Source organism: Pseudomonas sp. GM_Psu_1, assembly GCF_026544185.1.
GTDB classification, from domain to species: Bacteria; Pseudomonadota; Gammaproteobacteria; order Pseudomonadales; family Pseudomonadaceae; genus Chryseomonas; species Chryseomonas oryzihabitans.
This window is the reverse complement of the sequence record NZ_JALNUX010000005.1, coordinates 281,951-336,491: the sequence shown is the minus strand read 5'-3', so window position 1 is coordinate 336,491 and position 54,541 is coordinate 281,951. Positions and strand designations below refer to the sequence as shown.

61 protein-coding genes and 1 pseudogene (2 of these 62 cut by a window edge) are annotated in these 54,541 nt (G+C 63.7%); 56 read left to right on the top strand and 6 right to left on the bottom strand.

The window, feature by feature from the left end; translation table 11 throughout:
• From OXS31_RS11180 to OXS31_RS10955, 47 genes and pseudogenes are all read left to right on the top strand, one after another.
• Positions 1-111 carry the 3' portion of a hypothetical protein gene (locus OXS31_RS11180; protein WP_267399017.1) on the top strand. 78 nt of this gene lie to the left of the window's left edge, so the window shows 111 of its 189 coding nt (coding positions 79-189); its start codon lies beyond the left edge, outside the window; it ends in the stop codon at positions 109-111.
• A gap of 295 nt (positions 112-406) precedes the next feature.
• Positions 407-1,396 carry a replication protein gene (locus OXS31_RS11175; protein WP_267399016.1) on the top strand — a complete coding sequence of 330 codons (990 nt, stop codon included), beginning with the start codon at positions 407-409 and terminating at the stop codon, positions 1,394-1,396.
• The gene (gene dnaB / locus OXS31_RS11170) at positions 1,393-2,733 is read left to right on the top strand and encodes a replicative DNA helicase (protein ID WP_267399015.1); all 1,341 of its coding nucleotides are present in this window, start codon (positions 1,393-1,395) and stop codon (positions 2,731-2,733) included. The genes OXS31_RS11175 and dnaB overlap by 4 nt, the downstream gene beginning before the upstream one ends.
• Positions 2,733-2,903: a hypothetical protein gene (locus OXS31_RS11165; RefSeq protein WP_267399014.1), complete on the top strand. Its 171-nt coding sequence runs from the start codon at positions 2,733-2,735 to the stop codon at positions 2,901-2,903. Before dnaB ends, OXS31_RS11165 begins: the two co-directional genes overlap by 1 nt.
• Entirely contained in the window at positions 2,900-3,085 is a 186-nt protein-coding gene (locus OXS31_RS11160) for a hypothetical protein (RefSeq protein ID WP_267399013.1), read from the top strand. The genes OXS31_RS11165 and OXS31_RS11160 overlap by 4 nt, the downstream gene beginning before the upstream one ends.
• The gene (locus tag OXS31_RS11155) at positions 3,085-3,366 is read left to right on the top strand and encodes a hypothetical protein (RefSeq protein WP_267399012.1); all 282 of its coding nucleotides are present in this window, start codon (positions 3,085-3,087) and stop codon (positions 3,364-3,366) included. The genes OXS31_RS11160 and OXS31_RS11155 overlap by 1 nt, the downstream gene beginning before the upstream one ends.
• Positions 3,363-3,767 (top strand): recombination protein NinB, encoded by a 405-nt coding sequence (locus tag OXS31_RS11150; RefSeq protein ID WP_267399011.1) that lies wholly within the window; start codon positions 3,363-3,365, stop codon positions 3,765-3,767. Before OXS31_RS11155 ends, OXS31_RS11150 begins: the two co-directional genes overlap by 4 nt.
• A 196-nt stretch (positions 3,768-3,963) precedes the next feature.
• Entirely contained in the window at positions 3,964-4,554 is a 591-nt protein-coding gene (locus OXS31_RS11145) for a recombination protein NinG (protein WP_267399009.1), read from the top strand.
• Positions 4,551-4,739, top strand: a complete 189-nt coding sequence (locus OXS31_RS11140; protein ID WP_267399007.1) for a hypothetical protein — start codon at positions 4,551-4,553, stop codon at positions 4,737-4,739. Before OXS31_RS11145 ends, OXS31_RS11140 begins: the two co-directional genes overlap by 4 nt.
• Positions 4,730-5,338 carry a hypothetical protein gene (locus tag OXS31_RS11135; RefSeq protein ID WP_267399006.1) on the top strand — a complete coding sequence of 203 codons (609 nt, stop codon included), beginning with the start codon at positions 4,730-4,732 and terminating at the stop codon, positions 5,336-5,338. Before OXS31_RS11140 ends, OXS31_RS11135 begins: the two co-directional genes overlap by 10 nt.
• Positions 5,338-5,958 (top strand): hypothetical protein, encoded by a 621-nt coding sequence (locus tag OXS31_RS11130; RefSeq protein ID WP_267399005.1) that lies wholly within the window; start codon positions 5,338-5,340, stop codon positions 5,956-5,958. Before OXS31_RS11135 ends, OXS31_RS11130 begins: the two co-directional genes overlap by 1 nt.
• Positions 5,959-6,452: 494 nt before the next feature.
• On the top strand, positions 6,453-6,758 hold the full coding sequence (locus tag OXS31_RS11125; RefSeq protein ID WP_267399004.1) for a hypothetical protein: 306 nt from the start codon (positions 6,453-6,455) through the stop codon (positions 6,756-6,758).
• Entirely contained in the window at positions 6,758-7,090 is a 333-nt protein-coding gene (locus tag OXS31_RS11120) for a hypothetical protein (protein WP_267399003.1), read from the top strand. The genes OXS31_RS11125 and OXS31_RS11120 overlap by 1 nt, the downstream gene beginning before the upstream one ends.
• Positions 7,087-7,338, top strand: coding sequence for a hypothetical protein (locus OXS31_RS11115; RefSeq protein WP_267399002.1), 252 nt, complete (start codon positions 7,087-7,089; stop codon positions 7,336-7,338). The genes OXS31_RS11120 and OXS31_RS11115 overlap by 4 nt, the downstream gene beginning before the upstream one ends.
• Positions 7,339-7,381: 43 nt before the next feature.
• Complete coding sequence (locus OXS31_RS11110) at positions 7,382-7,801, top strand: hypothetical protein (RefSeq protein ID WP_267399001.1); 420 nt, start codon at positions 7,382-7,384, stop codon at positions 7,799-7,801.
• 41 nt (positions 7,802-7,842) lie between these two features.
• Entirely contained in the window at positions 7,843-8,346 is a 504-nt protein-coding gene (locus OXS31_RS11105) for an HGGxSTG domain-containing protein (RefSeq protein WP_276591378.1), read from the top strand.
• A complete protein-coding gene (locus OXS31_RS11100) occupies positions 8,339-9,589 on the top strand; it encodes a phage terminase large subunit (protein ID WP_267398997.1) in 1,251 nt (416 codons plus the stop codon). The genes OXS31_RS11105 and OXS31_RS11100 overlap by 8 nt, the downstream gene beginning before the upstream one ends.
• Complete coding sequence (locus OXS31_RS11095; protein ID WP_267398995.1) at positions 9,589-11,007, top strand: DUF4055 domain-containing protein; 1,419 nt, start codon at positions 9,589-9,591, stop codon at positions 11,005-11,007. Before OXS31_RS11100 ends, OXS31_RS11095 begins: the two co-directional genes overlap by 1 nt.
• On the top strand, positions 11,007-12,086 hold the full coding sequence (locus OXS31_RS11090; protein WP_267398994.1) for a minor capsid protein: 1,080 nt from the start codon (positions 11,007-11,009) through the stop codon (positions 12,084-12,086). Before OXS31_RS11095 ends, OXS31_RS11090 begins: the two co-directional genes overlap by 1 nt.
• Positions 12,087-12,124: 38 nt before the next feature.
• Complete coding sequence (locus OXS31_RS11085; protein ID WP_267398993.1) at positions 12,125-12,721, top strand: hypothetical protein; 597 nt, start codon at positions 12,125-12,127, stop codon at positions 12,719-12,721.
• Positions 12,722-12,805: 84 nt separating this feature from the next.
• Entirely contained in the window at positions 12,806-13,525 is a 720-nt protein-coding gene (locus OXS31_RS11080; RefSeq protein ID WP_267398992.1) for a hypothetical protein, read from the top strand.
• 12 nt (positions 13,526-13,537) lie between these two features.
• Positions 13,538-14,560 carry a hypothetical protein gene (locus OXS31_RS11075; protein WP_267398991.1) on the top strand — a complete coding sequence of 341 codons (1,023 nt, stop codon included), beginning with the start codon at positions 13,538-13,540 and terminating at the stop codon, positions 14,558-14,560.
• Positions 14,561-14,607: 47 nt separating this feature from the next.
• Positions 14,608-14,991, top strand: a complete 384-nt coding sequence (locus tag OXS31_RS11070) for a HeH/LEM domain-containing protein (protein WP_267398990.1) — start codon at positions 14,608-14,610, stop codon at positions 14,989-14,991.
• Positions 14,992-14,994: 3 nt separating this feature from the next.
• Positions 14,995-15,498 (top strand): DnaT-like ssDNA-binding protein, encoded by a 504-nt coding sequence (locus OXS31_RS11065; protein WP_267398989.1) that lies wholly within the window; start codon positions 14,995-14,997, stop codon positions 15,496-15,498.
• An 86-nt stretch (positions 15,499-15,584) separates the two neighbouring features.
• A complete protein-coding gene (locus tag OXS31_RS11060) occupies positions 15,585-15,941 on the top strand; it encodes a helix-turn-helix transcriptional regulator (RefSeq protein WP_267398988.1) in 357 nt (118 codons plus the stop codon).
• A gap of 49 nt (positions 15,942-15,990) precedes the next feature.
• Positions 15,991-16,359 carry a hypothetical protein gene (locus OXS31_RS11055; RefSeq protein ID WP_267398987.1) on the top strand — a complete coding sequence of 123 codons (369 nt, stop codon included), beginning with the start codon at positions 15,991-15,993 and terminating at the stop codon, positions 16,357-16,359.
• Positions 16,356-16,763: an HK97 gp10 family phage protein gene (locus OXS31_RS11050; RefSeq protein WP_267398986.1), complete on the top strand. Its 408-nt coding sequence runs from the start codon at positions 16,356-16,358 to the stop codon at positions 16,761-16,763. The genes OXS31_RS11055 and OXS31_RS11050 overlap by 4 nt, the downstream gene beginning before the upstream one ends.
• On the top strand, positions 16,760-17,170 hold the full coding sequence (locus tag OXS31_RS11045; protein WP_267398985.1) for a DUF4128 domain-containing protein: 411 nt from the start codon (positions 16,760-16,762) through the stop codon (positions 17,168-17,170). The genes OXS31_RS11050 and OXS31_RS11045 overlap by 4 nt, the downstream gene beginning before the upstream one ends.
• A gap of 69 nt (positions 17,171-17,239) precedes the next feature.
• Positions 17,240-17,896 (top strand): phage tail protein, encoded by a 657-nt coding sequence (locus OXS31_RS11040; protein ID WP_267398984.1) that lies wholly within the window; start codon positions 17,240-17,242, stop codon positions 17,894-17,896.
• Between the two features lie 8 nt (positions 17,897-17,904).
• The gene (locus OXS31_RS11035) at positions 17,905-18,282 is read left to right on the top strand and encodes a phage tail assembly chaperone (RefSeq protein ID WP_267398982.1); all 378 of its coding nucleotides are present in this window, start codon (positions 17,905-17,907) and stop codon (positions 18,280-18,282) included.
• Positions 18,283-18,371: 89 nt separating this feature from the next.
• Positions 18,372-18,596: a DUF1799 domain-containing protein gene (locus OXS31_RS11030; RefSeq protein WP_346659865.1), complete on the top strand. Its 225-nt coding sequence runs from the start codon at positions 18,372-18,374 to the stop codon at positions 18,594-18,596.
• On the top strand, positions 18,593-21,493 hold the full coding sequence (locus tag OXS31_RS11025) for a phage tail tape measure protein (RefSeq protein WP_267398980.1): 2,901 nt from the start codon (positions 18,593-18,595) through the stop codon (positions 21,491-21,493). The genes OXS31_RS11030 and OXS31_RS11025 overlap by 4 nt, the downstream gene beginning before the upstream one ends.
• Positions 21,483-21,821, top strand: a complete 339-nt coding sequence (locus OXS31_RS11020; protein WP_267398979.1) for a phage tail protein — start codon at positions 21,483-21,485, stop codon at positions 21,819-21,821. The genes OXS31_RS11025 and OXS31_RS11020 overlap by 11 nt, the downstream gene beginning before the upstream one ends.
• A complete protein-coding gene (locus tag OXS31_RS11015; protein ID WP_267398978.1) occupies positions 21,818-22,567 on the top strand; it encodes a phage minor tail protein L in 750 nt (249 codons plus the stop codon). The genes OXS31_RS11020 and OXS31_RS11015 overlap by 4 nt, the downstream gene beginning before the upstream one ends.
• A gap of 2 nt (positions 22,568-22,569) precedes the next feature.
• The gene (locus OXS31_RS11010; protein WP_267398977.1) at positions 22,570-23,334 is read left to right on the top strand and encodes a C40 family peptidase; all 765 of its coding nucleotides are present in this window, start codon (positions 22,570-22,572) and stop codon (positions 23,332-23,334) included.
• 25 nt (positions 23,335-23,359) lie between these two features.
• Positions 23,360-23,776, top strand: a complete 417-nt coding sequence (locus OXS31_RS11005) for a hypothetical protein (RefSeq protein WP_267398976.1) — start codon at positions 23,360-23,362, stop codon at positions 23,774-23,776.
• Positions 23,777-24,203: 427 nt separating this feature from the next.
• Entirely contained in the window at positions 24,204-24,821 is a 618-nt protein-coding gene (locus OXS31_RS11000) for a tail assembly protein (RefSeq protein ID WP_267398975.1), read from the top strand.
• 28 nt (positions 24,822-24,849) lie between these two features.
• Positions 24,850-27,454, top strand: a pseudogene (locus OXS31_RS23440) (host specificity protein J); the annotation flags it as partial.
• A gap of 153 nt (positions 27,455-27,607) precedes the next feature.
• Entirely contained in the window at positions 27,608-29,461 is a 1,854-nt protein-coding gene (locus OXS31_RS23435) for a DUF1983 domain-containing protein (protein WP_346659866.1), read from the top strand.
• A 1-nt stretch (position 29,462) separates the two neighbouring features.
• Positions 29,463-29,750: a hypothetical protein gene (locus OXS31_RS10990; protein ID WP_267398973.1), complete on the top strand. Its 288-nt coding sequence runs from the start codon at positions 29,463-29,465 to the stop codon at positions 29,748-29,750.
• A gap of 1 nt (position 29,751) precedes the next feature.
• Positions 29,752-30,444: a hypothetical protein gene (locus OXS31_RS10985; protein WP_267398972.1), complete on the top strand. Its 693-nt coding sequence runs from the start codon at positions 29,752-29,754 to the stop codon at positions 30,442-30,444.
• A gap of 60 nt (positions 30,445-30,504) precedes the next feature.
• Positions 30,505-31,449 (top strand): pyocin knob domain-containing protein, encoded by a 945-nt coding sequence (locus OXS31_RS10980; protein WP_267398971.1) that lies wholly within the window; start codon positions 30,505-30,507, stop codon positions 31,447-31,449.
• A 2-nt stretch (positions 31,450-31,451) separates the two neighbouring features.
• Positions 31,452-31,937, top strand: a complete 486-nt coding sequence (locus OXS31_RS10975; RefSeq protein ID WP_267398970.1) for a hypothetical protein — start codon at positions 31,452-31,454, stop codon at positions 31,935-31,937.
• A gap of 10 nt (positions 31,938-31,947) precedes the next feature.
• Positions 31,948-32,148 (top strand): hypothetical protein, encoded by a 201-nt coding sequence (locus tag OXS31_RS10970; protein WP_108582161.1) that lies wholly within the window; start codon positions 31,948-31,950, stop codon positions 32,146-32,148.
• 114 nt (positions 32,149-32,262) lie between these two features.
• Positions 32,263-32,736, top strand: a complete 474-nt coding sequence (locus OXS31_RS10965) for a hypothetical protein (protein WP_267398968.1) — start codon at positions 32,263-32,265, stop codon at positions 32,734-32,736.
• Positions 32,736-33,146, top strand: coding sequence for a hypothetical protein (locus OXS31_RS10960; protein ID WP_267398967.1), 411 nt, complete (start codon positions 32,736-32,738; stop codon positions 33,144-33,146). Before OXS31_RS10965 ends, OXS31_RS10960 begins: the two co-directional genes overlap by 1 nt.
• Positions 33,143-33,409: a hypothetical protein gene (locus OXS31_RS10955; protein ID WP_267398966.1), complete on the top strand. Its 267-nt coding sequence runs from the start codon at positions 33,143-33,145 to the stop codon at positions 33,407-33,409. The genes OXS31_RS10960 and OXS31_RS10955 overlap by 4 nt, the downstream gene beginning before the upstream one ends.
• Before the next feature lie 746 nt (positions 33,410-34,155).
• Here the strand turns inward: OXS31_RS10955 and OXS31_RS10950 are convergent.
• A complete protein-coding gene (locus OXS31_RS10950) occupies positions 34,156-34,362 on the bottom strand; it encodes a hypothetical protein (protein WP_267398965.1) in 207 nt (68 codons plus the stop codon).
• A gap of 169 nt (positions 34,363-34,531) precedes the next feature.
• Between OXS31_RS10950 and OXS31_RS10945 the strand changes: the two genes are divergently transcribed.
• Positions 34,532-34,969 carry a hypothetical protein gene (locus OXS31_RS10945; RefSeq protein WP_267398964.1) on the top strand — a complete coding sequence of 146 codons (438 nt, stop codon included), beginning with the start codon at positions 34,532-34,534 and terminating at the stop codon, positions 34,967-34,969.
• 421 nt (positions 34,970-35,390) lie between these two features.
• On the opposite strand, the gene OXS31_RS10940 is transcribed toward OXS31_RS10945, so the two are convergent.
• On the bottom strand, positions 35,391-35,807 hold the full coding sequence (locus OXS31_RS10940; protein WP_267398963.1) for a response regulator: 417 nt from the start codon (positions 35,805-35,807) through the stop codon (positions 35,391-35,393).
• A 252-nt stretch (positions 35,808-36,059) separates the two neighbouring features.
• Here OXS31_RS10940 and OXS31_RS10935 point away from each other — a divergent pair, with 252 nt between their 5' ends.
• Positions 36,060-36,254 (top strand): hypothetical protein, encoded by a 195-nt coding sequence (locus OXS31_RS10935; protein WP_267398962.1) that lies wholly within the window; start codon positions 36,060-36,062, stop codon positions 36,252-36,254.
• A gap of 24 nt (positions 36,255-36,278) precedes the next feature.
• On the opposite strand, the gene OXS31_RS10930 is transcribed toward OXS31_RS10935, so the two are convergent.
• Together OXS31_RS10930 and OXS31_RS10925 are read right to left on the bottom strand one after the other, a co-directional pair.
• Positions 36,279-37,487: an MFS transporter gene (locus tag OXS31_RS10930; protein ID WP_267398961.1), complete on the bottom strand. Its 1,209-nt coding sequence runs from the start codon at positions 37,485-37,487 to the stop codon at positions 36,279-36,281.
• The gene (locus tag OXS31_RS10925; RefSeq protein ID WP_267398960.1) at positions 37,484-38,692 is read right to left on the bottom strand and encodes an MFS transporter; all 1,209 of its coding nucleotides are present in this window, start codon (positions 38,690-38,692) and stop codon (positions 37,484-37,486) included. Before OXS31_RS10925 ends, OXS31_RS10930 begins: the two co-directional genes overlap by 4 nt.
• A 136-nt stretch (positions 38,693-38,828) precedes the next feature.
• Here OXS31_RS10925 and OXS31_RS10920 point away from each other — a divergent pair, with 136 nt between their 5' ends.
• Entirely contained in the window at positions 38,829-39,239 is a 411-nt protein-coding gene (locus tag OXS31_RS10920; protein WP_267398958.1) for a DUF192 domain-containing protein, read from the top strand.
• 237 nt (positions 39,240-39,476) lie between these two features.
• Here OXS31_RS10920 and OXS31_RS10915 read toward each other — a convergent pair whose 3' ends face one another.
• The gene (locus tag OXS31_RS10915; protein WP_267398955.1) at positions 39,477-40,832 is read right to left on the bottom strand and encodes a substrate-binding domain-containing protein; all 1,356 of its coding nucleotides are present in this window, start codon (positions 40,830-40,832) and stop codon (positions 39,477-39,479) included.
• Between the two features lie 70 nt (positions 40,833-40,902).
• Positions 40,903-41,715, bottom strand: coding sequence for an exodeoxyribonuclease III (gene xthA, locus OXS31_RS10910; RefSeq protein ID WP_267398954.1), 813 nt, complete (start codon positions 41,713-41,715; stop codon positions 40,903-40,905).
• A 121-nt stretch (positions 41,716-41,836) separates the two neighbouring features.
• Here xthA and OXS31_RS10905 point away from each other — a divergent pair, with 121 nt between their 5' ends.
• From OXS31_RS10905 to OXS31_RS10880, 6 genes are all read left to right on the top strand, one after another.
• Positions 41,837-43,570, top strand: coding sequence for an autotransporter assembly complex family protein (locus tag OXS31_RS10905; protein WP_267398952.1), 1,734 nt, complete (start codon positions 41,837-41,839; stop codon positions 43,568-43,570).
• The gene (locus tag OXS31_RS10900) at positions 43,567-47,259 is read left to right on the top strand and encodes a translocation/assembly module TamB domain-containing protein (protein WP_267398950.1); all 3,693 of its coding nucleotides are present in this window, start codon (positions 43,567-43,569) and stop codon (positions 47,257-47,259) included. The genes OXS31_RS10905 and OXS31_RS10900 overlap by 4 nt, the downstream gene beginning before the upstream one ends.
• Before the next feature lie 79 nt (positions 47,260-47,338).
• The gene (tpx, locus tag OXS31_RS10895; RefSeq protein WP_027599454.1) at positions 47,339-47,839 is read left to right on the top strand and encodes a thiol peroxidase; all 501 of its coding nucleotides are present in this window, start codon (positions 47,339-47,341) and stop codon (positions 47,837-47,839) included.
• 159 nt (positions 47,840-47,998) lie between these two features.
• A complete protein-coding gene (locus OXS31_RS10890; RefSeq protein WP_037007030.1) occupies positions 47,999-49,234 on the top strand; it encodes an MdtA/MuxA family multidrug efflux RND transporter periplasmic adaptor subunit in 1,236 nt (411 codons plus the stop codon).
• A 9-nt stretch (positions 49,235-49,243) separates the two neighbouring features.
• Positions 49,244-52,375: a multidrug efflux RND transporter permease subunit gene (locus OXS31_RS10885; RefSeq protein WP_267398947.1), complete on the top strand. Its 3,132-nt coding sequence runs from the start codon at positions 49,244-49,246 to the stop codon at positions 52,373-52,375.
• Between the two features lies 1 nt (position 52,376).
• Positions 52,377-54,541, top strand: partial view of an efflux RND transporter permease subunit gene (locus OXS31_RS10880; protein ID WP_267398946.1) — the 5' portion only. 946 nt of this gene lie beyond the right edge of the window; the window shows 2,165 of its 3,111 coding nt (coding positions 1-2,165); it begins with the start codon at positions 52,377-52,379; the stop codon falls past the right edge of the window.

Here is a 54,541-nt window from a genome sequence, read left to right as displayed (position 1 = left end):
TGTCTGGCGCGTTTCCACCGTACGCAGAAAGCCGTATTCGCGCGCGACCTGCTTGAGAAGGCCCTGAGCGAGCTCCTTGATGAGCATAACGGCGATTCCAACGTGGCCTGAAGGCCCTAGGGAGGCCCTGTGCCCAGAGAACTCGAGATACCCGTTGAAGAGAGATTCGCTCAGTTCCTCAGGGAAGAGGCAGAGCGACAAGGGAAGGATCCAGCGGTACTAGCCGGTGAGCTGATGACGAGATTGCTCAGCAAGCGCACCAAGCCAACAAGCAACAGAGGGACGGTTACCCCGTTCCGGCGCAAGACCTGACGAGGGCCTCATTCGTAACTGATGGGGCAATCAGTAGGTACAAAAAAGCCGCCTGGCAGGGCGGCTTCGGTAAAGCAGTAAGACAGGACGAATCATGACAAACATCATTCAGCTAGACAAGTCCCGGGGGTTCACCCGAATGGACAACAGCCTGATGGAAGCAGTGGCAGCAGTTGACCTGCCTGGCCGCGAGCTCCGCATTCTGATGGCAATCGCCCGCAACACCATTGGCTACCAGCAAGAGTCCCGCCGGATCACTGCTGACGAGCTGGCCAAGCTGACCAACATCCGCCGTGACGTAGCCTCCAAGGCGATCAGCCATCTGCTGGCTCGCCGGGTCATCTTCCGTGTCGGTGGTAGCCGTGGCGAGATCGGTATCTCTCCGGTCGGTGAGTGGCAGTTCTTCGAGCCTGCAAATGACCGTCTCAGTGAGACCAAAACGTCTCACTCGGACAATGTGGTCTCACTCGTTCCTGCTGCGAGTGAGACCAAAAATGCACATTCCCTTCTTTATACAAAGAAAGAACCCCTAGTAACTGTTCCTTCGGAACAGATTACTGCCCCCCAGGGGGCAGAACACGCATCGGAAGAAGAGCCTACCAAGCAACTGGTCGCCTTCGACGGCGAAGACTTCCAGGTCGATCACTCCCTGATCACCAAATGGGCCAAGACCTACGCACCGATCGACGTCGAGGCTGAGATCGCTCGCGCAGCAGCCTGGGCCTCCGCCAACCGCCCGAAAAAAGACTACCGCCGCTTCCTGGTGAACTGGATCGCACGCAAGTTCAAGGAATGCCGCGGTGTCGATGAGTCGAATATCCCTGTCGACAAGATCATCGCCTTGTACCACCAGACCTGCCCGAACCTGGCTCCGGTCAGCGTTGCCGGCGACAAGGTGCTGCGCGGTCTGATCTGCGAGCGCTGGAACGAGGCTGATGCCCACAAGAACTCCAGCTTCTGGCGCTCTCTGTTCGACAAGGCCAACCGCCTGAATCAGGTTTGGTACCGCGGCGCCAATGTGAACCCGCACCTCGAGGTCATCTGCTCGCGTGCTGTCTTCCGTCAGCTGGAGGCTCAGCAATGATCGAGCTGCATAGCTTGGAAGCAGAGCACGGCGTCATCGGCGCCATGCTGATCCAGCCGCACCTGATCGACGTAATCAGCGAGGACCTGGCAGCTGACGCCTTCGCCTATCCCGAGAACGCCGATCTGTACCGCCTGATTCTCGCCCTGAGCGACGAGGGCAAGCCGGTCGACGTGATCACCCTGAACGACCGCAAGGCCATGCTGGCCAACGACGTGCAGACCCTCGTGTACGCGGCGGAGATCCAGCACAACACACCCAGCGCCGCAAACGCTAAGGCTTACGCCCAGATCATCCGCGAGCGCGCCATTGCTCGTCACATCGCATCGGTTGCCCGGGACATCGACGAGATCGCCCGCCAGTCCGGAAGCGTGGAAGACAAGATCGCGCAGACCCAGTCGCTGGTGATGGGGCTGGACGTCTCTGGTGCCGAGGGCGAGTGCCAGATGATCGGCGACATCCTGCGCGACCACATCGAAGTCCTGCAGGATCGCCACGACCGGGCCATTAAGGGTGAGGTAATCGATGGCCTGAAGTCCGGTATCGAGGATTTGGACAAGTACACCCAGGGCATGAAAGCCGGGCAGATGATCGTGATCGCCGGCCGGCCAGCCATGGGCAAGACCACCCTGGCCATGAACGTCGTGGCAGACGTTGCCATCAACCAGAAGCGTCCGGCCCTGGTGATCAGCCTGGAGATGACCAAGACCCAGCTGATCGACCGCCTGATTGCTGCTGTGGGCGGTATCCCTCTGCCCAACCTCAAGGACGGCTCCTGCTCGCACAAGGAAGCTACCGAGCTGGGCATGGCCACCTACAAGCTCCGCGACGCTCCTATCGCTTTGACTGACGTTCCGGTGATGACCATGCCCCGCATCCGCGCTATTGCCCGCCGGCAGAAGCACAAGATGGGCGACCTCGGTGTCATCGCGATCGACTACCTCGGCCTAGTCGAGGGTGACGGAAAGGGCAGGGTGGATGACGTCACCACCATGTCTCGCCAGGTGAAGCTGCTGGCTCGCGAGATGGGTTGCCCGGTGATCCTGCTGTGCCAGCTCAACCGCGGCTGTGAGTCCCGCCCCGACAAGCGCCCGGTGCTCAGCGATCTGCGCGAGTCCGGAGCCATCGAGCAAGACGCCGACATCGTCATGTTCGTGTACCGCGACGAGGTGTACTTCCCGAACACCCAGGCCAAGGGCATCGGCGAAATCATCATCCGCAAGAACCGCGACGGCGAGATCGGCACCGTCTTTACCGCCTTCCAGGGTGACAAATCGCGCTTCGTGCCCCTGGCGGCCGGCGCACTCGCACAAACCCACGCAGGAGAGGACTGGTGATGGCCAGCGTATCCGAGATCAAGGCTGCGGCCGAGAAAGAGATCCAGTCCCGCGGCAACGATGCCGATTGGGCAAAGGCAGTGGCTGCACTGCGCGGCATGGTGCCTGACTGGCCTCAAGAGCTGGTGCGTATGGCTGAAGAGATCCAGCGCCTGAGAGGTGAAGCATGACCATCGACACCGCAACCGCTAAAGCATCCGCCTGGCAGCAGGGCTGCCAAGACTACCTGGCCGGCGTCCATACCAATCTCTTCCACCATGAAGCGGATCCGATCCGTCACCGTGACTGGTGGTGCGGCTATAGCGCGGCAGAACAGGGTTATGCCGAGACCCAGCACCAGGAGGCAAGCTGATGAACAGGGCCGACTATGTGTTCCGCCAAGCGAGTCTGTTCGTGCTGGAAAGCTGGTACAGCACTTGGGATGCGTTCAAGCAGAGCCGGGATCCGGTTATGCGCTCCGGCGCCCTCATGTCGAAGGCCATGGGCATCGTCTGCTACGACCGACTGCTGACCCGCTGTGGTCGGGGCTCGGCTGTAGCGAGTGACCGGGTGCAGCGGCGGATCAAGACCAGGCTGCCGCGCTATCCCTACGACTGGCTGGGTGACGTGACCGGCCGGGAGGATGCGCAATGAACAAGCCATCCTTCGCCCTCCGCACCGAATCCGATCGCGCCAGGGCAATCGCCCTGCTGCAGCGTGTGGACCTCTCCGCCGGCTGGACCTGGACCATGCGCGAGGAGGTCCGCAGCGACGCCCAGAACCGCCGCATGTGGGCAATGCTCCGCGACATCTCCCGCCAGGTCGAGTGGTACGGCCAGAAGCTCAGCGATGAGGATTGGAAGCACATCTTCAGCGCCTCGGTGCAGAAGCAGCGCGCAGTACCCGGCCTGGATGGCGGCTTCGTGGTCCTGGGCATCTCCACCCGCAAGCAGAGCAAGGCCTGGTTCAACGACATGTTCGAAGTGATGGAGGCGTTCGCCGCTGAGCGCAATGTCCGGTTCACCACGGCTGACCACTGGGGGATCGCAGCATGATCTTCTGTAATTGCCAGCGCTGCACCCTCGCCAAAATGCAGGAAGAATTTACTGAAGAGCCCAGCTGGAAAGCTCTCTCTTTGGTGCGGATGATCCTTTGCCCTGTCTGCGGTAATAAGCGGTGCCCACATGCTGCAGATCACGATCTGCCTTGCACCGGAAGCAATGAGCCTGGCCAGCCGGGGAGCGCATACCCATGACCCTCACGGCCGCCAAGACCCCGCGCCCCAAGACCTGCTCAGTCTGCAAGACCGAGTTCACCCCAGTTCGCAGCCTGCAGAAGGTCTGCGGGCCGGTCTGCGCCCTGGCTCATGCCAAGGCTAAGGATTCCCGCCAGCGCAAGGCCATCGAGAAGGTGGAGCGCCGGGAGATCCGTGCAGCGAAGGAACGGATCAAGTCGCGGGCCGAGTACTTGAAGGAAGCCCAAGCAGTCATGAATCGGTACGTCCGGCTGCGTGATGCCCACCTGGGCTGCGTGAGCTGTGACAAGCCAGCGACCTGGCCTGGCCAATGGCACTGCTCGCACTTCCGCAGCGTCGGCGCGGCCCCGCACATCAGGTTCAACCTCTGGAACATGCACAAGGCTTGTTCCATCTGCAACAACCACCTGAGCGGGAACATCGCTGAATACCTGCCGCGGCTGATCGAGCGTATTGGCGCCGAGCGGGTAGAGGCCCTGCAATGCGATAGCCGGATCGTCCGGTACGAGATCCCTTACCTCAAGCGCCTGAAGGCCGTCTTCTCGAAGAAGTGCCGCCGGCTGGAAAAGCTCCGGGAGGCAGCATGAGAGCGCCATGGATTCGAGTCGAAGCAAACCATGTGACCCTGGAATGGAATGGCGGCAAGGAGGTGCTGCCCACGATCAAGGAAGCGTTCGAGCGATCGGACCAGATCAAAGCGGACCCCGAGGGGTTTGGATATGAGTGGCTGAAGACGACTGGACTGATCGAAGAGGACGAAGTATGCGCCTAGACACTGCACGGCAAGCCTTCCACGACTGCTACTACACCGCCCGCGTCAGCATGCTCGCCATGGCTGAAGAGTTCTGCATGGGTATTGGCGGATCGATCCAGCGGACCAAAATGGACAATCGGACCAACGTTGCCATGCACCAGGCCCTGGCCGGCATGATCCAGAAGTCCGTAGCCACTCTACCGCGGCACGTCCGTGCCTTTGGCGAATTCATGTACTCGCCCATGCACTACCAGGACGACGATCACCGCGAGGCCGTCGAAGCCTACGTCTTCATGCTGGCCTACCAGGCCTTCACCAAAGAGACCCGCATGACGGCCAAGAAGGCAGGGAAGTCTCGGCATGTCGCCGCGGGTGTGCTGTACCGGTACCGGCGCATGCATCAGGGCGGGGCGAGCGCCTGTGCAGATCCGCTGGAGAAGCCGGAGTTCTTCAGGGCCTGGCTGCTGGAAGAGAAGGGCGTGAAGCTCGAATCCTGCGCCTGGGCCCGGGACTGGCAGCCCTTTGTGGATGCCTGCTTCGTCGTATGCAACGATATCGATAAGGAAGCACTGTCCGCGGTTGGTCGGTGCCTGGGCGAGATGAGGGAGGCGGCTTGATGGATCTTCCACCAGGGACATGGCTTGCTTTAACGGGGGCGGTGCTTACAAGTAGCGTGCTATCTGCGCTCGTTACCAGTGGGGTTCAATGGTACCGGGACCATAGAAAGGAGGAGCGCGAAGGGGAAACCTTGGCTGCGGTAGAGGCCGCAAAGCTCATCGGTGTACTTGAGCAGTATGCGCTTGGAATTGCACTGCAAGTAAAATGGAATAACGAGGCTTTTCATCAGTTTGACGAAGAAAAGGCGGCTAAGTCCCAAAATTTAGCACTCCCTGACCCGCCACCTCTTCCGCATGGGTTACTGCTGAAACACCTTCCGAAGGACGTAGCCGCGGACATCATATGGATAGAGACTGAGACCTTTCTTTCCAGGATGCATATGGGTGATGTGTGGGATGAGGCTTGGTTCAGGCAAGAGGGGGTCAAGCAGCTGCATGAGTTACTGGGATTCTTTGGATACAAAGCAATCGAGGCAGCAGATCGGTTGAGAGAGAAGCTGGACCTACCTGCCATGGTTAATCCGCTTTTCGATGATCACAGGTACACACTCTATGCATTAAACAAGGAGTATCTGGGGCGTATTCAAATAGGTATTGACTCCCGCACGGGTGAGATATAGATTTCCCCAAGATGTGAAGCTTTACCCAATTCGAAGCCCTGGCCATGTGCCGGGGCTTTTTCGTTTGGACGCTCTAGGCGTTGTCACGTCCTTTGCCGGATGGATTTCCGGTCTTGCTCGGCCAGTTAACGTGGGTACCTATGTACGCGTAAGGCTCGTCGCCTTGTAGATGCATGTTGCTTACGCCATAAACGGGGCGCGGAGAACCCTTTACATGCTCTGAGGCCGCTGCTACCTCGATGTCGCCATGCTTCTGTTGAAATTGCTTCAGTTGCTCAATGAGCTCGCTAATTTTCATGGTCTTGCTACCTCTTTGCAAAAGCTGAAGGGTAGCGCAAAACGCCAACGTCGTGATGACAGTCGGCTAGCCCTCTATAGGGCCAAGTCCCCGCCGGGGCCGCCTGCTTCGGCGGGCGTTTAATTCTAGGGTTTCTCCGGAGAGGGACTCATAAGTACCGCGCCTGGAAGAGGGCAGCACCAAGAGGGTTCAGCCAGTGGACCAATTACTGGAGGCCGTCTTGCTGTGGTGCCTGCCAGGCCTGCTTGGTGGTTTCGGTGGCGTCATCGCCTACATCTCGAAGCTCACCACGCAACACCGCTTCTCGGCCGGAATGTTCATCACGAAGTTCCTGACCGCCTTCTTCGTGGGGCGAGTGTGTGGCTACTTCATTCCTATGACGAGCGAGTTCCGATACGGATACATCATGGTGCTCGGGTTCGCGGCCTATCCGGTCCTGACGATCCTGGAATCCAAGGCCAAAGGATGGGCCGAGCGACTCAACCCTCCTGGAGCCAGCTGATGCTGCCTATCTCATTCGTCGCCATGCTGATCTACAGCCTGGTCGTGGCTCGCTGCGCCTGGTTCAGCTACCACGGTGGCCAGTACCGCCAGGACGATCGGGCAGAGGTCGCATTCATCCTCACGGCTTCCGCGCTCTACCTGATCACTCTGGTAGCGCTCTGGACGTTCGAGCCCTGGAAGGTCGTGAACAACAGCATCGTCGGCGCCATGGTGATGGCCCAGACCATCTTCTGTGGCAGCTACTTCTATCGTCGTGTGGGCGCCATGATGGACGGTCGTGATCGGCGCAGGCTGACACAGCGCCGCTCTACGGCAAGGACCCATCCATGACTCACGTACGCAAAGGCGCCGCCTGGCTGCTGACGGCCATCCTGCTGTTCTTCGTTGGGACAGGCACCGGGTACGTCACGCGCACCTGGGAGTGCCGCAACACGCTACAGACCATCTTCGTCGCGGCGCCTGGTTTCGACATCGGAACCATGGATCTGCCGGCAAAGCTCTACCGCATCAAGGTCTCCGCTTGTGCGCTGCCAGAGCAGTGGGGCGGGGACAAAGAGCCGTTGGAGGGCTATCCGTAAACCGCTTGGCTATAATCTGGCGCCAATCTCAATGGCGACCGTAATGAGTACGGACAGCAGAAGCGTCATCCTTCATCAAATGTACGGCGAGCAGAATGCGCAATTCGACCGGTTTGTCTTAGGCGCTACCCTGGCAGCCTGTGCCTATCTGGCACAGACCAATCCTTTCGGCCAGATCGATTTCAACATCGAGTCGATGTATCTGTATTCGCTCATTCAGCTGGCTGTAGCAGCCCTAATTGGGTTCAAGCGAGTTGAGGCGACAGTATTCTGCATCCAATTGAATTCTCGGAGCCTTGCGCATCTGGAACGCGGTGACGCCGAAGGGGCGCGAGTTGTAAGCCTGGCCTCAGCAGCTTGGGCTATGCGAGCTTTCAGGCGGTATCGCTATCGGAATCTGTTCCTCATGACCAGCTTCCTTTGTTACATCGCCACCAAAGTATTCGAGACCTACGTTCGCTAGGCGAGCTGTGAAACAACCCCATATAACCCTGCGAGGTCAGCATGGCCGAATGCGGAGCCAAAACCCGCAGCGGCCAACCTTGCAGAGCGCCTGCTATGCCAAATGGCCGTTGCCGAAAGCACGGCGGCAAGAGCACTGGTGCGCCGGCAAAGAATCAGAACGCCCGAACCCACGGCATCTACTCGTCCTACCTGAGTGACGATGAGAAGGATGTGTGGGATCAGGTGAAACTGGGCGAGGTGGACGATGAGCTACGGCTTACTCGCATTCGCCTCATGCGAGCACTCAGGGCCGAGAACGAGCGCGGCAATACACTTGAGATCGACAGCGAGAAAGTCGAGACCGGTGAGAACGGCAGTACGGTCACCACGACCAAGGTTCGCGACTACTCCAGCCTGATCGACCGACTGACAGGCCGCATCGAGAGCCTGGAGCGCACCCGCGCCGAGCTGCTGAAGAACAACCCGCCGGCAGACGCTCCGGTCGCCCGTATTGAGATCGAGGTGGTAGGTGGAAGGACGGACGCTACGGCTCAAGATGACTGAGCCTCAGGCGCGCTTCTTCCAGCTACAGTCGAAGTACCCCGCGTTCGTGGGTGGCTTCGGTACCGGCAAGACCGAGACTCTGGCCAACTGCGCAGTAAGGGATGCCCTGGAGTCTTCCAGCACCCTGATCGCGCTCTATGAGCCGACCTATGAGCTGGTGAAGACCATCCTGGTGCCTCGGCTGACCGAGAAGCTCACCGATATGGGCATCCGGTTCAAGTTCCACCAGCAGGACAAGGCGATCTACACCAGCTCGGCCCAGTGTGGGGATTTCATACTCCGCACCCTGGAGAACCCTGAGCGGATCGTCGGCTATGAGTCCTACCGGGCTCACATCGACGAGATCGACACGCTCAAGAAGGAACAGGCCGCGGCGGTGTGGCGCAAGATTATCGCCCGGAATCGTCAGAAGCCGGCTGGAGTAGCTGAGCCCTTCAACCGGGTCTCTGCCTACACGACGCCTGAAGGCTTCCGGTTCGTGTACGACACCTGGGGCCGTGACCCTAAACCTGGCTACGAGATGATCCAGGCCGCGACGTACACCAACCCGTTCTTGCCTGATGACTACGTGCAGACGCTGCGCGACAGCTACCCGGCTGCCCTGATCGACGCCTACATCGAAGGCCGCTTCACCAACCTGCACAGCGGCAGCGTCTACAAGGACTTCAGCCGCATCCTGAATCACACGGATGCAGTGCTTGGTGATCGTGAGCCCGTACACATCGGCATGGACTTCAACCGTCTCAAGATGAGCGCGGTGGTCTACGTCATCCGCGACAGCTGCCCAATCGCAGTGGATGAGATCGTCGATGGTCGAGACACGCCGTGGATGGCCCAGGCCATCTGCGAGCGCTACAAGAATCGCGGCCATGCCGTGCAGGTCTACCCCGATGCCAGCGGCCAGAACGCAAGCAGCAAGAACGCCAGCGAGTCCGACCTGAGCATCCTGCGCCAGGCTGGCCTATCCGTGAGGGTGAACGGGAGCAACCCGGCCATCATGGACCGCATCAACGCCGTGAATGCCCTGATCCTCAACGGTGATGGCATTCGCCGGCTCAAGGTCAACACACACCGTTGCCCTCACTTCACCGAAACGCTCGAACAGCAGCCCTTCGACAAGAACGGGATGCCCGACAAGTCAGGCGGCCTTGATCACATGGCAGACGCTGGGGGCTACCCCCTGGCGATGCTGTATCCGATCAGCAAGCCTGCGACCTCACTCCGACTTGGGTTTGCACACTGATGGCTACAGTCGAATACACCCGCCGCGAGTACGACGCTGCGCGCAGCCGCTGGCGCCTCGTCCGTGACGTGTGCAAGGGCTCCGAGGCCATCAAAAGCTGTGGTGATGAGTACCTGCCGCGCCCTAACGCCCAGGACAAGACCGATCAGAACAAGGCTCGCTTCGACTCCTACCTGGCCCGGGCAGTCTTCTACAACGCCACTGGCCGTACGAAGAACAGTCTGGTGGGCGCAGTCTTCCGTACCTGGCCTACGCTCAATGTGCCGGCTGCGCTGGACTACGTGGCAACCGACATCGACGGGCAGGGCGTGAGCGTCTACCAGCAATCCCAGTCCGTGATCGGTCATCTGCTCGAGACTGGCCGCCATGGCCTGCTGGTGGACTACCCCAGCGTCGAAGCCGGCACCGTCAGCATGGCGGACCGAGCAGCCAGGGGTATCCGCGCCACCGTCACCAGCTACGTCGCTGAGGCGGTCATCAACTGGCGCACCCGATTGGTGGGTGGGCAGCACCTGCTTTCCCTGGTCGTACTGCACGAGACCTACGACACCGATACCGATGACGGCTTCGGCATGGAGACCAAGGACCAGTATCGCGTCCTGAAGCTCGATGAGGTCGGCCTGTACGTGCAGGAGCTGTGGCGGAATGAGGGCGGATGGATGGCAGTTGAAGCGCTATCGCCGCTGGATGGTTCTGGCCGCCCCTGGAGAGTGATCCCGTTCCAGTTCCTCGGCAGCGAGAACAACGACTCCAGCATCGACGATTCGCCGCTTTACGACATGGCGGAGATCAACATCGGCCACTACCGGAACAGTGCGGACTACGAGGAGGCGGCCTACCTGGTTGGCCAGCCTCAGCCCTGGATGGCCGGACTCGATGAGCAGTGGCGTGACCACTTCGAGCAGAACGGCCTGTATCTGGGTTCGCGTGCGCCCTGGCTGCTGCCGCAAGGCGGTACCTGCGGGGTATGGCAGGCCCAGGCCAACACGGTCGCCAAAGAGGCCATGGATGCCAAGGAAGACCAGATGGTCGCTTTGGGTGCCCGGCTGATCGAGCGTGGCTCCGCGACCAAGACGGCTACTCAGTCATCCGCGGATAGCGCCGCCGAGCACAGCGTCCTCTCGCTTCTGGTGAGCAATGTTTCCGAGGCCTACAGCCAGGTCCTGCAATGGATCGGCCTATTCGAGAACGCCACCGGCGAAGCGATCTACAAGCTCAACCAGGACTTCACCCAGATCACCCTGGACGCAACCATTCTGGCCGGCCTGTTCAACGCCGTGCAGGGTGGACAGCTGCCCCAGGCTGACTTCTGGCAATACCTGCGCGACCGCGGCGTGATCGACCCGGAGAAGACCGACGAGCAGATCCGCGACGAGCTGCAGACGGCCGATACGGGCCCCGACCTGGAAGATGAGTGATGGCAGTCAACCCGATCCTCTACGACGCCGAGGTTCGCCATGCGGTGTTCCTTGAGCGCCTGAAGTCGGGTGAGGTAGCCAAGTTCGCACCGTTCCTCAAGCAGATCGACAAGGCCATTCGCGAGCGGCTGAGCGGTGACGACATCACTGACTTCACCCGGGCGCGCCTGGAGAAGCTGCTGGAGGCGGTAGACGGCCTACTGCTCGGCATCTTCACCGCCTACACCGATCAGCTGAATCTGGACCTGATCGACCTGGCTCAGTACGAGGCGAGCTTTGAGGCCTCTACGCTAAGCCAGGTTGGGCCGGCGACGTTCGAGGCTGTGGTACCGGCCGTGGCGCAGATCCGCGCTGCGGTGCTGACCAACCCGCTGAGCGTTCGTGGTGCTGACGGCGGCAAGCTGCTGGACACCTTCATCCAGGGGTGGGCATCGACCGAGCGAACCCGGGTGGTCAACGCCATACGCCAAGGCTTCTTCGAAGGCCAGACCAATGGCGAGATCGTGAAGGCCATCCGCGGCACCAAGGCGCTGCAGTACAAGGACGGCATCCTGGCTACCACTGACCGGAATGCCTCCGCGATCGTCCGGACCGCAGTCCAGCACGTTGCCACCCAGGCCCGCATGGAAACCCTGAAGGAGAACAGCGATGTCGTTCAGGCGGTCGAGTGGGTCAGCACGCTGGATTCGCGTACGACGCCGACATGCAAGTCTCTGGATGGGAAACGGTTCAAGGTCGATGAGGGGCCCAGGCCGCCTATCCACATCAACTGCCGGTCGACCGTCGTTCCCATCACCCGCTTCTCCGACCTGTTTGGCAAGGACGCGACACGCGCTTCTAAGGGCGCTGATGGCGCAAAGCAGGTAGATGCCTCGCTGAGCTACTACGAGTGGCTGAAATCGCAGCCTGCGAGCTTCCAAGACGCTGCACTGGGTAAGAACCGGGCCAAGCTGTTCCGTGATGGCGGGTTGAGTGCTGAGCGCTTCTCCGCCCTCCAGCTTGATCGCAACTTCAAGCCTCTGACGCTCGATCAGATGCGAGCGCTGGAGCCACTGGCGTTTGAGCGAGCAGGTATCTGACATGCTAAATTCAAGACTGCAGATCATGGAGCGGTCTTATGAAGTGGTGGGTTGCAGTAACGATTGGCCTTTGCTTGCTCTCAGGCCTATTAGGCCTCACAGCAGGCATCAACCTAAATCCCGTATCTACAGTAGCTTTTGTGCCTAACTGGGGAAGCGTAGGGGATTGGTTTTCAGGGATAGGGGCCTTTGCGGCTATAGGTGTAACCCTTCACCTGACTCTGCGTAATGAGCGACAGCAAGAAGGTTTGCGCAAAGACTCTCTCGTTGTTGAGCAGATAGTGACAGACGTAGGAATATCTATCAGGCTCGTCTCTCTAGGGCACTACCCCACAACGATAAGAGGCGCTTTCATCTCCCGACCGGATGGAGGGTCTGTATCGATCAACGCAACCTTTAAGGTTAAAAACGGACCAGATTTGCCTAGGCGTTTGGAGTACAAGGAAGACCTGCTTTACGGATGGCTTCTTGGTAGGGAAAGCTTGCTTATGAAATCTCTAAATATCCTTCAAGTGGATAGCCTCGAAAGCCTATCAGTCGTGGTGTTCACCTCTACGGATGAATTCCGGTTTCCGTTAGAGCCGGAATTTTGCGAAGCGCTAAGAGCCGCAGAGAAGTCCGACTTATCCGACTGACCATCTTAAAAATCTACAGCCCGCTTCGGCGGGTTTTTTTATGCCCGCAGGCAGGGCCTGCATCTCTGTCTCTGGGAGACACACATGAAATACCTGATCGACAAGGCCGCCTTCGACGCTTTGGACCCTGCCATGCAAGCGCTTTACAAGCAGCAGGGTGATAACTACGTGCTCGTCATCGAGGGGCTTCCCCAGCCGGAAGACACCTCAGGCCTGAAAGCCAAGGTCGAGCAACTGCTGGCTGAGAAGAAGACCGAAGCCGAGAAGCGTAAGCAGGCCGAGGAAGAGGCCCGTATCGCAGCCGAAGAGGCCGCCCGCAAGTCCGGCGACACTGAGGCCCTGGATCGCAGCTGGAACGAGAAGCACACCAAGGCGCTGACCGAGAAGGAGTCGGCCCTGACCGCGCTGCAGGCTCAGATCCACTCGCTGACCGTGGGCGCAGCCGCAGCACGCATTGCCGGCGAACTAGCCGTGCAGGGCTCCGCTGGCGTCCTCCAGCGCCTGATCGAGCACCGCCTGTCCATGGAGATGCGCGATGGCGTCCCGACAGTGGTGGTGCGCGACAACGAAGGCCGGCCGACTGCCGCGACCCTCGCAGAATTCAAGACTGAAGTCACCAACGACCCGGCTCTGGCCCCGTTGGTGGCTGCAAGCAAAGCATCCGGTGGCGGGGCCAGCGGGGCAAAGGGCGGCGGGGCTGCCAAAACGTGGGACCAACTCAGCGGTATGGAACGCGTTGAGCTCCGCCGCACCAATCCAGCCGAACATGCCCGCCTGAAGGCTGCGCATGAGGCCTCTCGCTAAAGGAAAACCGCAATGCCTACCATTCTTTCCGATGTCGTCTTCCGCGACGAACTGCGCGACTACATCACCGTAAACAGCGTCGAGAAGACCGCCTTCTTCACCTCGGGCATCATCACCCAGAACAACGACATGGCCGCATTGCTGGCCAGCCCGTCGAATACCTTCACTATTCCGTGGTGGGTGGACCTGGATGCCTCCATCGAATCGAACTACTCGAACGACGTCTACACCGACATCGCTACTCCGCTGAGCGTCCGCACTTCCAGCATGCAGGCCCGCGCTGCCTACCTGAACGAAGGCTGGAACGCGATGAACCTGGTGAAGAACATCACCAAGCAGGACCCGCTGGAATACGTCGGCAGCCGCCTGATCAGCTACTGGCAGCGCGTGGCTCAACGCCGCGTGATCGCCACCACCATCGGCCTGTACAACGACAACATCGGCGCCACAGACTCCAACCACACCCAGAACGACATGGTCGTGGATGCTGGTGGGCCGATCAGTGCGGAAACCATCATCCGCGCCAAGGCCACCATGGGCGACTACGGTGGCGACAGCCTGGGCGTTATCGCCATGCACCCTGCAGTGCACACCCAGCTGCAGATCCTGAACTTGATCGACTTCACCCCGATCGGCGATCAGGTTCCTCTGAATGGCCGCTTCATGGGCATGGTCGTGGTCGTGGACGAGGGTATGCCGGTGATCGCCGGTACTCCGAACAAGTACCTGTCCATCATCTTCCAGCCGGGCGCCATCGGTTACGCCGAGCAGCAGCCGGAAGGCGAGGATGGCCTGGAGTACGTTCGTGAGCCTGAGCGCGGCAATGGTGGTGGCGCCGAGACCCTGTGGACCCGCCGAAATTTCGTGGTTCACCCCCTCGGCTACTCGTTCACCTCGGCGACCATCACCGGCAACGGCACTGAGACCCGTCCGGCCTCGGCGTCTTGGGCTGACCTGGCACTGGCTACCAACTGGAGCCGCCAGCTCAACCGTAAGCTGGTGCCGATAGCCTTCATCACCTCCACCGCGGCCTAAGTCGCTCGCCGGCCTGTTCTGGGCCGGCTCTCTTCAGGAGAAACACCATGCAAGACGATACCTACCTGAACCCGAACGACAAGGCTCGTTGGGGCTATGCCGAAGGCGAAGACGGCAAGCTGCAAGTCGGCCCGCAGACTGTGGGTGAGACCGGTGGCGTAGAGCACGCTCGCAGTGAGCCACGTGATAAGGGCGCGCTGAACAACGGCGGTGGCGAAGACAGCGAGGCGCTGCGTAAGCGCATCTCCGAACTGGAAGGTCAGCTGGCCCAGAGCCAGAAGCCCGCCGAGTCGAGCGATCCGCGCACCAAGGATCAGCTGAAGGCCGAGCTGGACGCTAAGGGCGTAACCTACCCGTCCAACGCGAGCAAAGCCGATCTGCTGGCACTGTGGAACCCCCAGCAGAGCAACGAAGGCGGCACCCAGGAGTAAGACATGGCACTGATCATCGAAGACGGCGCCGGCAAGGCAGATGCCGAGAGCTACGCAACGGCTGCAGAACTGGCCAGCTACGCCGGCAAGTACGGGGTGACCCTGCCTGCTGACGAAGCAGCCCAGGAAGCCCTGCTGCGCCGCGCTGCCGTCTCGATGAATGCCATGAAGTGGAAGGGCAGCCGGGCCAATGCCGATCAGGCGCTGGCCTGGCCTCGCCGCGAGGTCTGGATTGAAGGTGAGCTTCGCTCAAAGACCATGATTCCCCGTGAGATCCAGTACGGCCAGATGGCTCTGGCGGCTGAGATCCACAACGACGACGTGAATCCTCCCCAGGCCCAGAAGGGCGCGGTCATCCGCGAGCGGGTGGAGGGCGCTGTTGAGCGTGAGTACGCGACGATCACCAACGAGAGCGGCTATGTCCTGCCGGTCTCGGCCGACAAGCCCAGCAAGACCCTGTTCGCTGATTATCTGCTGAGACGCGGTCTTTTCGCACTGAGGGCGTAGAGTGAAGGTGCGAATATTGGGAAAATTCACACACAATACGGTGCGGATGTAGTATGGTGTCGACTCCTGACCATGGAGTAATCGATATGCTACCGATGCCATCCGATCCTGAATTTCCTAAAAAACTCGCTATTGCCCGGAAGGCAAACGGATACAGCCAGATAGAGCTTTCTAAAGAGGCAGGCTTCGGCGAGGGCCAGATTAGCAACTATGAACGTGGCTTAAATAAGCCCTCAAAAGCGAGTTGGAAGCAGCTGCAAGTGGCGCTTTTCAAAAATGCTGCTGTTACTGACTTGGATAGCGTTTGGCGGGCTGGCTTGAAGGAGCAAGCGCAAACCAATGAGCCTGATCTGTCATCAGTTACCTTAGCGAACGCAACTGTTGAACAGCTGGTAGCTGCGCTAAAAGATCGAGGATTTGAATCGGTCACGCTGACGAGCTAGTGAGTAATAAACCCCGCCTCGGCGGGTTTTTCATGCCAGGGGATGTGCCATGAGCCAGTTCTACGACGAGATGGCCGCCATGGCCCTGGATCTCATCAGCCAGTACGGCCAGCCGGTCCAACTGCGCGAAGAGAAGCCCGGCGCCTACAACCCAGCCACCGGCAAGACTGACCCACCGAGCGTGAAGACTCAGACCGCTCAGGCTGTGATGTCCGACTACAAGCCGGCGGAATTCGAGAACAGCACGCTGCTGCAGCGGGGAGACAAGCGCCTCAAGGTGGCAGCGAAAGGGATGCCCTGGGTGCCAAGCCTGGCCACTAAGGTGAGCGCCAACGGCGAGACTTGGGCCGTCATCGCCATCACCGAAACCAACCCGGCCGGCACGCCGCTGGTCTACGAGCTGCAGGTCAGGCCATGAATGAAGGTTCCTTCGCCCTGAGCTTGGCTGAATTTGCTGAGCAAGCGAAGGAGGCCATCGATTCCAGCTTGCGCGAGATCGTGATCGAGATCGGCGCAGGCGTCATCCGTATGTCGCCGGTCGACACGGGCCGCTTCCGGGGTAACTGGCAGTTCAGCATTGGCGCCCCCGAGCAGGGTCAGTTGGATCGCTTGGACAAGAATGGGTCAGCTGCCACTGCTGAACTGGTCAATGGCGCGATTCAGTTCAAGGCCGGTGACACTGCCTACATCGTGAACAACCTACCGTACGCAATACCTCTTGAGTACGGCCATTCCGACCAAGCCCCAGGTGGCTTTGTCAGGATCACGCTGGAGCGCTTCCAGCAGATCGTCCTCGAAGCCATCAGGAACAACCAGGTATGAGCCACCAGCGCTGCCGGCGACTATTCGAGTCGCGCTTAGCCGCGTGGGCGGCTGACAAGGGCTATCCCGTCGCCTACCAGAACGTTGCCTTTACGCCGCAGTCAGGGCAGCTGTACCTGCGGGCATTCCTGCTGCCATCCGCTACCGGTAGCGACACCTTGGCCGGCGACCATAAGCGCTACCAGGGCCTGTTCCAGGTTAGCGTGGTAACGCCAGCAGGGCAGGGCCCAGGACAGGCCGAAGATATCATCGCTGAGCTAGCCGATATCTTCCCGATCTACGACCGCCTCACGCTGGACGACTTCACTGTCGTCGTGATGAGCCCGGTAGAGCAGGGCCCGGAGATCCCGGACGACACCGAATTCACCATCCCGGCGACGTTCAGCTACCGAGCCGACACCAACTAATCCGCCCGTTGGGCAAAACCCGGAACCCGCCAAGTGCGGGTTTCTTCATTTCTGCGTGAGGAAAAGACAATGGGCTACAAGCTACCCAACGGCGCCACCTTCCAAATGGCCGCCACCTACGGTCCCGACGTATCCATGACCGCCGTGAGCAACGCCTCCGAGGCCGTGGCCACCATCGGTACCGGCACCATCACCAGCGGCGACATCGTCCTGCTCACCTCCGGCTGGGGTCAGATGAATGGTCGCGTGGTGCGCGTGAAGGCCGTCAACGCCTCCGCTGTGACCCTGGAAGGCGTGGACACCACCAACCTGACCACCTATCCGGCCGGCGGTGGAGTAGGGTCGATGAAGAAGATCCTGACCTGGGTCGTCATCCCGCAGATCACCGAGGTCGCATTCAGCGGCGGCGATCAGCAGTACACCGACGTGGTCTTCCTGGAGGACACCCAGGGCCGACAGATCCCGACCGAGAAGTCCGCGGCCAGCATGACCCTGACCATAGCCGACGATCAAGCCCAGGCCTGCGTGCCGGTGCTCAAGGCAGCCGACGCGAACCAGAAGGTCGAAGCGGCCCGCCTGAACCTGCCGGGTAACGACACGCTGTTCTACGGCGCCTTCATCTCCTACTCCAAGCAGCCGACCGTGGCTCGCAGCCAGATCCTGACCCGTACCGTGTCCCTGGCCCTGCAAGCCGAGCCGACCCGCTACTCCACCGCGGCAGCCTGAGGTAGATCATGGCGAAGAAATTCACCATCCAGCAGGCGCCGACGTTCAAGGCTGACGTGTCCATCCCCCGGGTGGGTGGCGAGACCATGGTTGTGCCGTTCACCTTCCGCTATCTCGACCGCCTGGAATTGGCCGGCGTATTCGATCAGTGGCGAAAGCAAGAGGAGGAGCTGATCGAGTCTGCCGGTGGCTCGGTGCAGGAGTCCACGCAGCGCGAAACCGACATGCAGGTCGAGCAGATCAAGCAGATCGTCACCGGCTGGGCCTTCGATGACGAGTTCAACGACGAGAACATCCGCGCCCTGGTGCTGACGTCGGTCAGTGCTCCTGCTGCGGTCCTCAAGGCCTATCACCAGGCTTACCTGCCGGCCAAGTCGGGAAACTGAGAGAGGCGGCGCGCGCGCTATACGGTGGCGCGCCGCCTGAGGCAGCACTCTCGGCCTTTGGCCTGGCTCCATCGCTGTTCGATGAGGACGTGGAGGTCTGGCAGCCCAACTGGCAGGCCTTCAGTGTGTTCGAGGCGATGTCCACCCAGTGGCGCACCGGCATGGGCGGGGCCAGTGGCCTCGACTACGCCGCGCTCCCTGCGGTGATGAGCCTGTGCGGTATCCGAAAGAAAGATCGCGACGATGTGTTCCATGACCTGCGGATCATGGAGGCCGAGGCGCTGGCAGTAATGGCGGAGCAGAAACCAGAATGAACATCGCCGAACTAGGGATCAGGATCGACTCGGAGGATGCCTCTGGAGCCGCTGCCGACCTGGACAAGCTGACCGCAGCGGGTGGCCGGGCCCAGAAGGCTACCGAACAGCTGGCCGGTAGTGCCAAGAAGGCACGCGATGCCCTGGGTCAACAGCGTGACGAGCTTTCCGAGCTGCTTGGCGAGATTGACCCTACAGTCAAAGCCCTTGGCCGGCTGGATGATCTCGAGAATCGCCTTTCGAAGCAGAAGAAGCTAGGCAATCTTGATCCGGCAACCTTCAGTGACTATCAAGGCAAGATCCAGCAGTCCCGCGAAAGCCTGACGCGCTTTGACGACGCGCTGACCCGCACCGGCAACACCGCCAAGCAGACCGCCGCGGCACTGCGCAACGTGCCAGCCCAGTTCACCGACATCGTGGTCAGCCTTCAGGCCGGCCAGGCCCCGCTGACCGTGCTGCTGCAACAGGGCGGCCAGCTGAAGGACATGTTCGGCGGCATTGGGCCAGCGGCGAGCGCCCTTGGCGGCTACGTGCTCGGCCTGGTCAATCCGTTTACGGTCGCCGCCGCTGCTGCCGCTGTGCTCACCCTGGCGTACTACCAAGGCAGCGAAGAGGCCACCGCATTCGAGAAGGCGCTGATCCTTTCCGGCAATGCGGCGGGCACCACAGCAGACGAACTGGCGGAGACCGCGAAGAACATCTCTAGCGTGGTCGGCACGACCGGCCAGGCGGCCGCGGCCCTGGTTCTGATGGCGCAGAGCGGCAAGATCGCCGCCGAGAATATGGAGCAGATCGGCGTCGCCGCCGTGTCGTTCTCCAAGGCCACTGGCACCGCCATCGAGGACGTGGTCGCGCAATACGTCTCCCTGGGCAAGGAGCCCGTGGAGGCGTCGCGCAAGCTCAACGAGCAGTACGGCTACCTGACCGCTGCCGTCTACCAGCAGATCGCCGCCCTGGAAGCCCAGGGGGAGCGCGAGCAGGCCGCAGCGCTTGCCCAGACCGCCCTGGCAGATGCTCAGGATCAGATGGCAAGCCGCGTCCAGGAAAGTCTGGGCTCGCTGCAGCGCGGCTGGAACGCCCTGGCATCCGCTGCCAAGGGGGCCTGGGACGCCATGCTCGGCATCGGCCGGGAGGAGACTCTCCAGACCCGGATCGACAAGCTGTCCAGCTTCATCGACAAGCGCTCGAAGCTGGGCGGCTACGACAACACCGATTACGAGCGGCAGCTGGAGGCCCTGAAGGCGCAGCTGGCGACCGAGCAGCAGCGCTCCAAGGAGCAGGGAGAGCAGCGCAAACAGAACGCCGATGCCATCGAGGCGGTGACGAAGGTCAAGGCGATCACCGACGCTACCCTCACCAACGAGCAGAAGCGGACCAAGGAGAAGAAGGAGTACCTGACCTGGATCGAGAAGATCCGCAAGGCCGACCCCGACTCGGACCTGGTCAGTAAGGCCAACGTCGACAAGGTCATGGCCAACATCGACGACAAGTACAAGGACCCGAAGACCCGGACCCGCACGCGCCGCAGCGCCGTCGACCTGACGGACCTGAACGACGAGCAGAACGCCAGGAAGGCACTGGTTTCCAGCTATGCCAACAGCCAGAAGGAGCTGGAGGCCCAGCAGAAGGCCGGGCTGATTACCCAGGAGGCCTACTATCGCCAGCGCGTGGTGCTGATCAACGCCGAGAAGGAGCAGGTGACCGCCGCCTACCAGGGCGAGATCGATGCGCTGGAGCAGGCGAAGGCGCGCAGCACCACCAGCGCCGAGCAGCGGATCCAGCTCGACCAGAAGATCGCCGATGCCCGCGCCAGCATGGTCAAGGCGCAGAAGGATGCAGACAGCGAGCTTTCGGTCCTGGCGCTGAACGAGCAGGGCCGGCTGAAGAAGCAGGAGGAGTCGGTCCGGACCTATACCGATGCCCTCCAGCAGCAGGTTCGCACGCTGCGCGACCAGGGCCAGCGGTCCGCCGCGACGCTCGGCATGGGGGATCGCCAGCGTTCGCTATACGACAGCCAGAACGCCATCACCGACCGCATCAACAGCAGTCGGCTGGAGCTGGCCAACCAGTACGGCGACGGCTCGCGCGGGATGAGCATCGAGGAGTACCAGCGCAAGCTGGATGCTCTGAAGGCCACGGAGAACGACCTCCGCGCCACGGTGGTGGCCAACTACGACGATATGACCCGCGCCCAGGGGAATTGGCGCAGCGGTATGACCGCAGCCTTCGACAACTACCGGGACTCGGCGCGTGATATCGCAGGGCAGACGAAGACGTTGTTCACCAGCGCTTTCAGCTCGATGGAAGACGCAGTCGTGAGTTTCGCTACCACCGGCAAGCTGTCGTTCTCTGGGTTCGCGCAGTCTGTCCTTGCCGACATGGCGCGAATCGCAGTGCGGTCAGCCAGCAGCCAGGCGCTTTCGGGCCTACTGAGCATCGCGGGTTCGGTGGCGTCGTCCTACTTCGGTGGAGGCGCCAGCTCATCAGCGGGTGCCACGCAGGCGGGGTATACCGGTACCGACTTCAGCACCTGGGTAGCGGGACAGCGAGCCACTGGCGGCCCTGTGTCGGGGGGCTCGCTGTATCAGGTCAATGAGCGCGGTCCGGAGTTGCTGAGCCAGGGTGGCAAGAGTTACCTGATGATGGGCGGGCAGGGCGGCTCCATCACCCCTTTGGGTAGTCCGGGCGCTGGCGCAGCGATGGCAGCTCCTTCGATCCAGATCACTACAGAGGTGCACATCGACGCGAATGGCAACGCCACCACGACGACCGACGCCAACGGAGCGGGCGACGCTGGCAAGCAGCTCGGGAAGATGATCAACGACGGCGCGCTCCGCGTCGTGCAGCAGCAGCTCGCCACCGGTGGCGCCATCTGGAGGCTCGTGAATGGCCGTTGAAACCTTCACTTGGCGCCCATTGAGCGGCACACAGGGTCAGATCGACCACCGCACACGGACATCCCAGTTCGGTGATGGCTACGCCCAGGTGGTCGGCGACGGCCCCAACAACCGCTCGCAGTCATGGCCGCTGACCTTCAAGGGGCGCCGCGAATCCATCATCGAGATCCGGGATTTCCTTGATCGACATGCAGGCTACCGCTCGTTCCTCTGGACGCCGCCGCTGGGGCGCGTCGGCTTCTACCGGGCCAAGGAGGTGTCCATCTCTCCAGTCGGCGGCGCGATATACACCCTCACGGCAACCTTCGAGCAGGCCTTCCACCCATGAGTTTGCGAACGCGGTATCAGCAGCTCGAGCCAGGCGCCGAGATCCGGCTGTTCGAGCTGGACGGCAGCGACTTCGGTGCGGACGTGCTGTATTTCCACGGCCATGCCATCCCGCACACCGCTGAGGAGATTGCAGCAGCGGGCGCCAACGCGGATCAGCTGCCGGCCAAGTCGATCTGGTGGAAGGGCGTCGAATACGCGGCCTGGCCCGTGCAATTGGAGGGTATCGAGGCGACCAGCGACGGCACCGCGCCGCGGCCGACGTTCTCGGCGGGCAACGTCTCGGGTCGGATCACCGCCCTGTGCCTGGCCTTCGAGGACCTGCTGCAGTTTCGCCTGGTGATGCGAGAAACGCTGGTCGAGTATCTGGACGCACGCAACTTCCCTGCCGGGAACCCGACTGCTGACCCCACTCAGGAGGTCGTCGAGGTCTGGTACCTGGACCAGAAGACCAACGAGGACGGCGAGGCGGTGGCCTGGGAGCTGGCCTCGCCAGGCGACCTCTCCGGCGAGGCCGTGGGCCGGCAATGCACCACCTTCTGCCACTGGGCCATGACCGGCGGCTACCGTGGCCCGAACTGCGGTTACACCGGGCCCTATCGCGATGAGGACGGCAAGCTGACCGATGACCCGGCGCGGGATGTCTGCGACGGCACACTGGGCACCGGCTGCGTGCCGCGCTTCGGCGAAGGCAACGAACTACCCCACGGCGGCTTCCCAGCCGTCTCCCTGATCGCCAGGAGCTGATCATGCTGAAGTACATCCTGGCGGCCGTGCAAGCGCACGCTGCCGAGGTCTACCCGCGCGAGTGCTGTGGGCTCATCATCAAGGACGGGCGCCGCCAGCGGTATGTGCCATGCGAGAACACTGCGGCCGATCCGGGCGAGGAGTTCCGTATCGCACCGGAGGCCTACGCAGCAGCCGAGGATCAGGGCGAGATCCTGGCGGTGGTGCACAGCCATCCGGACGCCAGCAGCAGGCCCTCGCCGGCGGATGTCGCCATGTGCAACGCCTCTGGCCTCACCTGGTACATCCTGAGCTGGCCGGAGGGCGATCTGCGAACCCTGGTGCCGGAAGCAGACGTGCCCCTGCTGGGCCGGGCTTTCGTCCACGGCGTGCAGGACTGCTGGGCTATCTGCGCCGACTGGTACCGGCGGGAATGGGGGCTGGAGTTTCCGGCCTACAGCCGCACCGATGGCTGGTGGGAGCTGGCCGAGAACGCCAGCCTCTACGAGCAGCACTACGAGGCCGCAGGGTTCTACCCGGTGGACCGGCCGCAGCGCGGCGACATGATCGTGCTGCAGATCGGGCGCACTGCTCACCCCAATCACGCAGGCATCTACCTCGGTACCGACCCCACGTTGCCGGGTGAGCAGACCCAGGTCTTCGGCCCAGGCCCGTTCCTACTCCACCACCTGCACGGGCGGCCGTCTGAGGTCATCGTCTACGGCGGCAACTGGCACGAGCGGGCCCGGCTGATCCTGCGTCACCGCGAAGCGCCGGTGGTAGAGTGATGCCTTTTCCAACAAGGAGGTTGCAATGCGCAGATTTTCTGTTGTGCTCGGATTATTGGTTCTGACTGGGTGCTCGACTGATCCGGTCACGAAGCTCACCGCTGGCGCCGTTCCAGACAGTCGTCAATACGACCAGGCGCTGCTGAAGCGTAAGAGCTCCGACCAAGCTGAGGTGTCCTTCCTTCGCGATTCCGGCTTCCTTGGGTCAGCATGCACCCATGACATCTATGTCGACGGCACGAAGGCCTTCTCGGTGCGGCAGGGGGAGGGCATGTCGGTTTTCGTGGATCCTGGCGAGCACGTCTTCAGGCTCGAGACTGGTGGCGGCGCATGTCCGAACGTGGCTACCTCCCAAGAGACCAATCTCAAGCCAGGTGCAGACGTGATCTATCGAATCTTGATTCCTTCGGACCTCAGCCTGCGCCTGACACGCATCAAGTAAGCCGTGATGAGTGCTAGATTTAAGACTTTCAGAATGCGGAGTTTGGCTATGCGTTGGATCGCGGTAGGCCTAGGGGTGCTGGTGCTGGCGGGGTGTACAACTTCTGGGCTTTCAGAAAAGGAACCTGCATTTGTCGGGGTCAGCAAGAAATCGCCGGCCCAGTATTCGCGGTGCCTGGCACCGAAGTGGCAGGACTTCAATCCTGGAACAACCTCAGTCGAGACCGAGACAGGTGTTCGGATTGTTGCATCTGCCACCTACAACGGGGTTGTTGCCATGGCAAACGCGGATCAAACGCCCGAGGGAACTCGTGTCGCTGTGCGCTTGCCAGCCCAGTGGATACCCGGAACCGGCGGGTGGATAACAGCCGCCCAAAATTGCTTGTAATCAGCCGCCTCCGGGCGGCTTTTTCATACCTGGAGAAACCATGGCATCTGCAGCGCACTACACCCCGGCCACCACCATCAAGCTATCTGGCCCGCTGGCGCGTTTGTTCGGCCGCACTCATCGGTATTTCCTGGATAGGGGAACTGCTGAGGAGGCCTTCAGTGCCCTGCGCAATACTCTGGACGGCTTCCGCGAAGCCATCGTTGCCCTAGAACGCCGCGGCTTGGTCTATGCGGTCTTCCGCAATCGCGAGAATGTCGGAGCTGATCGGTTCGAGTTGTGCGGTACCCAGGAGATTCGAATCGTACCGGTGCTGCGCGGTAGCAAGCGAGCAGGTGTGCTCCAGACAGTTGTTGGGGCGGTTTTGATCGTCGCTGGCTTGTTCGTATCGGGGCTGTCTGGGGGGCTTGCTGCACCTATCGGTAGCGCAATGGTATCGGCGGGTATTGGCCTCGTAGCCGGCGGTGTTATTCAGATGCTCAGCCCCCAGGCCAAGGGTCTTAAGACTAGCGCTGCGCCTGAGAACCAGCCCAGCTACGCCTTCGGCAGCGCCAAAAACACCACCGCCAGCGGTAACCCCGTCCCGATCTGCTATGGCCGCCGGCGCTGGGGCGGCGCCATTATCAGTGCCGGCATCTACGCCGAAGACGCCACCTGATCTACCCCTGAACATCCGAGCCCGACCAGTGCGGGCTTTTTCATGCCCTGGAGTAACGCATGACCGCCGCATTGCCTCCCGAACTTACCGGCCGCAAGGGCGGCAGCAGCAAGCCAAAGGAGCCGACCGAGGCTGCCGACAGCCTGCGCAGCATTGCCAGGGCCAAGATGCTCATCGCCGTGGGCGAAGGGGAGTTCGCTGGCGCGCCCACTGCGCAGACCATCTACCTCGATAACACCCCGCTGGCCGATGCCCAAGGCAATAGCAATTTCACCGGTGTCTCCTGGGAATGGCGCCCGGGCACCGTCGAGCAGTCCTATATTCCCGGCCTGCCGTCGGTGGAGAACGAGACGACCATCAATGTGGAGCTGCGCAGCACCGCGGCCTGGGTCCGCTCGATCAGCAACACCCAGCTCTCCGCCGTGCGCCTGCGTTTTGCCTGGCCGGCCCTGCAGCAGCAGGACAGCGAGGGCAACATCAACGGTTACCGGATCGAGTACGCCGTGGACGTGGCCACCGACGGCGGTGCCTACCAGCAGGTGCTGCTCGAGGCGGTGGACGGAAAGACCACGACCCGATATGAGCGCTCGCGCCGGATCGACCTGCCTAAGGCCACCAGCGGCTGGCAGATCCGCGTCCGCCGTATCACGGCCAACCAGAACAACAACCGCATCGCCGACACCATGTCCATCGCGGGCATCACCGAAGTGATCGACGCCAAGCTGCGTTATCCCAACACGGCGCTGCTCTATGTGGAGTTCAGCGCTGAGCAGTTCAGCAACATACCTGCGGTGACCTTGGAGTGCGACGCGCGCAAGGTCCAGGTGCCCACCACCTACGATCCGGTGAACCGCACCTACTCGGGCGTCTGGGACGGCAGCTTCAAGTCGGCCTGGACCAACAACCCGGCCTGGATCACCTTCGACGTCGCCACGAACGACCGTTTCGGCCTGGGCAAGCGCATCAAGCCCTGGATGGTCGACAAGTACGAGCTCTATCGGATCGCTCAGTACTGCGACCAGCTCGTGCCGGATGGGAAGGGCGGCCAGGAGCCGCGCTACTTCTGCGACCTGAACCTGCAGAGCCGCGCCGGCGCGTGGGAGCTGCTGCGCGACATCTCCGCCATCTACCGCGGCATGACCTATTGGGCCCAGGGCCAACTGAACGTGCAGGCGGACATCCCGCGCTCTGCCGACTTCGATTTCGCCTTCACCCGTGCCAATGTCATCGACGGCAAGTTCAGCTATGGCTCGTCGAGCGAGCGAACCCGCTACACCCGTGCCCTGGTGAGCTTCGACAACCCGGCCAACAACTACGACACCGACGTGGCCGCTGCCTCGGATGCCAAGCTGCAGCGCCGCTATGGCGACAATCCGGTCGAGATCAGTGCGATCGGCTGCACGCGCGAGTCCGAGGCCCAGCGCCGCGGCAAGTGGATCCTGCTGACCAACAGCCAGGACCGCACCGTGACCTTCCGCGTCGGCAAGGACGGCCGCATTCCGCTGCCGGGTCACGTCATTCCGGTGGCCGACAAGCTGATCTCCGGAGCCGAGATTGGGGGGCGCATCAGCGCAGCGTCCGGCACCGTCATCACCCTGGACCGCGATACCCGGGCGAAGGTAGGCGATCGCCTGATTATCAACCTGCCCAGCGGCGCCTGCGAAGGGCGGACCATCCGCCAGGTGGCGGGCCGCCAGATCGCAGTAACCACCGCCTACAGTGAAACTCCGCAGGCTGAGCTGGTCTGGACCCTGGACGCCGATGATCTGGCCGTGCCGCTGTATCGCGTGATGAAGGTGCGCGGACCCGACAATGGTGAGTTCGAAGTCTCCGCGCTCCAGTTCGAGCCCTCGAAGTTCGCCGCCATCGATACCGGCGCCAAGCTGGAAAGCCGGCCGATCAGCATCCTGCCTACCGGTACCGTCGAAGCCCCGGCCAGCGTGGCGCTATCGGCCTACCACGCCGTGAACCAGGGTATCACCGTCACCACCATGACCATCTCCTGGACGGCGGTGCCCGGCGCGGTGGCCTACGACGTCGAGTGGCGGAAGGACAGCGGCAACTGGGTTCGCATCCAGCGCACTGGCAGCCTGGCTGTCGACGTGCCGAGCATTTACGCCGGCGGCTACCTGGCGCGTGTGCGCGCGGTCAATGCCGTAGACATCGCCTCGGTTTGGAAGACGTCGACTCTGACGCAGCTCACCGGCAAGGTCGGCGCGCCGCCGGCGCTCGCCCTCCTGAAAACCACCGCAGGCCCCTGGAAGATCACCCTGGACTGGGCATTCCCGGCCGAAGGGGCAGGGGACAGCGCCTACACCGAGATCCAGCAGGCCACCACCGCCCAGGGCGACAACGCCCAGAGCATGGGTCTGTTCGCGTTCCCGACGAACACCTACACCCTGAACGGGCTGGCGGCCGGCGCGCGCTTGTTTTTCCGCGGCCGGCTGATCGACCGAATCGGCAACGTGGGACCCTGGACCAACTGGGTTTCCGGTATGTCCAGCGCCGACGCCTCAGAGTACAACCAGCTGATCACCGAGGAGTTCGTCAAGAGCGCGCTCGGCCAGGAACTGCTCGACGAGATCGACAAGATTCCGGTAATCGAGTCGGATCTGGCCCAAGAGCGCAATGACCGCGCTGCCGCCATCGTTGCCGAGCAGCAGGCCCGCCAGTCCGGCCTGCAGCAGGTCGCCCAGGTCGCCGCCGACAACCTGGCGGCGGAGGCATCTGCCCGCGGCCAGGCCATCATCAATGAGGCGACCATCCGCCAAGCTGCTGACGAGCAGATGTCCAGTCGCATCCAGGGCGTCTATGCCCAGGTGAATCCACCGATGGCCGGCGGCAGCTGGGCGGCGGGATCGACGTCGACCTACGCAGGGGTCTGGTCCGAGCAGTATGCCCGGGCAACGGGGGATGCCGCTGAGGCTCTGGCGCGGGACACCCTGTCCGCCCAGTTGCGTGGCGGATACACCGGCACCGATCCCAACCAGGTGACGTCTGGTTTGATCTACCAGGAGCGCCGCATTCGCCTCAGCGCGGAGCAGGCGCTATCCCAGCAAATCAGCCTCGTCTCGGCCGGGGTAGGGGAGCAGTTCGACTCGGGCGCCATTTGGTACTTCGACAATGGCGTCGACGGCTGGACCGGCAACGGCACGCCCACGGCCTCGGGTGGCTTTCTGCGCCCGGCTAATGCGGCGCTGGCCAGCGTCTACAGCCCAGCTGGCCTAGCGGTGAACGCCGACACCTACCGGCAGGTCCGCTTCCGCATTCGCCGCACCGGCAGTCCTTCGTGGAATGGCCGGCTGTACTGGGGCGACAACTGGGCCAACTCGATGGCGATCGAGGCGCCGACGTTCGACATCAACGGCGTCTCCACCGTCATCCTGAACCTCTCCTGGACCGGTACCGTGGGCCAGATCCGCTTGGACTTGGGCAGCCAGGGCGCTTCGGACTTCTACGAACTGGACTGGGTGGCCATCGGCCGCGCTTCGCCAGGGGCAAGTTACGCCGCGCTGAGCGCCGAGCAGACCGCCCGCGCCTCAGCCGACCAGGCCCTGGCGCAGGACATCAGCACACTGACGGCTCGGGTGACCGATCCGAAGACGGGCAACGCGGCGTTGTCGTCATCGGTAGATGCTCTCACAGGGCGTGCGGACAACACCGAGGCCGGGCTTTCGGCGGTCACCACCCGGGTGAGCGGCATCTATGCCCAAGTGAACCCGCCGCTGGCCGGCGCCAACGACTGGTATGCCGGATCGCCCACGGTGCTGGCAGGTGTCTACAGCGAGCAGTTTGCCCGCGCCGAGGCGGACAACGCCCTGGGCAAGCGAATCGACACCGTCACCGCCACGGCGGCGGGCAGCGCAGCGGCCATCACCGCCGAGCAGACCGCCCGGGCCAACGCCGATGGCGCCCTGGGGCAGCGGATCGACACGGTGCAGGCCGCCACGGGCGACAACAAGGCGCTGATCCAGGCCGAGCAGACCGCGCGGAGCAACGCCGATTCGGCCCTGGCCAACCGCATCGACACCGTCCAGGCCACGGCGAACAACGCCTCAGCGCTGGTGCAGGCGGAGCAGACGGCCCGGGTGGATGCTGACAGTGCGCTTGGGAAGCGGGTCGATACCGTACAGACCTCGCTGGGCAGCACCAATGCCAGCGTGCAGCAGATCAGCCAGGCGCAGGTGGCGACCGACAACAAGGTCAGTGCGAATTGGGCGGTGAAGTTGGGTGTCACCCAGGACGGGCTGTACTACTTCGCCGGCATTGGGGTCGGCATCGAGCCCAACGGAGGAAATGCTGGCCTGCAATCCACGGTAGCGGTTGCTGCAGATCGGTTCATGGTGCTGGGCCCAGGTATCGACGGGAAGGGCAAGGCGTTCTTCTCGGTGGTGAATGGGCAGACCTTCATGAACACCGCGTTCATCGACAAGGCTTACATCCGCGAAGGCATCATCGGGCAGAACCTGTTCTCTCAGAACTTGACCCAGGCAGGCCTACCGATCATGAACACGGATTTCGCCTCGGGCGCTATCTACATCCGGAGCGAGGAGGCTGGTCTCTCTGAAATCCAGATCGATCGCGCGGCGTTTCGCTGCTACGTAAATAACAAGCTGCGAGTAAGGGTTGGGAGGTGGTGATATGCCGGAAGGCATTCAGGTATTCGATGAGAACGGCACTGTCGTGCTGGACACCAACGACTCGATAACACGCATCCTTGGAACTGCGCAGCTTTCTAGAAACGTGAATGGGTCACTGACGGCAGACTTTGATCAAGGCCGACCTTTTTTCATGTATCTGAGTAGAGGGGCTAGCGGCTATACAATCCTGCCAGACGTGTCAATATCTGGCCGGACGCTGTCATGGAGTTATTCCGGCAAGAACCAAAACAACACCACGGATGCCTTCATACTCTACGGACTCTATTGATATGGGCGCAGGTTTTCAGTGCTTCAACGATGCTGGCTATATCCAGATCGACGAGAAATATCGCAATCTAGCTTTGCTTCGAAAAACAACGCTTACAGGTACCGACGCCAACAGTGCAGGCGTGCCTCTTGCCACCTATACCTGCCGGTGGGTCAGCTACGTGGCTTCCAGCAAGGAGTCTGTGCTGGCTTTCTATTCGTCAGGGAAGATTTGCCCCTTTATCGTTCAGGAACAGAACGGCACCTTCGTCTGGAAGGTAGCGCTTGACTCGGGAAGCGGAAATAACCAAGTCACAATCTACGAGTTCGGCCCGCCGCCTTCGACTGGATCTAACTGGGGGTTTCAGGTCTTCAACGAAGACTCTCAGTTGGTGTTTGACGCAAACTTCAAATATATGAGGCTAGTGGATTTTTTCGTCGGAAGCTTCATTGATCTACTGAAGACCGGCAAAACATACACTAATGGTCGGACATATGCTTTGATCTACGGCTGTGGTGCTGCGAACTATGACAGTTATCAAGACTTCCCAGGCCAGTTTCAGAATTACGTGGGGATGTATATGACCCAGTTCACTAGCCCCCATGTACTTTATTTCGATGAGGTGGGCGTCTATTCCGCATCCTCATCGGTTCAGCAGGGCGGGGCGCCTTCCTACTCCACGGCGATGACCGTCATAGACGTGACCAACTTCTGACCGACCAGATCGGCACTATCAAGCCCGCCGCGTGCGGGCTTTTTCATACCTGGAGAAAACATGACCGTTCAAACAGTCAACTTCGGCTCGGCCAGCGATGGCAGCCAGGGCGACACCGCGCGTGCCGCTTTCGGGAAGCTCAACTCCAACTTCACCGACACAACCAACGCGGCCAGCCGTCTGGTGGGTACCGCTGCCGGCCAGGTCATGGAGGTCGGCGCATTCGGCATTGGCGTAACTACAGCAGCTGCCAACAGCGCTGACTTGAACTCGTTTCAGATCGCCGGCCTGCGCGTGTTCACTGCGGCCGCCGCTGCCAACGCTCCGATTGCCGATCCAGGCTACCTTCAGGTCGATGGTGTTGGTGACGTAGCCAATCGGACGACGCAGACCTGGACGCACTTCAATAGCAACCGTCGCTTCACCCGTGTTCTGAACGCCAGCGGTTGGAGCGCCTGGGCGGAGACCGCCACCATCACAGCTCTGGCGGCGGCTGGCCTGGCCAGCAGCGCGGCTGTAGGCGGCAGCACCCTGAATCTCAACGACGCAGTGATAGGTGGCTTCTGTCGCGTCGAGGGCAGCGCTTCCGCTGGCACCTCTCTCAACTGGCCGGCGAACGGTGCGACCGGGTCGACCCAGGTTGCCTACGAGGTCCAGACCGATGGCATCGGAGGTACTGGGGCTCGGCTGCGCCAGACTGCAACCGAGGTGTTTGGCTCTGGCACCGGTCAGGGTGGTCGCGGCCGGACCTTCGTCAGGGTCAAGCACGACAGCACCTGGCAGCCCTGGCGCGAATTCGCCTTCTCCGACACTCCGGTGTTCACCGGCGCCGTCACCTGCGGCGGCCCGGTCCGCGTCGGCCAGTACACCCTGGCGAGCCTGCCCAGCGCCTCGGCCTTTACCGGCTACGAGATCGACGTGACCGATGCCGCCGGCGGCGCCAAGCGCTGCCGCAGCGACGGCACCAACTGGAAAATCATCAACACCACCACCACGGTATCCTGATCATGTCCTTGTCCGAACGCACTCGCCCCTACGAAACCCTCATCCGCCACAACGCCGACGGCACCATCGGCGCCCACCACCTCCAGATCACCGAGATCCTGCGCGACAAGGCGATCATCAGCGCCACCATTGGCGAGGCGCTGCCGCTGGCGATGGCCGAGGGTCAGAACGGCCTGAAGCTGGCCGACGTGATAGGTGAGGCCGCCGCCGCTGCGCTCACCCAGGCCGAGACTCTGCAGGCCCAGGTGTCCACCCTGACCACCGAGCGCGACGAGCTGGCTCTGAAAGTGCAGCAGGGCGCCGGCCTGCCCGAGCAGGTGCGCGAGCTTCAGCAGCAGCTGGAAACCGTCCAGCGCGCCGGCGCCGATGCCGCGACAGCACTGCAAGCCGAGAAGGAAACCACCAGCTCCCTCCGCTCCCAGGTGCAGCTGCTCCAGCAGCAGTTGGCCACTGTCATTGGCCTGAGCCAATCCAACCCGACCGCCTGAGGATCTCGTCATGCGCTATGTCGTGCTCGCACCGTTCTACAACCCCGATCCGTCTTTCGAGTTCGGTACCGAGGAAGAGGCCGAGGCCTTCGCCCACAACCTGCTGGCGAACAACCCGAGCCAGACCGTTCGCACCGCCCAGCTGCTGAAGAGTTTCACAGCAGAGGTGAAGGTCAGCGCCGCTGCCATCAAGGCCGATCCCGCTAACTGATCCTCACGAGCGCGAGGAATCGCGCCTGGATAGCCGTCCTGGCCGCTGTAATCCTCAAGACCATGAGGACAACCAGCCCGCCAAGCGCGGGTATTTTTTCGCCTGGAGAAAGCCATGGCCCTCGACACTACCCAAACCGGCGCCATCGCTCCGGCCTTCGCTCTGCTGCCTGCCAAGATGGCTGGGAAGCGCGCCACCGTCATGCTGCTGGGCATAGGCCTGCAGGAATCTCGCCTCCAGTTCCGTCGCCAGATCGGAGGCCCGGCCCGGGGGCTGTGGCAGTTCGAGCAGGCCGGCGGCGTCCGCGGCGTGCTGACCCATTCAGCCAGCCGGCCGCACGCGCTGGAGGTCTGCGCTGCTCGTGACGTGGAACCCACCGCCCCGGCGGTCTATGAGGCCTTGGAGCGCGACGACGTCCTGGCCGCGGCCTTCGCCCGCCTGCTGCTGTGGACCGACCCCAAGCCGCTGCCGGCCCTGGGCCAGGTGCAGGAAGCCTGGGACCTCTACGCCCGCGTCTGGCGCCCGGGCAAGCCGCACCCCCAGACCTGGGAGGCAATCTATGCCCAGGCCCTGGCCGCGGTGCAGTGATGGTCGTGCTCGAGCAGTACAGGGCGGCCGTGATCGCGGTCGCTGTTGTCGTGTTGCTCGGCCTGGGCGCGCTGGCAGGTGCCGGCGCCGCCTACTGGCTCACCGCCGACCACTACCGACCCGTCGTCGAGAAGCTGCAGGACCAGGTGACGGCCTCGGCCAGCACCCTGGCGTCTTGCCGCACCACCAGCAGCACGCTGGAAGGGCAGATGGGCCAGCAGAATCAGGCCCTGGCAGATCTGCGCCTGGCTGCTGAGAAGCGCGCCAAGGACGCCGAGCCGTTCCAGCAGCAAGCCGCCAAGGCCGCCGGCGAGGACTACCAGGCAGCCAACCGCCTGCAACAGGAGCGCACCGGGGGCGACCCGGCGGCAGCCGCCGCGGCCATCATCGACAAGGAGTTGGGTCTATGAGGTGGATCATCGTGGGAATGGCGATCGCGCTGGCGGGGTGCGTCGGCCAGCCCATTGCCGAGCCTGAGCCGCGCGTGGTGCGCGTAGAGGTTCCAGTCCAGGTGCCGTGCCGGGTGAAGGCGCCGCCGATGCCGGCCTGGGCGGCGGAGGGGCTGCGCAAGGAAGACAGCCTGGAGGTGAAGGTGAGGGCGTTGCTGGCGGAGCGCCGCCAGCGGATCGGCTACGAGCGGGAGCTGGCGGCCGCAGTAGCCAGCTGTCAGTGACCAATTAATTTGGCGCCTAGGTGATGACTACAGCCATGACGAATACGGCGCTCAACCCAATGCACATCGCGCTCAATGTAAACATCAGCGGATAGCTGTCAGTGGATGGGGGGCTTTGATGGCATGGCCTTTCAGCAGGTGCTTCGCTAGTTTGCTGGCGCCGATCCTTGCGATCGAACAACGTCACCGCTTTGGTCAATTGATGGCGCAACTGAATGATCCCTTTCAGTGTGGAAGCGAGGCGGTGGTTGCCTACTATTGGCGCAGATTGTCGCGGCGAGACATGACAATAGCAAGACTATTGCCGCCCCGCAGGTCAGATTTGCTAGCACATTGACATCATTATTCGATCGCATAGGCTCCCCCGGCTGCTGTCGCTCAGATTGAGCCGCTTCGGTTGAAGCGGTTCGGACCAGAGGGATGCCATGGAAGTGCAGAAATTTTCGATATGCCCTTGCCCTGCTATCCGCGAGCAATCACTCACTGGGGGAGGAAGCGCTGCTGACGGAGCATGGGCGAAAGGTCGGCCACGAGCGGGAACTGTTCGCGGCGGCGCCCAGAGGCCTATAGGACGAAAGAACGACTAGACGGCCATGGAGCGAATCTTGAGTGTGGACGATCCAGCCTAGCTATATGGTCGCCCTTACCAAGCTCCGCCAATTATGGCTACTAAAGCACCCGCGCACGTTACAAGAGCTATGGAGAGGCAGATTGCTGTGATACGCAGTTGCAGGTCGGTCACGAATCTACCTTCGAAGGTTGCGCTTGGCTGAAGCCCATTCGAGCAGCGACCGTTCGTCTTCAGCGAGAAGTTCGGCAGGTCGCGCTTCGAGACTCGATATCAGCTTGTCGAGAAATTCTGGATCTATCCGCGCCTGGTCCATGACCATCGTCATGTTCAGCTGGCTCAGCAGCTGCATGCGAACCTCATATTCGCCATCGCCAATATCCATGGAGCTTCCCTGATTTCTGCTACGTCTCGCTTGTGATGGCTGCAATACTCACACGATTCCAGTTTGCCCGCTAAGGATTATCGGAGTTACTTGGACCGCTCGTCGGGCGCTGGCTTGCTGGCACGATTCAGCATTAATACTGTATTTAAAACCAGTATTGGGCTATGCCATGGAACAAGTCGACGAGTTCGGCAGCTTCGGGGGTGACGACTTCGACCCGGACTGCCTGGAGATGATCAGGAATCAGCGCGACCTCTACGTCGAGGAGCTCACGATCATGCGCGGCATCATGGCTCGCCTACGCCAGAACCTGCTGACGGTGCTGGCCGAACGGGATCAGCTGTGGACTGAGCTTCGCATCGTCCGGGGGTTCAAGCAGCTCAGCGTGCAGAAGTGGATGGCAGGGGGAGGTGATGGGGCCCCGGCGCCGTCGCTGGGAGAGATTGACGTGAAGTATCACGAGCTGCTGCTGGTGGTGAACGTCACCCAGAAGGAGAACGAGCACCTTCGCCAGGAGCTGGCCGCGGCCAGGGCGATTGCCGTCGACGAGAAGATGGACGCCGATCGGCTGCGCAGCCAGGTCAGTTGGCTGCAAGGAAAAAGATAGGGGATTGGGGGTCGGCAGAACACCGTATGAGGGCACCGGTCGGGGCCAATTTTGGGGCCAACCGATGCAATTAGGCGGGAAAATCTGAAGGTAGATGGGGATGAAACCCGCATGGATACTGACCCTTCACCTCCAAGCACCCCCATACTTTACTGCATGGTGATGTTAGCGGTGGAGATCAAGGGGGGTACCTGTAAGGGTTTCAGACCGGAGCTCGCCTGCGACCCGAGCCGGCGGGCGGCTTGGGCGGGGCGTTTCGATCGGATGGGCAGAGCTCCAGCGGGCAGGGTCGAGGGGTCGCGACGATGCGCGGCGGCCTGGCTGGGCTGCGGTAAAGGCGGGCGGCGCCCGACATGCCGCCTATTGTGTCATAGCTGCGAGTTCCTTTGTACGGGGCGGGCGGCGGCCGGGTGTCGCTGGACTAGCGGGCGGTCGGGTCGGGGGTGCCAGGCCGGGGTACCACTTTCCAGATCGCTTCGGTCAGCTGATCCAGTGTCCACGGCTTGTGCAGAAAGGGCACCCCGGACGGAATGTCGTTTCTCAGGCCGGCGTAGCCGGACATCAGTACGAAGGGCACCGCGGGCCAGCGTTCACTGACGATCTTCGCCAACTGGACGCCGTCGATCACGCCCGGCATCCGCACGTTCGACACCACCACATTGACCTGCTGCCAGTGCAGCTCGAGAAACTGCAGGGCGGCATCGGCAGTGCCGAAGGTCTCGACATGGAAGCCTTCCTGCTTGAGGACCTCGCGGACCAGTGCCTGGAGCAGCAGTTCGTCCTCGGCCACGACGGCGAGCAGATTCGGGGTGCTGGCGGAGCGGGTCAGCGTATCCATAGGCAGGCAGTCCGGAGTGGAGAAATACCTGAATTCTAGTCAGCCTTGGCCAGGCTGCTGGCCAATGGCCCGGATCAGCACTCAGCTTTTTTAGGGATGAGCCGCTACGTCCAGGCAGCTGACTCGCGCGAAGGCTCTGGCAAGGGGTCGACGCCGCTTGGCAGTCGGGCGACGTGCGGTAAGCGTCAGGATGAAACATCTGGCGCCGCCGACCTACTAACCTCTGAGACCGACCGGCACAGGAGCCACGGCATGATCCTTTCTCTTTCTCCCGCGCCCGATACCACGTCCCCGCTCGCCCTCTGGCTGGGTAGCGATCAGGCACCGCTGAACGATTCCGACATGGCTGACGAGGAGATCGATACCGAGATCCCCGACGAAGTGGTCGAGAACCTGACCGAGCCGGCCAAGCCGCCAGCGCCGATTCCGGATCCCGGTCCGCTGTAGGCGCGCATCCGATTTCACCTGCGGTCAGGCCGGCGTAAGGTCAGGGCGTTCGCGCAGCGCCCGGTGATAGAGCAGGGCGCTGAGCCCCAGGCCAGCCAGGGCCATAAGGCCGGCGAAGAGGAAAATGGTGCTGAAGCCGAAGCCATTGGCGATAGCGCCGGCCAGTGGACCGGTGATGCCCAGGGCCAGATCCAGGCATAGCGAATAGGCGCCCAGGGCAGCGCTACGGTTGGTCGGGGGAACCTTGACGATGGCTTCCACCCCCAGGGCCGGATAGACCAGCGACAGCCCGAACCCGGCCATGGCCGCGCCGATCAGTGCCATCTGCGGCGTGACCGCCAGCCAGAGCAGCAGCAGACCCAGGGTCTCGACGGTGAAACAGGCCAGGGCGACCCGAAAGCCACCCAGCTTGTTGATGGTGCCGGCGAACAGCAGTCGCGCGCAGATGAAGGCGGCGCCAAAGGCGGTCAGGCAAAAGGCGGCATTGGGCCAGCCGTTGCTCGCGTAGTAGAGCGTGACGAAGGTGGCGATGGCGCCAAAGCCGATGGAGCTCAGCAGCAGGCAGAGGCCAAAGGGGCTGATGCGCCAGAACACCTTGTGAAAGGGCAGTCGCTCACCGGGAATCACCGGTGCCGGCTCCTTGTTCCAGGCCAGGGCCAGACCCAGGGCGCCAAGCAGCGCGATAGCCACGCCCAGGCTCCACAGGCCCAGACCCGCGACCATGGCCACGCCCAGGGGGGCGCCCAGGGCCAGGGCGCCATAGGCGGCGATGCCATTCCAGGAGATTACCTTGCTGACGTGCTGCATGCCGACGCTGCCCATGCCCCAGCTCAGGCAGCCAGTGCCTATCATGGCCTGGGACATGCCGAGAATGATCCTGCCGACGATCAGTAGGCCCAGGCTGAGGCCAGGCACGCTTTGCAGCGAGGTGGCCAGCAGGGTGAGCACGCCACAGGCGACGCAACCGAAAAGGCCGTAGATCACCCCGCGCTTGGCGCCGATGCTGTCGGCCAGCTTGCCGGCCAGGGGGCGGGTGAAGAGGGTGGCGAGGTACTGGATGCTGATCGCCAGTCCCGCGATGACCGAGCCGTAGCCGAGATCGTCGTGCACGTAGCCCGGCAGGATCGCCAGCGGCAGGCCGATCGCCAGGAACAGCAGAAAGCTGAAGACGACGATGGAAACGATACGCAGCGTGACGGCGAGGGAGCTGGCGGCTGGGGCGGTCGTGGTCATGGCTGTTCTCGAGAGGACTCGTCGAAACGGCAGAGGAGGCGAACGCTGAGCGCCAGGCCTGCCAGCGCGGCCAGCGCGGCGCAGAGAAAGCTCGCGGCATAGCCGAAATGGGTGGCCACGGCCCCGATCAGCGGACCGGTCACCGCCAGGGAGAGGTCGATGAACACCGAATAGCCGGCCAGGGCGGCGCCCCGGTTGGAGGACGGCACCCGCTGCACCGCCTCCACGGCCAGCGCCGGGAACACCAGCGAGAAACCGATGCCGGTGAGCGCTGCCCCTACCAGGGCAGTGGTCACGCTGGGGGCCAGCCAAAGGACGGCCAGGCCGACGGCTTCCACCGCCAGGCTGACGATGGCGACGCGAAAGCCACCGTGGCGATTGATGGCGTTGGCGCAGACCAGGCGCACCCCGATAAAGAAGGAACCGAACACGGTCAGGCACAGGGCCGCGCCGCTCCAGCCCTGACTGGCGTAATAGAGGGTGATGAAGGTCGCCAGGGTGCCAAAGCCGATGCCGCCCAGCGCCAGGCCGAGCCCGAAGGGCAGGACCCGGCCCAGCACCGTGGTGAAGGGCAGGCGCTCGCCGCGGACCGGGACGATGGGTGGACGGGGCTTGGCGATGCGGTAGCCCAGGGCCGCCAGGCCGATGATGCTGACGCCCATGATCCACAACCCCAGGGTATCCACCAGCACTACACCCAGCGGCGCGCCTATGGCCAGGGCGCCATAGCTGGCGACGCCGTTCCAGGAGATCACCTTGGCGGTGTTGGTCGGACCGACCCGACCGATCGCCCAGGAGATGGCGCCGGTCCCCGAAAGGCTTTCGGCGCAGCCCAGCACCAGTCGGCCGAGCAGCAGGGCGACGAGGCTGACCCAGGGCCAGGCCTGCAAGAGCACCGACGCCAGCATCAGCACGCCGCTGAGCCCGCAGCCAAGCATGCCGTAAAGCACCGACGGCTTGGCGCCGACCGTGTCGATGATGCGCCCGGCATGGGAGCGCGAGAACAGCGTCGCCAGGTACTGACTGCTGATCACCAGGCCAGCGATGATGGAGTTGAAACCCAGCTGGTCGTGTACATAGCCCGGCAGCACGGCCAGGGGAATGCCGATGGTAAGGTAGGCGATAAAGGTGAAGAGCACCGTACCCAGGGTGATGCGGGTGGCCAGAGCGGGTGAGGGTGCGGGCGGTAGGCTGGCGGTCGACATCGGACTCGAGAGGTTGTCTGACAATGTGGGATAGATTGCTTTCGTCCGGTAAAGGTCACATGCGATGACATTTTTTGTCCACGCTCGAGAGGGAGCGAAGCGGGCGCCAGGCACTGGCTGGGGTGGTCTGCTGCTGTTGGCCGCCTGGGTGGCCTTGCCCGGCTGGGCGGCGGAGCGGATCGAACTGCGCATCGGTGGGCAGCGCCTGACCGTCGAGGTGGCGGCGACACCGGCACAACGGGCGCAGGGACTGATGGGGCGACCGCCACTGGCTGCCCGCGAGGGCATGCTGTTCGTCTTCCTCGGGGATGACGAGCGCTGCCTGTGGATGCGCGATACACCCAGTGCCCTGGCGGCCGCCTTCATCGATGCCAGCGGCAGGATCCTCAACACGGTCGAGATGCAGCCGCTGACCGATACTCGGCACTGCTCGAGCGCGCCGGCGCGCTATGCGCTGGAGGCCCAGTCCGGCTGGTTTGCGGCGCGCGGGATCAAGCCGGGCGCATCCGTACAGGGATTGGAAGGAGTGGCGCCTGCATCCCGGTGAGCGCGTCCAATTGAAGTCTTTTATTTTTTAAAAGTCATTCAAAAACATGAGCTTGGGAGATTATTTTAGTGTTGAGTCTAGGTACTTCGTGAGAAATCACTTTAAGTACAGAGTAGCGCTCGAAACGCAGTCGGCATCCGTATCCAGGTGACTCGGCAACTGCCCACTGCCCACGAAGGCGATGACGCCGTCCGTTGCTTCCTACCGTTTCCCGCCAAAGAATCAGCCAGGCGATCGCTAATGGATCCAGGCCTCGACACGCCGGTTCTTGATCCGGCCATTGGCTGACAGTCCGGCAACCGGCAACTGGTCGCCCAGGGAGAGCACTTCGCTGGCGAAGGCCTGCTGATGGCGCAGCGCCGTGGCCACCGCGGTGGCCCGCAGACGCGCCAGCAGAGATGCCCGTGCCGGATCTTCGGTGGCGTCGTTGAAGCCCACCAGGATCAGCTGCCGGTTGGCGTTCTCGGGCTGGCGCATGAAGGCGGCCAGCCGCTCGACATCGCGCAGCGCCTTGTTGTCCAGACGCGCGCTGCCGGCGGTGAAGCGGAAGTTGACCGTGAGGCGCTGCGCCCGGCGCGCCAGCTCGCTGTAGGCCGGCGGCATGCCTCGGGTGTCGCCTATGGTCAGAGGCTCGATGCGCTGGGCGACGAAGCCGCTTTGCTGCACCACCGCCTGGCCCGACGGGGTCTGGCTGAATTCCAGCAGGCTCCGCGTCCAGTCCGAACGCTGAGTCGGCGGTGCATAGAGGAAGAGGCGGCGGGCGAGCGGATAGTCTTCGGTGGCGATGCTGGCTTCGCTAGGCGCGATGGCGCGGCCTTCACCGTCGCGCAGGGCGAGCTTTGGCGACCCGGCAGCCGCCGCCAGGCTGGTGAAGCCTATGCCGGCGGGGTCGTCGGCCACCCGCTGCGCCAATTCTTCGTTTGACTCGAAGCGCCGGGCGGCGACGCTCAGGCGTTTGCCGGCCGGATTCAGGACCAGCTCGCGAAAGGTGTCGTAGGTACCCGAGCGGTCATCCCGCGCATAGATCCGGATCGGGCCGGGCGTGCCGCCCAGTTGCTGCCAGTCGCCAACGTCGCCGGAGAAGGCCTGCGCCAGCTGCTGCAGATCGAGTTGCCGCAGCGGATTACCGGGATGCACGATGATCGCCAGACCATCCAGGCCGATGACGTATTCCGCCTCCTTGCTGCGCAGATCACCCAGATTGGCCAGGGCACTCACTTCGCTATCGGTAATGGGGCGCGAGGCCGCGGCGAGATCGGTCGCGCCCGCGGCCAGGGCGGTAAAGCCGGTACTGGAGCCATGGGCCGCGATCTGCACGGCCACGGTATTGCCCTGCGGGGCTCGGGCCATCAGTTGCCATTCGTCCATGACGGCGGTGGGCACCACCTGTGGATCCCGATAGCCGCGTTCGGCGAGCAGGGCCGCGACCAGACGTGGCCCGAGCCGGGCATTGATGGTGTTGGAGCCCTGCAGGCGCAGGAGGATGGTCGTGGATTCGCTGGCCAACAGGGGTGAGGGCAGCAGTGGAAGCAGGGTCGCGAGCACCGCTCGCCGCAGAAAGGCGCGGCGGAATACCGGGGCGGAGCAATTCATGGGTCGGCCTCGAGCCTAAAGGCGAGGCCGACACCTTAGGCATGCCGCATGACGTCGATGTGACAGCCGCTCACGCCAATTCCAGCCAGATCGGCGCATGGTCGGAGGGTTTCTCCATGCCGCGGATCTCGTAGTCCACGCCGGCGGAGACGATGCGCTCGCGCAAGGCCCGCGAAGCGAGGATGGTGTCGATGCGCAGGCCGCGCTTGGGTTCGTCCTCGAAACCGCGGCTGCGATAGGGGAACCAGCTGAAGCGATCGTCGACTTCGGGATGCAGCTGGCGATAGCTGTCGATCAGGCCCCAGCCCAGCAGCCGCTGCATCCATTCGCGTTCTTCTGGCTGGAAGCTGCAGGCGCCGGTACGCAGCCAGCGCTTGGCATTGGCGGTGCCGATGCCGATATCGCGATCCTGGGCCGAGATATTGAAGTCGCCCATCAGCAGCAAGGGCGTGTCCGGCGAGAAACGCTCTTCAAGTAGATTCTGAAGATCCGCGTAGAACTTCCTCTTGCCAGGGAATTTTGTGGGATGGGCGATGTTCTCGCCTTGGGGAAAATAGCCGTTCATGACCACCAGCGGCTGACCCTGGCGGTCGGCGAAGACGCCATAAATGAATCTCTTCTGGGACTCCTCGCCATCGCCGGGAAAGCCCTTGTGCAACTCCAGGGGCGCCAGGCGCGACAGCAGGGCCACGCCGTAATGACCCTTCTGGCCATGGTAGTGCACGTGATAACCCAGGGCCTCGACCTCGGCCCGGGGAAACTGGTCATCCGAGACCTTGGTTTCCTGCAGTCCGATCACATCCGGCTCATAGCGTTCGATGATGGCAGAAAGTTGATGAGGTCTTGCGCGCAAGCCATTGATATTGAAGCAAACTACCTTCATGACGCCCTCTCTAAAGGTGGATGGCCCTAGCCTAGCAGAAAGCCTGTCGCCGAAGCGGCAGGCGGGCGAACCCTGGCCACTCCCGTTTGTCTCACAGCGCAACGCCCGTTAGCATCCCTGTATGAATAAGCCGAACGCTCTACGCCGCGCCCTGATTGGAATTTGTTGTCTGCACGGCGTGGCCTGGGCGGCACCCGCCGAAGTCAGCGTTCGCGTCCAGCCTGCCAATAACGCCTTGCGAGACAACATCCAGGCCTATATCGGCTCCGTCGAAGGGCGCGATGTCGCCGGGTTGCAACGCCTACGCCCGGCGACGGAGCGGCAGGCCGAGCAGGCAGCCCAGGCACTCGGCTACTACCATGCGCAGATCGAGACCCGCGTCGAGCCGGGGGAGACGCCACGGCTGGTGGTCGAGGTACGCCCCGGCGAGCCGGTCAGGCTGCGCAACGTGGATATCCGTATCGAAGGGCCGGCGCGCGAGTTGCGCGCCTTTCGCCAGCCGATACCGGCCGGACTCAAGGCGGGCCAGCCGCTGAACCAGGGCCTCTACGAAGACGCCAAGAGCCTGATCCAGAATCAGGCGCAACGGTATGGTTTCTTTCGCGGCACCTTTACCCAGCACCAGCTGCGGATCGATCCCGCTACCGGATTCGCCGACATCGCCCTGGTGTTCGACAGCGGGCCGCGTTTCGTCCTCGGCAAGGTGTCCTTCGAAGGGGATGCGCCCTTCGATCCCGATCTGCTTCAGCGCATGGTGCCCTTCGCCCAGGGGACGCCCTACGATTCCGAGCTGATCGCCGATTTCCAGAGCAATCTGTTGGCCAGCGGCTTCTTCGATGGGGCGCGGCTTGATACCTATCCCAAGCAGGAAGGCGCCGCCGAGGTGCCGGTGACGGTTACTCTGCGCACGCGCAAGCCGCGCACCTTCGGTTTCGGCCCCGGCTACTCCACCGATGTCGGTCCGCGGCTGAGATTCACCTGGGAAAATCACTGGCTCAATCCCCAGGGCCATAGTCTGGGCGCCGAGGCCGAGCTGTCGGCGCCACGCCAGAGCATCGCCACCTGGTACGACATTCCCGGGCAGGACCCGATCAACGACAAGTTCCGCTTCGCCGGCGGCTACCAGTACGAGCAGATCGCCAACGACGACTCCCTCAGCCAGTTGCTGACCGTGGGTCCCGAGTGGCATCGCAAGTTTCCCAACGGCTGGGAGCGGGTGCTCTCGCTCAAGTGGCGCAACGAAAGCTATCGCCTGGGCGACGATGAGGGCACCTCCAACCTGGTGATGCCTGGGGTGGATTTCTCCCTGCTGCGCAGCGACAACCGCATCGACCCCAATCGCGGCTATCGCCTGCAATTCGGCGTCTCGGCGGCGAAGGAGGGGTTGCTCTCGGATGCCAACATGATCCACACCACGGCGCTGGCCCGTGGCCTGATCACGGTGGGCGACGGGCACCGCTTCCTCGGACGCCTGCTGCTGGGCGGCAACTTCACCAATGGCTACAACAAGGTCCCGCCATCGCTGCGCTTCTTCGCCGGCGGTGACCAGAGCGTTCGCGGCTACGACTACCAGACCCTGTCGCCGGAAAACGACGAAGGCGACTACGTGGGCGGTCGCTACCTGGTCGCCGGCGGGGTCGAATACCAGTATCCCCTGCGCGACAAGTGGCGGCTGGCCACCTTCATCGACCAGGGCAGCGCCTTCAACGACCTCAACAACTACGAGCTCAAGACCAGCGTCGGCGTGGGCGTGCGTTGGGTCTCGCCGGTCGGCCCGATCCGCGTCGACCTGGCGCACGGTCTCGACGAACCCGGCGGTATTCGCCTGCACTTTTCCATAGGACCTGAGCTGTGAAGTCGGTAGGCGGTGTCATCCTCGGCGTACTGGCGGCCCTGCTGGGCGCACTGATCCTCCTTCTCGCCCTGGTGCTGGGCAACGCCGGCGTCAGCCGGCTGGTGCTGGAACGGGTGCCGGGTCTGACCCTGACTGACTTCCAGGGGCGCCTGGGTGACCATTGGCAGGCTCGGCAGCTGGTCTGGGAAGGGGGCGCCACTCGGGTGACGGTCGAGGCGCCCGAATTTGCCTGGCGACCCGCCTGCCTGCTCAGGCTGCAGCTGTGCATCGATACCCTGGTCGCCTCGCGCGTCGCCATCGAGCAGGCGCCCAGTCCGGAGCCGGCGCCGGAGAAGAGCGGGCCCATCCAGTTGCCCAGCCTCGGCTTGCCGCTGGGGGTGCAGCTGGGTGAGGTACGGATCGGCGAGATCCGCTACAACGACGCCGAACAAGCCCGCGACCTGGAGCTCCAGGCCCGCTGGCAGGCTGACGGGATAGCCATCGAGCGCCTGGCCGGCATGGCGCACGGCATCACCCTGGATACCCACGGCCGGTTGCAGCCCAGCGGCGCCTGGCCGCTGCAGTTGCAGGGTACCCTCGGCCTGCCGGCGCCGGAGGCCGCGCCCTGGTCGCTGGCGCTCAAGCTGAACGGCGAATTGCAGAAGACCTTGCAGCTGGAGGCCGACAGCAGCGGCTATCTGCCCGGCCGCCTGACCGGCACGGTGCAGCCGCTGGTGGACAACGTCCCGGCCGATCTGCAACTGGTGGCCGATGGCTTCAAGGCGGCCGCCAGCCTGCCCGATACCCTGCGGCTGAACGACCTCAAGCTGACCGCGCGAGGCGATCTGGCTGCGGGCTACGCCCTGGTCGGCCAGGCGAAACTGCCGGGCGAGGGCGGTCCGGTGGACCTGAATCTGGAGGGTCGCGTCGATGCCAAGGGCGCGCGGATCTCGGCCTTGCGCCTCCAGGCCGCGCCCGAGCAGCGTGTGGCGCTGGCCGGCCAGATCGACTGGCAGCAGGGGCTCGCCGCCGACGCCACACTGGATTGGCGCGACTTTCCCTGGCGCCGGCTGTATCCCATGGCGGAGCCCCCGGTAAGTCTGCAGCGTCTGCAGGGCGAGGTGGCCTATAGGGATGGTGCCTACCTGGGCAATCTCAAGGCTGCGGCGACCGGACCGGCCGGCGCCTTCACCCTGGCCACCCCCTTCAGCGGCGATACCACCCAGCTCAATCTGCCCTCACTGGATCTCCAGGCCGGCCAGGGGCGGGCGCAGGGCAAGGTCAACCTGGGCTTCGCCGAGGGCGTGAGCTGGCAGGTGGCCCTGGATCTGAGCCGCCTTGATCCGGCCTTCTGGGTCGCCCAGCTGCCCGGCAGCCTGGCCGGTCCGCTGCGCAGTTCCGGTGCCTTCAAGGATGGCCGCCTGCAGCTGGACGCCGATCTGGACCTCAAGGGTCGGCTGCGCAACCAGCCGGCCGTGTTGGCCGCCAAGGCCAAGGGGGCTGGCGAGCAGTGGCAGGTTTCGCAGCTGGACATCCGCCTGGGTGACAACCGCATGCAGGGGCAGGGCGCCCTCGATCAACGGCTGCAGGGGCAGCTGCAACTGGATCTGCGGCGCCTCGGCCAGCTCTGGCCCGATCTGTCCGGCAGCGCCCAGGGCCTCCTGGATCTGGCCGGAACCCTCAAGGCGCCGGCTGGCCAGCTGCGCCTCGACGGGCGCCAGCTCGCCTATGCCGACAACCGCATGAGCAGCCTGACGCTGGCGGCCACCCTGGATGACCGTCAGCGCGGCAACCTGGAGCTGACTGCCCAGGGTCTGCAGGCGGCCGGGCGCGATTTCGGCGTCCTGCGCCTGCAGGGGCAGGGCGATCGCCGCCAGCAGCAGGCCGAGCTGTCGCTCAAGGGGCCACAGCTCAACCTGGCGCTCACGGCCGGCGGTACCCTGGCCGACAACGGTGACTGGAAAGGCCAACTGGCCCGCGGCTCGGTTGCCGCCAGTGGCCAGAACTGGACCCTGCAAAGCCCCGCGCGCATCGAGCGCCTGGCCAACGGGCGTCTGGAACTGGGCCGGCACTGCTGGCGGTCCGGCGCGGCCAGCCTCTGTGGCGACGATCAGCAACTGCTGCCCGACACCCGTCTCGCCTGGCACCTGCGCGCCTTCCCGCTCGCCAGTCTGCAACCGCTGCTGCCCCCGGAACTGGCGTGGCAGGGCACCCTCGATGGCGACGTCGACCTGCGCCTGCCCAAGGCCGGACCCGATGGCGAAATCCGGCTCCAGGCTGGTCGTGGCAGCCTCAAGCTGCGCGACGCCGCTGGCCAGTGGCAGACCTTCAGCTACGACAGCCTGGACGTCACCAGCGCCCTGAAGCCGCAGCAGGTGGACACCCAGGTGCGCCTGACCAGTGCCGACCTTGGCCGGCTGGATATCCAGGCGCGGCTGGATCCCCGCGATCCGAACCAGGCGCTGGCCGGTCGCTTCCAGTTGCAGGGCCTGAATCTGGCCCTCGGCAAGGCCTTCGTCGAAGGCATCGAACACCTCGAAGGCAAGATCAACGGTGCCGGCGAGCTGGGTGGCACCCTGCTGCAACCGAGGGTCAACGGCCAGATCCAGCTTAGCGGGGGCGACATCGGCGGCGGCAGCGTGCCGACGCGCCTGCAGGACCTCGGCTTGACCGCCCGCATCCAGGGCGACACCGCGCTGCTCGACGGCGGCTGGCGCAGCGGCACCCAGGGGCGCGGCCAAATCCGGGGCAGCGTCGGCTGGGCCAACGGCCTGGACGTCAATGTGGCGGTCACCGGCGACAAGCTGCCGGTCAATGTCGAGCCCTATGCGCAGCTGGAAGTGGCGCCCGATCTCAAGATCCTGATGAAGGACGGCCGCCTGGCCCTGGCCGGCGAGGTGCGGGTGCCGCGCGGGCGCATCCAGGTGCAGCAGCTGCCGCCATCCACGGTCAAGGTGTCGGACGATGCCGTCATCGTCGGCCAGGAGGCTCCGGCCAAGCAGCCGGCGATGCAGATCGCCATGGACGTCGACGTGCTGGTCGGGTCCGACAAGCTCACCTTCGATGCCTTCGGCCTGTCCGCCGAAATCGTCGGCAAGGTGCACATCGGCGACAACCTCGACACCCGCGGCGAGCTGAACCTGCGCAACGGTCGCTACAACGCCTATGGTCAGCGCCTCACCATGAGACGCGCACGGCTGTTCTTCCAGGGGCCCATCGCCCAGCCCTATATCGATGTGGAAGCCGTGCGGGTGGTGCAGGAGCAGAACGTCACCGCCGGCCTGCGGCTTTCGGGTTTCGCCCAGCAGCCGCGCATCGAGGTGTTCTCCGAACCGAGCATGAGCCAGGAGCAGGCGCTGGCCTACCTGGTGCTGGGACGCCCGCTTTCCAGCGGCAGCGAAGGGGACAACAACGTGCTCGGTCAGGCGGCACTGGCCCTCGGCCTGGCCGGCAGCTCCGGCACCGCCGGCGCCCTGGCGCAGCGATTGGGTATCCAGAACTTCCAGCTGGATACCGCCGGTTCGGGGGACAAGACCAGCGTGGTCGCCTCGGGCAATCTCACCGACAGGCTGTCGGTGCGTTATGGGGTAGGGGTGTTCGATTCGGCCAACACCGTCGCCCTGCGTTACCAGCTCACCCGCCGGCTCTATCTGGAGATCGCCAGCGGTCTGGCCAACTCCCTGGATTTCTTCTATCGCCGCGATTTTTGACGCAAGGACGCGTAACGCTTTGATCGGGTGCGGAAAACGTGTTTACTCCCTGTCCCGTCTCATGAGAAAGGAGCAGTTCATGGCAACCGTCAATTTGCGTGGCAACCCGGTCGAGGTGCAGGGCAACCTGCCGCAGGTCGGCCAGCAGGCCCCGGCGTTCAGCCTGGTCAACGGCGATCTGCAGGACATTACCCTGGCCAGCCTCGCCGGCAAGCGCAAGGTGCTCAACATCTTCCCCAGCGTCGATACCCCGACCTGCGCCACCTCGGTGCGCAAGTTCAACAGCGAAGTCGACAAGCTGGATAACACCGTGGTGCTGTGCATTTCCGCCGACCTGCCGTTCGCCCAGAAGCGCTTCTGCGGCGCCGAAGGCCTGGAAAAGGTGGTGAACCTCTCCACCCTGCGCGGTGCCGAATTCCTGCAGAACTACGGCGTCGCCCTGGCCAGCGGTCCGCTGCAAGGCCTGGCCGCCCGCGCCGTGGTGGTGCTGGACGAGCAGGACAAGGTGCTGCACAGCGAGCTGGTCCCCGAGATCGGCCAGGAGCCGGACTACGCCGCCGCACTCGCCGTTCTCGGCTGATCGCCGCCAGCCCACCGCTCTGCGCGGTGGGCGTTTCGAAACGGGCAGGCGCCTTTTGTGTCTGCCCGTTTTGCTTTAGGTAAAATCGCGGTAAAGGGGCTGGTTAGCCGTCTCGCTACTGCTTATCTTCCGCCTTTCCCAGCGTGTACGTATCTTCCGATGTCCGACTCTTCGCCTCGCTCTTCCTCCCGTCGCCGACTGGTGTGGCTGCTCGTCCTCGTGGTGCTGGTGGCTGCGGGCGGCTGGTATTGGTATCACCAGCATGGCCAGAAGAACGAGGCCGCTGGCGGCAAGGGCGCGCGTTCGCCTTTCGGCATGACCGGCCCCACGCCGGTACGGGTGGTGGCGGTGGAGCAGCGCAGCTTTCCCATCGTGCGCAAGTCCATCGGCACCGTGACGGCGCTCAACACCGTCAATGTGCGCACCCGCGTCGCCGGCGAACTGGTGCGGGTGGCCTTCGAGGAAGGCCAGAAGGTCAAGGCCGGCGAGCTGCTGGCCAGCATAGATCCACGCCCCTATGAGGTGGCCCTGCAACAGGCCGAAGGCACCCTGCAGCAGAACCAGGCGCAGCTGCGCAACGCCGAGCTGGACCTGAAGCGCTACCAGGGGCTGTTCCGCGAAGACAGCATCGCCAGGCAGACCCTGGATACCCAGGAAGCCCTGGTCAACCAGTACCGTGGCACCCTCAAGAACAGCCAGGCGGCGGTGGCCGATGCCAAGCTGAATCTGGCCTTCACCCAGATCAAGGCGCCCATCGCCGGGCGCGTCGGCCTGCGCCAGCTGGACGGCGGCAACCTGCTGTCCGCCAACGACAGCACCGTGGTGGCCGTCATCACCCAGACCCAGCCGATCTCGGTGGTCTTCACCCTGCCGGAAAGCCAGCTGGGCGAATTGCTCAGGCGTGCCCGCGCCGGCCAGACCCTGCCGGTCGAAGCCTGGGATCGCGGCGGTTCGCGCAAGGTCGCCGACGGCACCCTGCAGAGCTTCGACAACCAGATCGACACCGCCACCGGCACCCTCAAGTTCCGCGCCCGTTTCGCCAACGGCGACGAGGCGCTGTTCCCCAACCAGTTCGTGACCGTGCGCGTGCGTGAACAGGTGTTGGAGCAGGCGCTGGTGGTGCCTTCGGCCTCCATCCAGTTCGGCTCCAATGGCACCTTCGCCTACGTGGTCGGGGCCGACAACAAGATCCAGGTGCGCAGCCTCAAGCTGGGGCCGGATGACGGCAGCCTGACCGTGGTCACCGAGGGCCTGGCCGCCGGTGACCGGGTGGTGACCGAAGGCACCGATCGCCTGCGCGAGGGCAACGAGGTGGAGGTGGTCACCGGGGCCTCGGCGGCGCCCAGCGAACCGGCCAAGCCGGCGGTACGCAAGCCCGGCAAGACCCAGGGCTGACCGGCCGCGATGGATATCTCGCGCCCCTTCATCCTGCGCCCGGTCGCCACCACCCTGTTGATGGTGGCGCTGCTCATCGCCGGTCTGCTGGCCTATCGCCTGCTGCCGGTCGCGGCCCTGCCGCAGGTGGACTATCCCACCATCCGCGTGCTCACCCTCTATCCGGGCGCCAGTCCCGACGTCATGACCAGCGCCGTCACCGCACCGCTGGAGCGCCAGTTCGGGCAGATGCCCGGCCTGTCGCAGATGGCCTCCACCAGCTCCGGCGGGGCTTCGGTCATTACCCTCAGATTCAATCTCGAGTTGGACCTGTCGGTCGCCGAGCAGGAGGTCCAGGCGGCGATCAACGCGGCCAACAACCTGCTGCCCAACGACCTGCCGGCGCCGCCGGTGTACAACAAGGTCAATCCGGCCGATACGCCCATCGTCACCCTGGCGATCAGCTCCAGGACCTTGCCGCTGCCCACGCTCTACGACCTGGTCGATACCCGCATGGCGCAGAAGCTGGCCCAGGTGAGCGGGGTGGGGATGGTCAGCCTGGCCGGTGGCCAGCGCCCGGCCGTGCGCATCCAGGTCGATCCGGACAAGCTCGCCGCCCACAACCTGACCCTGGCCGACGTGCGCAGCCTGGTCACCAGCGAAAACACCAACCAGCCGAAGGGCAGCTTCGACGGTCCCACCCGGGTCGCCACCCTGGACGCCAACGACCAGTTGCGCGACCCCAAGGCCTACGGCGACCTGATCATCAACTACGCCGACAACGGCGCCCTGCGCCTGGGTGACGTCGCCACCATCGCCCAGGGTGCGGAAAACGATCGCCTGGCCGCCTGGGCCAATCGCAGTGGCGCCATTCTGGTCAATGTCCAGCGCCAGCCCGGCGCCAACGTCATCCAGACCGTCGACCGCATCCAGGCGCTCTTGCCCAGCCTCAGGGAAAGCCTGCCGGCCGGTCTCGACATCGCCGTGCTCAGCGACCGTACCGAGACCATCCGCGCGGCGGTCACCGACGTCCAGCACGAGATGCTGCTGGCGGTGGGGCTGGTGGTCATGGTCACCTTCGTCTTCCTGCGCCGCTTCAGCGCCACCCTGATCCCCTCGGTCACGGTGCCGCTGTCGCTGATCGGCACCTTTGGCGCCATGTACCTGGCCGGCTTCTCGCTGAACAACCTGTCGCTGATGGCCCTGACCATCGCCACCGGGTTCGTCGTCGACGATGCCATCGTCATGCTGGAGAACATCTCCCGGCATCTGGAAGAGGGCGCCACGCCCCTGGAAGCGGCGCTCAAGGGCGCCCGCCAGATCGGCTTCACCCTGGTGTCCCTGACCGTCTCGCTGATCGCGGTGCTCATCCCGCTACTGTTCATGCAGGACGTGGTCGGCCGGCTGTTCCGCGAATTCGCCATCACCCTGGCGGTGGCCATCCTCATATCCCTGGTGATCTCCCTGACACTCACGCCGATGATGTGCGCCCGGCTGCTCAAGCGCGAGGAGGCCGCGGAACATCGACTGGTCTGGCTGGAGCGGCTGATCGCCGGCTACGGTCGCGCGCTGCGCTGGTCGCTGGCCAACCGGGCGCTGATGCTGCTGCTGGCGGTCGCGACCTTCGTGCTCACCGCGGCGCTCTACCTGCTGGTGCCCAAGGGCTTCTTTCCGGCCCAGGACACCGGCTCCATCCAGGGCATCACCGAGGCGCCCCAGTCCATCTCCTTCCGCGGCATGAGCGAGCGCCAGCAGGCGCTGGCCGAGGTGGTGCTGCAGGACCCGGCGGTGGCGAGCCTGTCGTCCTACATCGGCGTCGACGGCGACAACGTCACCCTCAACAGCGGCCGCATGCAGATCAACCTCAAGCCGCAGAGCGAGCGCGACGTGACGGCCCAGGAAGTGATCGACCGCCTGCGTCCCGAGGTCGCCAAGGTGGTGGGCATCACCCTCTACATGCAGCCGGTGCAGGACCTCAGCGTCGAAGACCGGGTCAGCCGGACCCAGTACCAGCTCAGCCTGGACTCGCCCGATGCCAATCTGCTCGACACCTGGGTGCCGCGCCTGACCCAGGCCCTGCAGCAACGCCCGGAAGTCACGGATGTCACCAGCGACCTGCAGAACAAGGGCCTGCAGCTGTACCTGACCATCGACCGAGACGCCGCGGCGCGCCTCGGTGTCCAGGTCTCGGCCATCACCGACGCCCTCTACGACGCCCTCGGTCAGCGGCAGATCTCGACCATCTACACCCAGGCCAACCAGTATCGGGTGGTGCTGGCCAGCGCCGCCGCCGACAGCCTCGGGCCTGATGCCCTCAGCCAGGTCTGGGTGAAGGCGGGCAGTGGTACCTCGTCCAGCGGCAGCAGCGGCACCGGAACGGCCACCACCAGCGAAACCACCACGGACACCAGTCGCGCGCCGGTGCGGCTGTCCAGCCTGGTGAAGATGGAGCAGCGGCCGACCCGGCTGGTGATCAACCACCTGAGCCAATTCCCGGCGGTGACCCTGTCGTTCAACCTGGCCAACGGCGTTTCCCTCGGCGCCGCCGTGGCGGCCATCGATGCGGCCAAGCAGGAGATCGGCCTGCCGGTGGGCATCAACACCCACTACCAGGGCGCGGCGGCAGCCTTCCAGGCCTCGCTGTCCAGTACCCTGCTGCTGATCCTGGCGGCGGTGGTGGTGATGTACATCGTCCTGGGGGTGCTCTACGAGAGCTTCATCCATCCCCTGACCATCCTCTCGACGCTGCCCTCGGCGGCCATCGGCGCGCTGCTGGCCTTGCTGCTCACCGGCAACGACCTCGGCCTGATCGCGGTGATCGGCATCATCCTGCTGATCGGCATCGTCAAGAAGAACGCCATCATGATGATCGACTTCGCCCTCGACGCCGAACGGCACCAGGGGCTGAAGCCGGAAGAGGCCATCTACCAGGCCGCCTTGCTGAGATTCCGGCCGATCCTCATGACCACCCTGGCCGCGCTGTTCGGCGCGGTACCGCTGATGCTGGCCACCGGCGCCGGCGCCGAGTTGCGCCAGCCGCTGGGCCTGGTGATGGTCGGCGGCCTGCTGGTCAGCCAGGTGCTGACGCTGTTCACCACCCCGGTGATCTACCTGGCCTTCGACAGCCTGGGCGAGCGCCTGGGTCGGCGCAGGACGGTCTGAGGTGAATCTTTCGGCGCCCTTCATCGCCCGGCCGGTCGCGACCCTGCTGCTGAGTTTGGCGCTGCTGCTGCTCGGCGCCATCGCCTTCCGGCTGTTGCCGGTGGCGCCCCTGCCGCAGATGGACTTTCCCACCATCACGGTCTCGGCGACCCTGTCCGGCGCCAGTCCCCAGGTGATGGCCTCCAGCGTCGCCACACCGCTGGAGCGTTCCCTGGGCACCATCGCCGGCATCAGCTCCATGACCAGCCGCAGCAGCCAGGGCTCGACCCAGATCATCATCCAGTTCGACCTGGACAAGGACGTCAATACCGCCGCCCGCGAGGTGCAGGCGGCCATCAACGCCGCGCGCAACCTCTTGCCCAGCGGCATGCGCCAGATGCCGCGCTATCGCAAGGTCAATCCGTCCCAGGCACCCATCATGGTGTTCTCCCTGACTTCCAAGACGCTGAGCAAGGGCGAGCTGTACGACCTGGCGTCCACGGTGCTGGCGCAGAGCCTGTCCCAGGTCAACGGCGTGGGCGAGGTGCAGATCGGCGGCAGCTCCCTGCCAGCGGTGCGCGTCGAGTTGGAGCCGCGGCAGCTGGAGCACTATGGCCTGGCGCTGGACGACGTCCGCACCGCCATCAACAGCGCCAACCAGCGCCGGCCCAAGGGCGCGGTGGCCAATGACGAGCACAACTGGCAGATCCAGGCCAACGACCAGCTGTTCAAGGCGGCCGACTACGCGCCCCTGATCATCCGCTACCAGGATGGCGCGGCCTTGCGCCTGCGCGATGTCGCCAAGGTCAGCGACGCCGTGGAAGACCGCTACAACGCCGGCTTCTACAACGACCAGAGCGCCGTGCTGCTGGTGGTCAATCGCCAGGCCAACGCCAACATCATCGAGACCATCGCCGCGCTCAAGGCGCGCCTGCCGGCGCTGGAAGCCATCGTCCCGGCCAGCGCGCGTCTGGAAGTGGCCATGGACAGATCCGGGGTGATCAAGGCGACCCTGCACGAGGCCGAGCTGACCCTGATCATCGCCGTCTTCCTGGTGATCGGCGTGGTCTGGCTGTTCCTCGGTCGGCTGCGCAGCGCGGTGATCCCGGCCCTGGCGGTACCCATCTCGCTGGTGGGTACATTCGCCGTCATGTACATCCTGGGCTTTTCGCTCAACACCCTGTCGCTGATGGCCTTGATCCTGGCGGCAGGGCTGGTGGTGGACGATGCCATCGTGGTGCTGGAGAATATCGCCCGCCACATCGACAACGGCATGGCGCCGCTCAAGGCGGCCTACCAGGGTACCCGCGAGGTCGGCTTCACCCTGCTGTCGATGAACGTCTCCCTGGTGGCGGTCTTCGTCGCCATCCTGTTCATCGGCGGTATCGTCGAGAAGCTGTTCCGCGAATTCTCCCTGACCCTGGCGGCGGCCATCCTGGTGTCGCTGGTGGTGTCCCTGACGCTGACGCCTATGCTCTGCGCACGCTGGCTGAGGCCTCATGATCCGGCCACCGAAAGCCGCCTGCAGCGCTTCAGCGAGCGCGCCCAGCGTCGCCTGGTGGCGGGTTACGACCGCAGCCTCGGCTGGGCGCTGCGCCATCGGCGCCTTACCCTGCTCAGTCTGTTGGCCACCATAGCGCTCAACGTGGCGCTCTATGTGGTGGTGCCCAAGACCTTCATGCCGCAGCAGGACACCGGCCAGCTGATCGGCTTCATCCGCGGCGACAACGCCCTTTCGTTCCAGGTGATGCAGCCGAAGATCGAGATCCTGCGCAAGTCGCTGCTGGCCGATCCGGCGGTGGCCAGCGCCTCCGGCTTCGTCGGCAGCTCCGGCTCCGGCAGCGGGGTGAACAACGCGGTGATGCTGATTCGCCTCAAGCCCATCGCCGAGCGCCAGCTGGATGCCCAGAAGGTCATCGAGCGTATCCGCGCCAATGCGCCCAAGGTGCCAGGTGCCCAGCTGTTCCTCATGGCGGACCAGGACCTGAGATTCGGCGGTCGCCAGCAGAGCACCTCGTCCTATGAGTACAACCTGCTTTCCGGCGACGTCGGGCTGCTGGAAACCTGGCAGCCCAAGGTGCTGGCCGCGCTCAAGGCGCTGCCGGAGCTGACCGCGGTGGACGGTCGCGAAGGCAGCACCCAGCAGATCACCCTGCAGATCGACCGCGAGAAGGCCAAGCGCCTCGG

What these genes read in the sequence shown, in the direction of transcription:
- OXS31_RS11175 (WP_267399016.1), top strand. Translation starts at nt 407, where the DNA reads ATGACAAACATCATTCAGCTAGACAAGTCCCGGGGGTTCACCCGAATG.
- dnaB (WP_267399015.1), top strand. Translation starts at nt 1,393, where the DNA reads ATGATCGAGCTGCATAGCTTGGAAGCAGAGCACGGCGTCATCGGCGCC.
- OXS31_RS11165 (WP_267399014.1), top strand. Translation starts at nt 2,733, where the DNA reads ATGGCCAGCGTATCCGAGATCAAGGCTGCGGCCGAGAAAGAGATCCAG.
- OXS31_RS11160 (WP_267399013.1), top strand. Translation starts at nt 2,900, where the DNA reads ATGACCATCGACACCGCAACCGCTAAAGCATCCGCCTGGCAGCAGGGC.
- OXS31_RS11155 (WP_267399012.1), top strand. Translation starts at nt 3,085, where the DNA reads ATGAACAGGGCCGACTATGTGTTCCGCCAAGCGAGTCTGTTCGTGCTG.
- OXS31_RS11150 (WP_267399011.1), top strand. Translation starts at nt 3,363, where the DNA reads ATGAACAAGCCATCCTTCGCCCTCCGCACCGAATCCGATCGCGCCAGG.
- OXS31_RS11145 (WP_267399009.1), top strand. Translation starts at nt 3,964, where the DNA reads ATGACCCTCACGGCCGCCAAGACCCCGCGCCCCAAGACCTGCTCAGTC.
- OXS31_RS11140 (WP_267399007.1), top strand. Translation starts at nt 4,551, where the DNA reads ATGAGAGCGCCATGGATTCGAGTCGAAGCAAACCATGTGACCCTGGAA.
- OXS31_RS11135 (WP_267399006.1), top strand. Translation starts at nt 4,730, where the DNA reads ATGCGCCTAGACACTGCACGGCAAGCCTTCCACGACTGCTACTACACC.
- OXS31_RS11130 (WP_267399005.1), top strand. Translation starts at nt 5,338, where the DNA reads ATGGATCTTCCACCAGGGACATGGCTTGCTTTAACGGGGGCGGTGCTT.
- OXS31_RS11120 (WP_267399003.1), top strand. Translation starts at nt 6,758, where the DNA reads ATGCTGCCTATCTCATTCGTCGCCATGCTGATCTACAGCCTGGTCGTG.
- OXS31_RS11115 (WP_267399002.1), top strand. Translation starts at nt 7,087, where the DNA reads ATGACTCACGTACGCAAAGGCGCCGCCTGGCTGCTGACGGCCATCCTG.
- OXS31_RS11110 (WP_267399001.1), top strand. Translation starts at nt 7,382, where the DNA reads ATGAGTACGGACAGCAGAAGCGTCATCCTTCATCAAATGTACGGCGAG.
- OXS31_RS11105 (WP_276591378.1), top strand. Translation starts at nt 7,843, where the DNA reads ATGGCCGAATGCGGAGCCAAAACCCGCAGCGGCCAACCTTGCAGAGCG.
- OXS31_RS11100 (WP_267398997.1), top strand. Translation starts at nt 8,339, where the DNA reads ATGACTGAGCCTCAGGCGCGCTTCTTCCAGCTACAGTCGAAGTACCCC.
- OXS31_RS11095 (WP_267398995.1), top strand. Translation starts at nt 9,589, where the DNA reads ATGGCTACAGTCGAATACACCCGCCGCGAGTACGACGCTGCGCGCAGC.
- OXS31_RS11090 (WP_267398994.1), top strand. Translation starts at nt 11,007, where the DNA reads ATGGCAGTCAACCCGATCCTCTACGACGCCGAGGTTCGCCATGCGGTG.
- OXS31_RS11085 (WP_267398993.1), top strand. Translation starts at nt 12,125, where the DNA reads ATGAAGTGGTGGGTTGCAGTAACGATTGGCCTTTGCTTGCTCTCAGGC.
- OXS31_RS11080 (WP_267398992.1), top strand. Translation starts at nt 12,806, where the DNA reads ATGAAATACCTGATCGACAAGGCCGCCTTCGACGCTTTGGACCCTGCC.
- OXS31_RS11075 (WP_267398991.1), top strand. Translation starts at nt 13,538, where the DNA reads ATGCCTACCATTCTTTCCGATGTCGTCTTCCGCGACGAACTGCGCGAC.
- OXS31_RS11070 (WP_267398990.1), top strand. Translation starts at nt 14,608, where the DNA reads ATGCAAGACGATACCTACCTGAACCCGAACGACAAGGCTCGTTGGGGC.
- OXS31_RS11065 (WP_267398989.1), top strand. Translation starts at nt 14,995, where the DNA reads ATGGCACTGATCATCGAAGACGGCGCCGGCAAGGCAGATGCCGAGAGC.
- OXS31_RS11060 (WP_267398988.1), top strand. Translation starts at nt 15,585, where the DNA reads ATGCTACCGATGCCATCCGATCCTGAATTTCCTAAAAAACTCGCTATT.
- OXS31_RS11055 (WP_267398987.1), top strand. Translation starts at nt 15,991, where the DNA reads ATGAGCCAGTTCTACGACGAGATGGCCGCCATGGCCCTGGATCTCATC.
- OXS31_RS11050 (WP_267398986.1), top strand. Translation starts at nt 16,356, where the DNA reads ATGAATGAAGGTTCCTTCGCCCTGAGCTTGGCTGAATTTGCTGAGCAA.
- OXS31_RS11045 (WP_267398985.1), top strand. Translation starts at nt 16,760, where the DNA reads ATGAGCCACCAGCGCTGCCGGCGACTATTCGAGTCGCGCTTAGCCGCG.
- OXS31_RS11040 (WP_267398984.1), top strand. Translation starts at nt 17,240, where the DNA reads ATGGGCTACAAGCTACCCAACGGCGCCACCTTCCAAATGGCCGCCACC.
- OXS31_RS11035 (WP_267398982.1), top strand. Translation starts at nt 17,905, where the DNA reads ATGGCGAAGAAATTCACCATCCAGCAGGCGCCGACGTTCAAGGCTGAC.
- OXS31_RS11025 (WP_267398980.1), top strand. Translation starts at nt 18,593, where the DNA reads ATGAACATCGCCGAACTAGGGATCAGGATCGACTCGGAGGATGCCTCT.
- OXS31_RS11020 (WP_267398979.1), top strand. Translation starts at nt 21,483, where the DNA reads ATGGCCGTTGAAACCTTCACTTGGCGCCCATTGAGCGGCACACAGGGT.
- OXS31_RS11015 (WP_267398978.1), top strand. Translation starts at nt 21,818, where the DNA reads ATGAGTTTGCGAACGCGGTATCAGCAGCTCGAGCCAGGCGCCGAGATC.
- OXS31_RS11010 (WP_267398977.1), top strand. Translation starts at nt 22,570, where the DNA reads ATGCTGAAGTACATCCTGGCGGCCGTGCAAGCGCACGCTGCCGAGGTC.
- OXS31_RS11005 (WP_267398976.1), top strand. Translation starts at nt 23,360, where the DNA reads ATGCGCAGATTTTCTGTTGTGCTCGGATTATTGGTTCTGACTGGGTGC.
- OXS31_RS11000 (WP_267398975.1), top strand. Translation starts at nt 24,204, where the DNA reads ATGGCATCTGCAGCGCACTACACCCCGGCCACCACCATCAAGCTATCT.
- OXS31_RS23435 (WP_346659866.1), top strand. Translation starts at nt 27,608, where the DNA reads ATGTCCAGTCGCATCCAGGGCGTCTATGCCCAGGTGAATCCACCGATG.
- OXS31_RS10990 (WP_267398973.1), top strand. Translation starts at nt 29,463, where the DNA reads ATGCCGGAAGGCATTCAGGTATTCGATGAGAACGGCACTGTCGTGCTG.
- OXS31_RS10985 (WP_267398972.1), top strand. Translation starts at nt 29,752, where the DNA reads ATGGGCGCAGGTTTTCAGTGCTTCAACGATGCTGGCTATATCCAGATC.
- OXS31_RS10980 (WP_267398971.1), top strand. Translation starts at nt 30,505, where the DNA reads ATGACCGTTCAAACAGTCAACTTCGGCTCGGCCAGCGATGGCAGCCAG.
- OXS31_RS10975 (WP_267398970.1), top strand. Translation starts at nt 31,452, where the DNA reads ATGTCCTTGTCCGAACGCACTCGCCCCTACGAAACCCTCATCCGCCAC.
- OXS31_RS10970 (WP_108582161.1), top strand. Translation starts at nt 31,948, where the DNA reads ATGCGCTATGTCGTGCTCGCACCGTTCTACAACCCCGATCCGTCTTTC.
- OXS31_RS10965 (WP_267398968.1), top strand. Translation starts at nt 32,263, where the DNA reads ATGGCCCTCGACACTACCCAAACCGGCGCCATCGCTCCGGCCTTCGCT.
- OXS31_RS10960 (WP_267398967.1), top strand. Translation starts at nt 32,736, where the DNA reads ATGGTCGTGCTCGAGCAGTACAGGGCGGCCGTGATCGCGGTCGCTGTT.
- OXS31_RS10955 (WP_267398966.1), top strand. Translation starts at nt 33,143, where the DNA reads ATGAGGTGGATCATCGTGGGAATGGCGATCGCGCTGGCGGGGTGCGTC.
- OXS31_RS10950 (WP_267398965.1), bottom strand. Translation starts at nt 34,362, where the DNA reads ATGGATATTGGCGATGGCGAATATGAGGTTCGCATGCAGCTGCTGAGC.
- OXS31_RS10945 (WP_267398964.1), top strand. Translation starts at nt 34,532, where the DNA reads ATGGAACAAGTCGACGAGTTCGGCAGCTTCGGGGGTGACGACTTCGAC.
- OXS31_RS10940 (WP_267398963.1), bottom strand. Translation starts at nt 35,807, where the DNA reads ATGGATACGCTGACCCGCTCCGCCAGCACCCCGAATCTGCTCGCCGTC.
- OXS31_RS10935 (WP_267398962.1), top strand. Translation starts at nt 36,060, where the DNA reads ATGATCCTTTCTCTTTCTCCCGCGCCCGATACCACGTCCCCGCTCGCC.
- OXS31_RS10930 (WP_267398961.1), bottom strand. Translation starts at nt 37,487, where the DNA reads ATGACCACGACCGCCCCAGCCGCCAGCTCCCTCGCCGTCACGCTGCGT.
- OXS31_RS10925 (WP_267398960.1), bottom strand. Translation starts at nt 38,692, where the DNA reads ATGTCGACCGCCAGCCTACCGCCCGCACCCTCACCCGCTCTGGCCACC.
- OXS31_RS10915 (WP_267398955.1), bottom strand. Translation starts at nt 40,832, where the DNA reads ATGAATTGCTCCGCCCCGGTATTCCGCCGCGCCTTTCTGCGGCGAGCG.
- xthA (WP_267398954.1), bottom strand. Translation starts at nt 41,715, where the DNA reads ATGAAGGTAGTTTGCTTCAATATCAATGGCTTGCGCGCAAGACCTCAT.
- OXS31_RS10905 (WP_267398952.1), top strand. Translation starts at nt 41,837, where the DNA reads ATGAATAAGCCGAACGCTCTACGCCGCGCCCTGATTGGAATTTGTTGT.
- tpx (WP_027599454.1), top strand. Translation starts at nt 47,339, where the DNA reads ATGGCAACCGTCAATTTGCGTGGCAACCCGGTCGAGGTGCAGGGCAAC.
- OXS31_RS10890 (WP_037007030.1), top strand. Translation starts at nt 47,999, where the DNA reads ATGTCCGACTCTTCGCCTCGCTCTTCCTCCCGTCGCCGACTGGTGTGG.
- OXS31_RS10885 (WP_267398947.1), top strand. Translation starts at nt 49,244, where the DNA reads ATGGATATCTCGCGCCCCTTCATCCTGCGCCCGGTCGCCACCACCCTG.